This is a genomic window from Trichocoleus sp. ST-U2 (assembly GCF_039961875.1).
Taxonomy (GTDB): Bacteria; Cyanobacteriota; Cyanobacteriia; order Cyanobacteriales; family FACHB-T130; genus FACHB-T130.
The window spans coordinates 173015-213654 of the sequence record NZ_JAMPJY010000007.1 but is presented as its reverse complement, the minus strand read 5'-3'; the positions used below and the strand labels follow the sequence as shown (position 1 = coordinate 213654).

The window sequence follows — 40640 nt, the reverse complement described above, 5'->3', positions numbered from 1 at the left end:
AATCATCGACGTGGCAAAACAAAGCTTCTAAACTAAGCATGGGCGGGTAGATACTTGAGAACTCAGCACTTTCAGCGTATCTGCTCCGCCCTTTTTTATCCCGAACTCACGTTCCTCAATCTTGTGTTCGTTGATGAGTTCAAACCAGCGCCGAGCAATTATTTTGTTGTCCTCGATAGAAGACATCGCTGCCCCTCCTAAGAGTGAGATTAGAAACTGAATGCCACGCACCCATGCAAACCCTAACGGCTAGCTTCCGCGATCGCTTATGAATTTTGCAACACAACCAATCAAGTAATCCTCCGTTTTGGTACAAGCATTTTACTTCAGCCACCCTGGAGAATCCGTTGCGCTCGAACTGCTTGAATGCCTCGCGATCGAAGGAGGGTTCGTCATTTCTGGTCAAACCTTTGGTGTTGTCAACTTAAACAGTTTGGGTTGAGATTAGTAGATTCATGCTTGCAGCCGAGCGATCGCACTATGAATACTGGTGATTTCTTGGGCAATTCGATCCAGTTCTGTGGAAATGGGAGTGCGTTCTCGAATGGCTTGCAGTGTCGGTGTTGCTGTGGCAGTGCGACGATAAACACGATCGAGGTAGTCAGGCTGATGGATGACACCGCTTGCCCAAATAGACTGACAAAGCCTGCAATAAATATCACTAGAAACATCGTTAGAGCCGATAGCCAAAGGGTGCCATCATCTAGATTGGCAAGGAATAGCATCGCTGTAATGCTGATCGCTGCCGCAATCTTGGCTGTTGCCTGCTGGCGATACGCTCCCTCGACGTTTACCAGCGCCACCGACCAGGCTCCTATAACTGCGATCGCGCTAGCAGCCGGATGACCCATCAGCACTCCAACCCCAATTGGAACCAAAACCAATACAAGGGTCTGCAAACTGGCAGCAATATCGGGCTTACCTGATTTGAGTTGAAACTGCTGCAACAGCCAGTTCAGCGATCGTTGAGATTGAGAAGACATGCGCCCATCCCATTAGCTGCTATTGGTTATTTGCCTAATGGAAGCACTTTCTGGGTCGGATAGCGATAATGCTGCATCCAATAATCCTTGTTCCACCGAATACTGCCAGCTTCTGCATCGCTTTTACTGCTTGTTTTTGCGATCGTCACCATCAACAGTATTAGATGAAGTTCATTGTGCCTCTATCCTTATATAGAACTAAAAGGATTTTGCATTCGTAAGCCTTCTGTCGTGCTTCTCCTTTGGGTGGGTGAGCCTGTTCTGATTGAATGCCTTAACGTACTTCAATACAACTTGTTTATTTGATTCGAGCGTGGTTATAATCTTTCACTTAACCTTTGCCAATTCAAGGAGTGCGATCGCCTGCTCACGGCTAACATTAGGAAAATGATCTAGAAACACGGGCTAATTACTGTTGCGGAGCTTGGATAGATTGAAAAACACGCTCTATGTGTTCAAAAACTTCATCCTTAACTCGTGCGCTAATTGCATAATATTGAAGCTTTGCTAAAAATGCAGAAAAAGAAATTTCTGGGCATAATGCGAGTATAGACTTGACAAAGGGCACAAGCTCTATAAAAACTACATCGACTCGTCTTGTGGACAAAACAGCCTTTGCTACCTGATTGAGCGATGGATTAGTACATTGCCCACTTCTTCCCATTACAAACGTGATTGAAGTTAAACCATATTGACTAGCTTTGAAAGCAGCATGATCTACATCTTGCAGACTAAATTGTTTATCTTTTACCTCAATCGCTACAAAAACTTTACCTGCCCTCTTGATGTCTATATCTGCTACTTCCTTAGAGGAAGCACCGCTCTGATTGACTGGATGAACAACAACTTCAAAGCCTACGAACTGGTCGAAGTATACAGATAAGCTCGTTCCAGTTATGATTGCAGCTACTTGTCCTTCAATCGATCTAGTAATAAACTCCTCAACGAATTCAATGATTTTTAAGTGGGAGCCTACTGAAGTTGAAATCTCTGGAAGAAGCTCACTTAAAGCCGTTTGTCTTTCAACTGCATATCTCACAGCAACACAGAGGGCATTGAAAGCTTGCTCTGCGGTTTCTATCTCAGATAATACCTTGTGTAGTATGAGCAAAAGCTCTCTATCACTGCCAGCCCTTACAGCATTTGATGGAGATATTGTTGGAAAGCGAGCTGGCTTATTGAGGAATGGCTCATTTGAACCTCCTAGAGAACGATTAAGTAATTGACGTTCAAGTGGCACGACAACACCATGACATAAGCTTCGGGCATCATAAGCGCCACCAAGGTTAGCTCCTGCTTGAAGAGAAAGAGCATTGATACCTGGGTTAGTTGCTTTTCCTAAAAGAGCTGTAACAAGAATATATCTGAACGTCAGATGTTTACCTTGGATGATTGTCCTTATCTCCGTATTCCACTGGGTAACTGGAAGTTGGCTGGAGTCATCTTGGGTGATCGCAATGGCTTCTCGGAGAAGTTGCTCGGCTGCTTTGGGATCTACGGTTGGCTTAGAAGAACTCATGCTCAACTCTCTGGCTTGCCAAATTGTGTAAAAAACTCGGCAGGGTTAGCGCCTGTAGCCCGAACCCAGCGTAATGCTTCGAGAATGTCAATCCGACGTTCCCGGCGTTCTATCTTGGAAATGTCAGGCTGCGTCAGACCTATTGCCTGAGCAATAGCTTTCTGAGAGATTTTTGCTTGTTCTCTTAAGTGAATAAGCGCATCAATGATTCTGTGGTATTCAGGATCGTGAATGCTTGACACAGATTGCTTTTGACTTTCCATAATTCAGATATTGATCTGGAAAGCCGGATATGCCAAAATCGCATACATGAAAAACACAACGATGTTATCGGGACTCTCACTCTTCTCTGGCGCAGGGGGGATGGATGTTGGATTCATCCGAGCAGGGTTCAATGTTGTTTGTGCTAGTGACATTGACAAAAATGCTTGCCTAACTTACAAGGCAAACCACCCAGGAATAATAATCAAGTGCGGTGATATCCACCAATTCCTGGCTGATATGCATATCTTTGAGGGGATAGATATTGTTTTTGGTGGTCCACCTTGTCAGGGCTTTTCTGTAGCTGGAAAGATGAATCCCGATGACCCACGCAGTCAGTTGCTATGGATATTCATGAAGGTGGTTGAGTTAACCAAGCCTCGCGCCTTTATATGCGAAAATGTAAAAGCATTAGCAACCCTTGACAAATGGTCTGAAGTTCGTCAAAAACTCTTCCACATTTCTAGTCAGTTGGGATATAGATACAGATTAGTTGTACTGAATTCATCTGACTTCGGTGTTCCACAGTCCCGTGAGCGGATGTTTTTGATTGGCTTTCGTGACATTAAAGACGTTAGCAATTTAGAAACTCAGTTTTTATCACGTAAAAAGCAGGCTCCAACGGTTCGAGATATTGTTTTACCTCTAGGCGTAGCAGGTTCCGAGAGTAACAAGCGGATATGCAATGCGAAAGTTACTATCGCTGCTAAACCAGTTATGCGACGTTCTCCCTATGCAGGGATGTTGTTCAATGGTCAGGGAAGACCGTTAAACCCTGATAGCTACTCATGCGCTCTCCATGCTTCTATGGGTGGAAATAAAACACCAATTATTGATGAGGAGCATTGCTACTTTGGTGAAGATAGTTGGGTTGAGTGGTATCACGCTCACTTAATGAAAGGAGGCGAGCCATTACCTTTTGATGCAGCACCCAAGAGACTTAGGCGTTTGACAGTTGATGAGGCATTAAGGTTGCAGACGTTTCCACACAATTACAAGTTTATGGGTGGGCAAAGTTCGGTCTACAGACAGATTGGGAATGCTGTTCCTTGTGATTTGGCGCAAGTTGTTGCTGAGGTTGTGCGAGATTGTCTTGCCAAGGGTGAAGTAGTTGAACCAATATCTCTCGTGGAGAGTAAAGTTAGACAGTTGCGGTTAGCTATCTAACAAGTTATTAGACACTTCCTTACTAGCTTATCTCTTGGATTTTCTCTACCAGGTTGTCTTACAGCAACAATTGCAAGATCGGCTTATCGTTTTACGTCAAAGGACGAAGGGAAAAGGGTTAAAGGGTAAAGGTTATAGAATTTCCTTTTCCCCTACCCCTTTAACCTTTTACCCTAAGCAAGTTTTCAGAATTCATCGTGGTGGGTTTGAGCAAGCGTGACACCACTTGTCTAACTCAAGTCCAATTATGTCTGATGAAAGATGTTGAGCTAGCGATCATCAACTGCAATCGGTAGTAGGCTTGTTGGGATGATTGTCCAGCTTGGTACAGCACTAATCGATGCTCAACGCATTGGAAAAAATAGGAATCATCAATGCCTAATTCAACTAACCAACAAATCTTACTCAAAAGCCGCCCAGTTGGGGAAGCAGCAGAATTGGGTTCCGTGATGGTTGGCGGCATAGTCAGCCAAGTGGTGAAATCGAATCATCCCCAATTCTCAGCCGGAGATTTTGTGCTGGGTTATGACGGCTGGCAAGCCTATGGCGTATCAAAAGGCGAAATGTTGCGTAAGCTTGACCCCAATCAAGCACCTATCTCTTATGCATTGGGCATAACGGGGATGCCCGGAATGACCGCATATTTTGCGCTGCTGGATATTGGGCAACCCCAAGCGGGCGAAACGGTTGTCGTTTCTGCTGCCTCTGGTGCAGTCGGTTCTGTAGTCGGTCAAATTGCTAAACTCAAAGGCTGTCGGGTCGTCGGGGTGGCTGGGAGTGAGGCGAAATGCGATTACGTCGTGAAAGAATTAGGGTTTGATGCCTGCATTAACCGCAAAACTCAAGACCTAAGTTCTGCACTGAAAGCGGCTTGTCCTAACGGAATTGATGTTTACTTTGACAATACGGCGGGGCCAATTTTAGAAGCCGTGTTGCAGCAGATTAATCTTGGGGCAAGAATCCCACTGGTTGGTTTAATCTCGCAGTACAACGCAGAAAATCCTCCGCCTGGCCCTAATTTGATGCCACTTTTGGTTAAACGCGCTTTAATTAAAGGTTTTCTTATTGGTGATTACCTACAGCGTCAGGCAGAGTTCGTTAACGATGTTTCTCAGTGGTTGCAGGAAGGCCAGCTCAAGTATAAAGAAGACGTTGTAGAGGGGTTGGAAAACGCGCCCCACGCCTTCATCGGTTTACTGCAAGGGAAAAACTTTGGCAAGCTGATTGTTAAAGTCAGCGACGATCCGACAGGATGAGCGTGGATTACGAATGAGTTACAAGCAATCCCCAGCAGTTTAGATCCCCGGCTTTTCTAAAAAGTCGGGGATTTCGCCTTGACTGGACTAGCTTTTGACAACTACATTGCCAAAAGCTATGAATCTCACGATTGGGGTGACTAGACCCAAGCTGGCAATCTCTGGCGAATCTTCTTTGAAAATGAAAAGAAACGTCCCGCAAAAGCGATCGCAGGAGCGCTGAGTGGAGCAAGGCAAGATATCCAAACCAGAAAGAGGCAGCAATGAATCTAACAATCCGAAAAGAAGTTACTTCTGATGTGGCGGACATCAAAGCATTGACAACTGCCGCATTTCTCAATGCTCCCCATACTAGCCACACTGAGCAGTTGATTGTTGATGCCTTGCGTAACTCAGGGAACTTGACAGTTTCTCTCGTTGCCGAAGTGAATGGACAAATCGTTGGTCATGTTGCTGTATCCCCGGTTTCCATTTCCGATGGGAGTCAGGGTTGGTATGGACTCGGCCCGATCTCTGTAGCGCCGGAACATCAAGGCATTGGAATTGGCTCACAGCTTATGAAGCAGGCGTTGGCTACGCTACGCGAACTTGGTGCAGGTGGATGTGTATTGCTTGGCGAACCAAAATACTACAACCGTTTTGGTTTCACGAGCCAGCCAAATCTTGTTCTACCCGATGTCCCACCTGAATACTTCCAAGCGATTTCGTTCGGCGCACCGATACCCACTGGAGTTGTCTCATTCCATGAGTCATTTAGCGTACAGGGCTAACAGCGCTATTACAAGATCCAGCTCTCGTGTGCCTCTAGCAAGATGTTGCGAACGGTTCCTTGCGTTTGAATTTGCTCATAGCTATATGCATTTAAGCAATCGGTGACAGCCAAGGAGAACAGATGTCAGAAAGTACACCAAACTCAGAAATGCTATACCGAACTCTCGGCAGTACAGGAGAGCGCGTTTCTGCAATCGGACTCGGTGGCTGGCACATCGGATTGAAGTATGTTGATGAGCAACTGGGTATCCGGATTGTTCGCACTGCGATCGACCGTGGCATCACTTTTATGGATAACAGTTGGGATTACAACGGTGGAGTCAGCGAGATTCGCATGGGTAAAGCGTTGCGCGATGGCTACCGAGACAAAGTTTTCCTGATGACGAAAATTGACGGTCGCTCCAAAAAAGAAGCCACAAGACAGCTAGACGAATCACTACAACGCCTGCAAGTTGATTGCATCGATCTCGTCCAGCACCACGAAATCCTCCGCTACGAAGACCCGCATCGAGTGTTCGATCCAGAAGGGGCAAATGCCGCCTTGATTGAGGCGAGGGAAGCTGGCAAAGTCCGCTATATTGGCTTCACCGGGCACAAAGACCCCCAGATTCATCTGCATATGCTGGAAATTGCAGCCAGTAACGGGTTTAAGTTTGATGCGGCTCAGTTGCCGCTGAATGTGATGGATGCCCACTACCGAAGCTTTGCGAAGTTGGTTGTGCCAGAACTGGTTAAACAGGACATCGGCATTCTGGGGATGAAAAGTATGGCAAACGGGATTCTGTTACGGTCAAATACGGTAACGCCAATTGAATGTCTGCACTATGCCCTGAATCTACCCACATCGGTTGTGATTACGGGAATTGACAGCATGGAGATTCTCGATCAGGCGTTTGAAGCGATGCGGACATTTCAGCCAATGAATGACGAGCAGGTGCGATCGCTGTTAGCAAAAACAGCAGAAGCCGCATCACGGGGCGAGTTTGAGCCATTCAAAACTTCATCAATTTTCGACAGCACTGCCCAAAATCTAGATTGGCTTGGAGAGGAACCACAGCGCATTCAGCAATTGATGCCAACGTGATCGAAGACGCGATCGCAAGTTTATTGCTATTTCTCAAGATCGCAACCCTACATCTGTTTCAGTAATGCAGACAATTTTGTGACTAGCCACTCCTGTTCAACGAGCCGTAATCTGGAGCCAATCATATAGTCTTGATAACGGGTACGGATGATACACAACCGCTCGTGTTGATAGCGCAATAGCACCACATACCTCTCATCGAACAGTTCGATACGAAGAACATCGGACAGGGGTAGGTGTACCCAACGTCGGCGAAATGGGGTAAACAGTTGTAATCGCAACGCTTGAGGATCGATGACAATCTCTACAACCGTCCATTGCAAATGATAGCTTTTAGATCGACTTTCATCAAAGCAGCTATTTTACACACCTTCCTATAAGAATCACAATTTGCTTGATGGCAAGTCTTGCTTCTCGCTCAAATAAATAGCAAATGTTAACTCTAATTGTGCTCTATCATACTTTTTGGCTAATTACCCAGTAATATCTCCTATTAAATTAGTCATAGAGGCAGTCCTAACCGGAGATAGAAAACCTTTAAGAAACTAAAGAATATCCTAGTAGAATAGCCCGATTTATAAGGTGCAGTTTATGACAATAGAAAATCCTCAAGACAATCGGCAAGATGAGGTTAAATATGACCCTCAAAATAATCCTGGAAGCGAAACAACTGTACCAACCACAGAAGAGGGGGACACTCCGCTTGATGAGAGATATCGTATGACGAGTCAACAAGCCGATTCTGAAACCAGTCCCGGTGCGGAACCTGAAGCTCCAGGAGCTTCTCCTAAGGTGGTAGGCGCTCCGAATCAAGGAACTGATTCTCGTTAAAAAGATTAAAGATTCCTGAAAATTAGGCAAGTCTTTGATGAAAATGAACTGCTCGGCTCGGTTCTATTCCGCTGCTCCAAGGATTCTGGGTTGAGAGCTAGATTTAGCGATCGCAAAACCAAACACGTATGCGATCTCAGCTAACTTTGTAGGTTGGGTTGAGGGAAGAAACCCAACTCAAAGTTTGTCTGTTGAGTTTCGCCGCTCTATACAACGAACTGAAGTGCTAGTTGCTCTCTCTGAAATGCTGCTTCTGGCTTGTGTATTTCGCCCTAGTTGTGGCTGATGGCGATCGCGAGTGAAGCTAGTGGGAGGGGAGAGGTTGATACCACAGTAATTGTTCTAAGAGATTCACCGAGAAATTAGAAAAGAGTAATGCATCCATGCCGAATCTAGCAAGTGAGCCAAATCAAGAAGTTGGCGCATCTCAACAGGCTCAAGTTTTTGCATTCTCCGATGCAGGTGGAAGTGCTGTTTTAGATGCAAACATTGCAGCCGGAGTCAGCACAAACCCAGAGGGAGAAGCGATCGCGCATCCCATTGCTTCTAATTTCTCATCCACAACCAGGACCACAGGCGATGCCAAAACTGCTGGAGCTGCAACGATTGCAGGCTCTTATGCGGCAGATGGCGAGCAGTCGGAAAAAGGTCGCGTTAATCTTCACAACAATCCCGACGTACCTGGTAGCGATGCTCAAGGAACGCTACCCGATACTGACCCAATTCAACTTCCGATCGATCCTGAAGTCAACCATCCGGAATAAAAGTTCGGGCTTTTCTTCCAAATTTTATCAGTAAATAAGGATGCTTTTTCTTGTGCCGATATTAACAGTTGAACGTTACAAATCGAATCTTTAGATATAGGTAGAATGCAATCCTAACGGTAGACAATACTAGCAAATCTACTCGATAGCATGAAATCAAAACAACGTCATTGAGAACGATTCACTATGAAAAACTCAACCATCAATACTGCTAAAACCCCTACGGTCGCTCCAGCATATAACGGTTCCGATCGCAATGCCTGGATTTTTGGCTGGAACCCACAGCAAGAGCTATGGAACGGTCGCCTAGCAATGCTGGGTTTTGTTGCCTATCTTCTTTGGGATATGGCTGGTTATAGCGTTCTTCGGGATGTACTCCACCTGGTTCGCTAGAAGTTGAATGGTCAGTTAGAAGCTGTCTGTATTTCTCCAACAGCAGCAAAACACTTGTTTAGCCCACACCCAAAATTTTAAAAAACCAAAATACTGCCATGCAAACATCAACATCGCAAACATCAACATCTTCAGTTTCTTCAATTCGTTACGCTGCTCTCATCCTAGGTCTCCTTTTCTTGTCACTTGGCTTAGCTGGATTTATGCCTGGTTTTGTCACTCTTTCTGAGAACTTTACCTCCGAACCAGGTTTCGGCTATATATTCGGGGTATTCCCCACCAACTATTTTCATAATGCAATTGGCGTTTTAGTGGGTGTTTGGGGAATTGCGGCATTTACTAGCTTAAGCGGAGCAATTGTGTTCAATCGCATCTTCGCTATCCTTTATGCAGCAGGTGCTATTTTAGGATTGCTGCCCTTTGCAAATACGCTGTTTGGGCTTACACCACTTTTTGGAAATAATATCTGGCTCAATGCTCTAACTGCTGCGATCGCTTTCTACTTCGGATTTATGAAGTCAGCAGAAATCGCTATGCCAAATTCATCGAATGCTCAACCTAGCGCGTAACCAGAATACCTTCTCGAAGTAGAGACAGTGTTCTAATGCTTACGGCTGGAAATTATTTCATCTGCCCTCCTTGGCTCTGATTCTGTAATGCAAAAGTAGTCCTTGTGGGACTACTTTTTTTGCGCTCGTTTCAGTATCAATGCAAGAGATAGCTTTACATCCTTGAATCACTCAACTGACGATCGCGCAACGTGTAACTTTAAGAAAGCCCCCGATAACAACGAGGGTTCTGAGTATAAAGTTGCACAGGACGTTTATTAATCTCTGCGTGAGGAGAAAAAGCTATCATGAGTCGTTCCCCACTCTTCGACAACTTAGCACGTGCTATCCGCATTGCTCGCTATTGCCAAGAGCAAAATATCTCCACCAACGAGGGAATTGAGCGAATTGCATCTCTAGAGGCATTGATGGCGGTACGGCGCACGAATCGGCGCGAATTTCTTACTGATATGGGCAAGCTGAGTGCGATCGGCGCGACAATAGGAGTAGGCTCAGGATTGCTTCACCGTACCCTCGCAGCTCCTGTACCAGCAGATGTAAAAGTTGGAATTGTGGGGGCTGGTTTAGCCGGACTTGCTTGCGGGTACGAACTGAAGAAAAACGGGATTAACGCTACCGTATTTGAAGCAAGCAATAGAAGTGGCGGTCGCTGTTATTCTCTGGGAGGCGATTTTGCTGGGAATGTTAATTTTCCCGGTCAGGTTGTGGAAAGAGGCGGCGAGTTTATTGACAACTTGCACAAGACAATGCTGGGATACGTACGGGAGTTTAACCTCAAGACAGAAGATTTATCAAAACAACCAGGAGAAGTTTTTTACTATTTCAACGGTCAGCGCTATTCAGAGTCAGCAGTTGTGGATGAATTCCGCAATTTTGTTGCCGCTATGCGTACCGACTTGCGATCGCTTTCTGCACAGCCCACCGCCGACAATTATACTGATGCTGACAAAAAGCTCGACTTGCTCAGTCTGCGAGACTATCTAGATAGCCGTAATGCCGGAAACCTAATCAAAGGTGTTATCAAAGCTGCTTATATTGCCGAGTACGGTTTAGAAATTGACCAGCAAAGTAGCCTCAGTTTTCTCTTTTTCATTCACGCCGACAAGCGATCGAAGTTTACACCCTTTGGTGTCTTCAGCGATGAGCGCTATCACGTCATTAACGGCAACCAGCAAATTGTTGAAGGTCTGCGTAGCCGACTGCAAGGACAAATTAACTATAACAAGCAGTTAGTAGGAGTCCGCTTTGATAGTGCAGGCAAAGTAGAATTAACATTTAATGATGCCTCATCTGCCAAATATGATGCAGTTGTCTTTGCGATTCCCTTCTCAACTTTGCGCCAAGTTGATTTAAAAGGTCTTCAACTGCCTGCCGAGAAACTATTTGCGATTAATAATTTGCGCTATGGAACCAATGCTAAGATGATGGTTGGCTTTAATAGTCGCCCTTGGGTTGCTCTTGGCAGTGACGGCTCATCCTATTCAGATTTATCAAATCATCAAAACACTTGGGAAACAAACCCACAAAATGCAACTAATAATAGAGCAGTGCTGACCGACTACTCTGGTGGAAATCGAGGCAAAAACATTAATCCTAATCAAGTTCAGCAGGAAACCGGGTCTTTTCTCAATGACCTCAACCGCGTTTTTCCTGGCACTTTAAAGGCAGCCACACGCAACGGCAATAATTTTTTAGTGCATCTAGAACACTGGCCTTCTAACCCCCTATTCCAGGGCAGTTACACCTGCAATCACCCCGGTTATTTCACAACAATTGCAGGTAATGAAGGTAAACCGTTTAAAAATATTTACTTTGCTGGCGAACACGCTAACTCTTTTTACGAGTGGCAAGGTTTTATGGAAGGTGCTGCTTTATCAGGTATCGATGCTGCCAAGAGAATACTTAAGACTAGAGTTTGATGTTGCACAGGTCCAGTCCCATGCCCATTGAAAGGGTACACCTACTCGTTGGGCAGCTTGTTCATCTTTGGGGCGATCGCTTACATACAGCGAATTTTGCTGCGATCATACCTCCTGCTGTGCTTGAATTTCATCGAGCAACATCTCGTCAGAGTAGGATTTTTCCCATTCACCCTGAAGTTTGAGCCGCACCGACTTCGCGCCACCACTGGGCGTACAAACGACCCAGTAGGTATCCTCCTGCCCTTTAACCTGCGCCGCATCCCGGTTTTCTGCGTTGTTGTCAAGCCCAGAATAGGCTTGAATGCACGTCCAGGTAATGCCGTCGCTATCTGTAATCTCTCGTTCCATGAGTATCCTCTCTTGTTACTGTGCTTCTGTCAGGTTGGGAGCGATCGCTTCTTGATGTTGTGCGATCCAGTCCCATGCCCATTGAAAGGGTACACCTATTCGTTGGGCAGCTTGTTCGTCTTCGGGGCGATCTCCTACATAGAGCGAATTTTGCGGAGTATGTTTGTGTCTGACCATTGCTAGCTGCAACATACCCGATTGCGGTTTGCGGTACTGTCCAGACCACTTGGTTTGGCTGTGGTTATGAACATTGTGATGAGTGACGCGGAAACATTTTTTACCCTCAAAGTCTGGGCAAAAGTAAATTTCTCTCAACTCAGGGAATAACTCAAGCGTGTATTGCTGTTCCTGGATGCACCGTTGCATAGACTTATGACCTGCGGCAACTCCACCTTGGTTGGTGATGCCAACAATAATCCAATCATCTTTGTGGGCGCGAATGGCAATATCAGCACCTTCAATAATGCGTTGATCTTTGGGATGTTGGAAGTATTGGTGTCCGCTGAGTGGTTCGCGGAGCGTGCCATCCATGTCTATTAGTAATAAGCCCATCGTTCCTTGATGAAATTCCCTGTGTTATCAGACATCTTAAGCTGCGATTCATTTTTTATCCTCTAGCTAATGGTATGCACTGAGTAAGAGCGATCGCCATATCAACCTATCTTCCAACTAAGTGAAATATTAAATTAATGTGTTATTCAAAATACAAAAGCGAGGGAAACTGTTTTTTATAAAATGTGATAATTCTCACGTTTGGTTCTCTATAACTTATCTATAAATCATTAGATAAATCATCCTAAAGATAAAGTTAGAAATCGATAATTTGCTATAGCGTTAACTTGAGTTAACGGAAGATGTGCGGCGCGAACTGCAATTCGTACTGGTTGATTCCGCTGAGGATGTATTGACAGCAACCCGATCGCCCGTAAAGCGAACAGAACTGATGTTGATTAGCTAAATCTTTTGAGCAAGGGGACGATTTAGTGAAAGCAATAGCCGGATTGGTTGCGAAGCCTACACCATACCTGTACTCAGGTTGGTGCAGGAGATGTCACCAAGAACTCACGGGCGAACAGTTACTCCACTGGGCTGGAAACTCATCTAACCGCAAGGTGGGATGCGATCGCTGTACTGGGAGCTGTAGGGTTAGCGGTACTGGCGGTGTCAGTGTCTAACACCAGTAAGCTCATCTAGCCTAGACAGGTTGCGAGATAACGGCTTTCATCAACTTTCATCAATATTGAGCTGCGCGAGCAGCTAGAGAGAAGCGATCGCTTCTTCCTCTAACAACAACTCTCAACCGTTCTTAGTGCCTAGCAACCTAACGTACTCGCCCTGGATAATTTGATAACACTCACACGAAACGGCTTCCAATTCTTCCCGATTCAGGATGGTAACTTTGCCACGAGTGTAGCGAATCAGTTCTGCCTGTTGAAGAGCGTTAGCCACCTCCGTGACACCCGCACGTCGTACACCCAGCATCTGGCTCATAAATTCATGAGTCATGGGCAACTCCTTTGACTCTACACGGTCACAGACGAGCAGCAGCCAACGAGCCAGTCTCCCCTCCAGATAATGGAGGCGATTGCAGGCAGCATTTTGGGAAACGAAGGCGTGCAGCGCCTGCATGTAGCGCAGTAACAGACTTTGCAGTGAACCACCCCGCTGAAACTCGGTTTTCAGCACGCTTGCCTTCATCCTCATGGCAGAGTCTGGTACCTGCACCATTGCGATTGTAGTGGCGATGTTATCTCCCAAAGCGGCGGGGAGACCGACCACTCCGTCATTTCCCACTAAAGCAACTTCGACCATCGAGCCATCTGCCATCGTGGTGAGGGAAGAAACGATTGCCCGATCGGGGAAATAGACGTATTTAATTGGTTCACCAACCTCGTAAAGGACTTGTTTAAAAGAGAGCGGGACGTGCTCTAGATTGGGAACAAGGCCTTGGTACTCAGCATCTGGCAGAGCAGCTAGCAGTTGATTGACTGGCTTGGGTGAGGCTTCGGACATCGGGTATTAAGAATCTCCTAGGGTTGAGCCGTTGCAAGAAACAACTGACGGCATCGGGAGAAGTATTTAGACCCTAGTCCGAATGTCTTGAGGTGTTAATTGACCAGGAACTGAAAACCTGGCTCATATATGCTAGCGAATTAAAATTCTGTGCCGCCTATACCGCTTGCGGTATAGGCGGCACAGACCTAAGAGGTGGGGGTGTGGAGGGTTGCGATCGCGCGATCGCCAGCTGCTGTAAAGCGTTAGCAAAGCCTTCCGAAAAGCGCTCCGCAAAGCTTATATATAGCGGTTCTCACTCTTAGTGCAATATACACTCGGAACCTCACCCCCATCCCCTCTCCGTTTACGGAGAGGGGAGAATATTGAACCCCTCTCCGTTCGCGGGGAGAGGCAGAGGTGGGGTTAAACCTTACTGCATCCAATAGAGAATTGCTAGATGCCAACTGTTCTAAACTCGCGCCTTCAGCCAATCAACAATCGTGGGAGGAAGGTCTCGCTGCACCTTACTGCTCACATACATCCCGATATGCCCGACTGGAAAGGAACGCACGGTATAGTCTTCGCTCCCTATATACTTCTCAAGAGCCAAGGAAGATGCCGAGGGAACTAGATGATCTTGCTCGGCGTATATGTTCAAAATTGGGATGCGGATATTCTCCAGATTTACTCGTTTCTTGCCTATCTCGATCTCGCCTTTGATGAGTTTGTTTCCCTGGTAGAAATCCTTCATAAACTGTCGATAAGCTTCTCCAGCTTGGTCAGGACTATCAAAAATCCACTTTTCCATGCGGAGAAAGTTGAGCAACTTGTCCTCATCGATAGTATCCAGAAAGTCAATATACTTCTGAATTCCTAACTGAAAGGGCTTTAGCATCAAAAACTCTAAGTTCATGAAGTCGCCAGGGATGTTCCCCAGAGTATCTACCATTAAATCCACATCCAGAGCTTGTGACCCCAGAGTGCTTCCACCCCAAACATTGAGCAGTCCCTCATTGGTGTTAAAATCCACTGGAGTGACCATAGTAATTAGGTTTTTCACCTTCTCTGGGTAAATGGAACTGTAGCAGAGACTGAAAGCGCCTCCCTGACAAATTCCTAACAGGTTGATTTGCTCTAGATTGTAGCGATCGCGTACTACGTCCACACAGTTATTGATATAACCATTGATGTAGTCGTCAAGGGTCAAAAAGCGATCGCCTCGACTCGGATAGCCCCAGTCAATCAGATAAACATCCATGCCAAGTTTGAGCAAATTGGCAACAAGCGATCGCCCTTCTTGTAAATCGACGATGTAGGGACGGTTAACGAGAGCGTAAACAATCAGGATAGGGATGCTCAGCGAAGACTCTACCTTAGGAGTGAAGCGGTACAGCACCACCTTATCTTCGCGGTAAACCTCCTCCTTGGGTGTCACCCCAATCTGAATGTCCTCCTCGCGCAGGTGACTTAAGTTATGGGCACCCTTAAACAGTTTTTCGGTTAGCTCGGTAAACTCGTGCATTGCATCCTCAAGACACTTCGCGGCGTTGGGATTGTGCTAAAGCTTTTTTCAGGCTTTTAATTTCCTTCCGCAGTTCGTAGATGCTGTGGTGCATCTCATCGACTTCGCTGCGAGTTGGCAAGTCATTCATCTTCAGAAACACTTCCATTAGCTGTTGCTGGTGGAGCCTGTAGGTCATGGCTGCATTCAAGAACTTACCCTGGATCTGAAGGGCATTTTCTGAACGGAACGTCTGTGCGAATGCTTGGTCAAATACCTTACTCCAGACTTGCTGAAACTGCCGCCAGTTCTGAAGCGTTTCGCCTTTTTCCTGGGAAGATGCCAATCGCACCAGATGCTCAAAAGCTTTTACCCAGACATCGATCAGTACTAACTGATAGTCAAAGCTTGCTTTATAGAAATTTGTCCAGGCATCAAAGCTTTTCAGCAGTTTGTTGTTGAACTCACGGGTATATCCCAGGCTTGGGCTTAAAAGAAAGTTGCCAAAGGTCTGTTGATAGTCCCAGTAGGGATTGGTGGACGGCGATGTTCCATTGTCGTCGCTCATTGCCTGAGTCGCCATCTCTAGTGGTTCTGCCCAAAATTGACCTAAGTTTTGCAGATTCTTTTCGTAGATTTGCCACAAATCAGCGTAATTGTTGAAGACGGGTTGCCAATCCTTGCCCAATTCAACCAAAAAATTTGTGTCCTTACTGGAGCTGGTCAATCTCTCCAGGAAACGCCCAAAGACCGCCTGAGTGTCCAAAAGCGGCTGGGCGTCCTTGACCTCTGCGCGAGCATTGACGAGTGTTTCCGGAGTTGTAACAGACCTCATGAGATCGAACCAGCTTTTCCACATTTTCTCCGTCTCAACCCATATATTCACCAGCTTCTCGGATTGCTCTAGCCAGGGAGTATCGTTTCTTTCCATTGCCTTTACTCAACGATTGGTGACATTAATGGGCAATCATCTGAATTCCTTGTACTTTTAGCTCAAGATGGATTCCCCAGATGTATACCAAAAGAGGTTGAAGTAAAACTGCTAGTAAGGCTTTGCCTGGTTTTCTGGCATGATGAACCAACTCAAAAAAGCCCAGAAACCAAGGCGGTATCTCTTGGAAGCTTGGATGCGATCGCATCCAAGAACGCAGTCAGCACCCCAGCGATTGTCCAGAACCATTCCATTCGATGCTCCTCAAAAACTCAAAGCTTGCTCGGCGACATAATTAAGTAGAAACCTCATTGACAAATTAACAGTATTTTCAAATCTTATGATTTTACTGAGATTTTGGATTCCACTACTCGTAGAATTACGGAGGCGTTCAGCGGTTTTGTTGAAATAAATCCAATTAATCTTTTAGATCGTATTAAAGAAAAAGAGAATTTATCTCCTGTGAGAGATGCAGAGCAATCAAGTCCTGCAATTGACTCTGAAGAGTGATTGGCTTAGACCTACTCTCCAGAACGCATGCATCCTGACTCTCTCGATGGCAAATCAACAAATACAACGCCCCGGATGGATACAGAGCTATTTCAAGCACTTAAAGCTGGTCAATCCTCTGCTCTGGGCGCTCTCTACGACCGCTATGGCGCTCTTGTCTATGGGTTAGCATTAAAAATTTTGCAAAATCCCCAAGAAGCAGAAGACCTCACTCAAGAGATTTTTCTGCATCTGTGGCGTACTAATACTTACGATCCCGCTCGTGGTTCTCTTAGCAGCTTTTTAACTGTAATGACGCGATCGCGTGCGATTGACAAACTTCGCTCTCGTGGCACCACCCACAAATTTCTAGAGCGTTGGCGTCAAACAATGACGACTGAAATCAGCTCTGCAAGCCCTTTTGAGCAAGCTTCGTTAGGAGAGCGATCGCAGCAAGTTCGGGACGCCTTGGCGCAACTTTCAGAAAATCAGCGTCAAATCTTAGAAATGTCCTATTACCAGGGTCTCAGTCAATCGGAAATTGCGGCTCAACTAAATATCCCCTTAGGGACGGTCAAAACTCGCGCTCGTCAGGGACTACTGAAATTGAGGCAAACGTTACAAGATTTTCTAAAATAGTTGCACCATGACCGAACCTTTAAATCCCGAAAACTTAGAAGAATTAATGGCAGGTTATGTCCTCGGCGATCTTAGCGCTGAAGAAGCGGAAGAATTTAGGCAAATTCTCGAAAAAAATCCGCAACTGGCTGAAGAAGTGAGTCGGTTGCAGGCATCGCTTGAACTCTTGCCCTACGCCCTTCCTGAAGTCACACCTCCCCCAAATCTGCGTTCGACGATTCTGGAAGCTGCCAATCCGACAGTTAACCCCGAACCCGCTCCAAAACAGGGTTCTTTTCCTTGGAGCAAACTTTTTGCTAGTTTGGTAGCACTATTAGCCCTAGCTTTGGCGTTTGACAATTATCGTCTGCGCCAAAATCTAAAGATAGTGCAATCTCGGCTGCGGCAAGAACTTCAAACGGTGCAGGCTCAGAAAGATGCCCTTGAGGTGCTACAACAGCGGAATACTCGTTTATATACGCTCACAGGTACAGAAAAAGCAAATACAGCGTCTGGAAGTATTCTCGTTAATCTGGACGAACAGAAAGCGGTAATCGCCTTTCAAAATCTTCCGGCTGTCCCATCTGGTCAAATTTATCGACTTTGGGCAATTGTTGACGAGAAAAAGATACCTTGTGCAAATTTTGGGGCAAGTCAGGGGGGAACTGTTTTAGAGCGAATTTCCATTCCCGTCGGTGCTTGTGGTGCTACAACCTCAACCTTAGCTGTTACCTTAGAACCCTCTAGCCTACCTCCGCAGCCAGTCGGTCCCGCAGTTATGGTCGAAAGTAGTTTGTAGCAGAGGGGAAGCAACGAGCGCTGGAATATTCGGAGGTATTTTAAAAGTGTTGAGCTTAAAAGTGTTGAGCTTAAAAGTGTTGAGCTTAAAAGTGTTGAGCAAATATTTTTAACCTTTTAACCGCTCTAAAAACCTATGGGGAATACCTTCGAGAAGGGTTTTCAGGTAAAGAAAACATACTTGAGATGCTCGCACTCACTACTTTGGTTTGACGCCCATCAGTACAGTTGCCAACCAGCTCGAAAGTATCGAACCAAGCCAGAAAAAAGCTAGGGAAATTCCGGCAAACTGAACGCCAATTTCTCCCAGAGGCGGCTCGGCTAATGATAGACCAATAGCCGCCAGCCATGCGATCGCTAAAACGATCGTGTAGGTTGCCATGAACTTTCTGGGCCATCCTGCCGGACAATTTAACATCGCCGTTATCGGTAGCAACAAAAGTCCTAGTGAGAGGGCGACGATGAGGATGTTGGTGTTTTTAGTCACCAACCACAGACCAATTGCCATTAAGATGCTTAGAAATACTGCCCCGACTAAATTTGAGTTTTTAACCTCTTGTTCGGAAAGGGTTAATCGCCCGAAGCGGTCAAACCGGAGTAATAAGGTGAATAAGGGGTCAGCAATCCAGGTAAGCAGGACAAACAGACAGTAGGCAATCACCACGAACCACAGCAAAGGGTTGCTACTTGCAGCGATGCCGCCCACTAGCAGGCGGAAAGCGAAGTACAAGCCGATACTGAAGCCCAACCTAGCTCCGTTACTCAGCCTAGAACTCCACAGGAAGTAGCGCAGCATCAGCCTGTAGAGCGGGTTCTTTGCCTTGAGCGCTTCGACGATTCCCCGTCGCGCCCACTCAAAGGTTGGTTGAAGCCGTAGTGCTTCGCGGAAACACTCTAAGGCTTTAGCGGGATATCCTCCCTGCGCCAGGAGTATCCAGCCGCGGTTGGCATAGCTTCCTGCATATTCTGGGTCAAGCGCGATCGCACTCTCAATAACCGCCTGAGCTTCTGGTAAGCGACCGAGTTGCATCAGACACATCGCTCGGTAATTTAGGCACTCCACGTCCTCTGGGTCAACGACAAGCCCTTGGGTTGCCGCTTCAAGTGCTGAGTGCCAAAGCTGTAGATTATATCGGATGCGCGAGAGTAGGGCGAAGTAGCTGGGGTTATCGGGACTCAGCCGCAAAGCCTCTTTGAGTACCGTTTCCGCTTCTAGAAGCTGGTTGTAATCGCACAGAATATAGGCCAAGACGTAGTGAGCGTACCCCCAATCGGGAGCCAAGCGAATCGCTCGCTGAGCCATCTGGGTGGCTTCCGAGTACATTTGGCGATAATTCAAGCACAGGGCGAGCAGAGTATGCGCGATCGCGCTATCTGGCTCCATTGCGAGTTCCTGTCGCAGTTCTTTCTCTGCCATTTCATACCGCGACTGCTCAATCAGCAGCTGTGCCCGCTCCAAATGTATGCCCATCAGAGTTTCAGATATTTCAGGATGTCATCTCAGGATGTCGTCGTACAAACTGCTCTTATTCGCATATAAGGCATCATTACGAGCATCAAAAACCATTCTTTTTCAGGCACTACTTTAACTTGGGAGAGCTTCTTCTGCTCAAAAAAAAGGAAAAAAGCGTTCCCAATGCGAGAACGATGAACCAAGTCAACCAGAACCAAACGTCAACACTTACAAAAGGTAGCCCTGGTAATGGAAGAACTAGCCCTGCCAGCCCAACTAACCCCATGATGGTTGTATATCCCACCATGAGGCTGCTGTGCCACCCCGCTGAAGATCGGAACGTTGCCGATACAGGCAGAAGCAACAATCCGAATAAAACGGGAGCAAACAGAGTTTTAGAATTTCCGGTCATTAACCACAAATAAAATGCGCTTACTATTGCCCAAACTAAAGTCGTGAGCCAATAGGATTGCTTAAACTTCAATTCGAGTAATAGGGTTATCAAGAGGTCTACAAACCAAGGCAAAAAGATTAACCAAAACAAAACAATCAGCGCTAACCAAATCAAAGGATTGGGATTAGTTGCAGCAAGATTCAGCAATATACGGAATCCCAAACACAAGCACGCAAAGAAGCCCAACAAAGCTTTCCCGCTCAAAAATCTGCCTAGTTTTAAACGGCGGTACGGGAATATTACACACCTGTAAACTGGTCTGTATAGTGGGTTTTTTAACTTGATCGCTTGGATGAGTCCATCCTGTGCAGATTCCAAATTGGGGTTGAGTCGGAGTGCTTGGCGGAAATACTCCCAAGCTTTCGTGGGGCTTCCTTCCCGATTCAGTATCATCCATCCCAAGTTGTTGTAGTTGAGGGCATTCTCCGGGTCAAGCGCGATCGCTTGCTCAGTCGTAGCGATTGCCTCCTCTGTTCGACCCAACTCGAATAGGGCAATCCCTTTGTTATTCAAACAGTCAACATTCTCTGGCTCTATGTTAAGCCCCTGCGTCGCTGCTTCTAGTGCCTCCTGCCATCGCTTTTGTTTAACTCGAATGTTTGATAGTAGGATGAAATGGTTGGCATTTTCAGGATTTAGGCGAATTGCCTCTTTGGTTACGTTCTCAGCTTCCAGAAGCTGATTGCGATCGCAGAGGATCCAACCCAGAACGTAATAACCAGTCTCCCAATCTGGTGCCAGCTTAATTGCTTGATCAGCTTCTTTTATTGCTTCCTCGTAGTTCTTGAGAAACCTCAAGCACCAGCCTAGCCACGCATAAGCCTGGGCGCTATCTGGATCGACTGCTAATTCCTGCTGCAATTCCTGCGCCGCCATCTCATAACGCGATTGAGCCATGAGGATTTCGGCACGCTCCAAATGTACGCCCATCAGAGTTTCAGATATTTCAGGATGTCATCGTACAAACCGCTCTCATTCGCATACAAGGCATAATTACGAGCCGTTGAAAACCATTCTTTTGTCGAAGGTTTCACGCTTCCTGCCGCCGAGGCTAAATCTTTGGTAGTCAGTGGCTTCGGGATACCAGCTTTCATTGCTTCTGCTAACTTCCTTTCTACTGCCACATCCACCACTGCCATTAAGTCTGCGCCTGAATAATTCTCAGTTTTCTTGGCTAAGTGGTTGTAGTCAATATCCTCCACTGGCTTACCCCGACACAGCAAGCGCAAAATCGCCGCCCTTGCTTCTGCATCAGGCGGCGGTACAAACAAGATGCGGTCAAAGCGTCCCGGACGACGGAAGGCTGAGTCTAAGTGCCAAGGGGCGTTCGTTGCAGCTAGGATTAATACCCCTTCATTAGAACTCCTCACGCCGTCCAATTCTGATAGAAATTGGTTAATTACCATGCGGCTAGAATTTTGTCGCAAATCCGCACGACTGGCAGCTAAAGCATCAACTTCATCAAAAAATAATACGCAAGGTTGGTTGCGTCTGGCTTGTTCAAAAAGGTCGTGCAAGTTGCGTTCGCTGTTGCCCAACCACATATCTAATACATCGTTAATTCCAACAGACAGGAAACTAGAATTAATTTCGCCAGCTGTCGCACGAGCCAGATAAGTTTTACCGCAACCCGGAGGGCCGTACATTAAAATTCCGCCCCCAATTGCCTTCCCATAAGCTTTGTACAGTTCCGGCTGTTTCAGGGGATAAATAATTTTCATCCGAATTTCGTCTTTGACCGCTTCCATCCCGCCAACATCCCGGAATCCGATCGCGGGTTTTTCGACTGGAGTATCTTCTTCTGGGTGCGGAAAGTCTCCCACCCCTGCCCGAATTTTCCCGTCTACGACCTCTTGAACGTCCTCCTGTGCCCCAATTCCCAACCTTTCGGCAAAATCAGCATCTTTGACAGATGGATCGACTTCGACTGCCCTGCGATACTGACGGACAGCTTGTTCCACAGCCCCCGTGTTGAGAAGAAGACGCGCATGAAGCAGAAAAGCACCCGCTGGACAATCCAAGCGCTTTATTTGATCTTCCACAATAACCAGTGCTTGGGGATGCTTTCCTTGTTGATAGAAGGCACGAGCTAACCCCAATTTCAACTGCTGATTTTCGGGCGATCGCGCTAAGGCGAGGCGGTATTCTTGCTCGGCTTCCTCTGCCTGACCCTGGCTCAAAAGTGTCTCTGCAAGATGTTGTCGCAAGGGTACATTATCCGGAGAAAATCGGAGAGCCTCGCGCAGTGCCTGAATTGCATCGTTGCTGCTAGTCATTGGTAATTGGTAAGGGGTGATTGGCGATTGGTGAATGGTAATTAGTAATAATTTTTAAGGTTTAATTTTCAGATTAAAAAACTCTCTTGTTATTCAAAACTCTCTTGTTACTCAAAACTCTAAAATTCAAAACTCACTTACCCATTCCCAATTTTAGGAAAGTCAGCCCAGGTTTCTAGGGGTTGAGTGGATTGAACCAGATGCATTCCCGCTGCGGCAAATCTAGCAAAAGCTTCTTCTGCTCCATCCGTGTAATCCACCACTCCAGGAACGACAACAGGTGAGGTGCAATCTTCTAGCAGATACACCTTTTTCGCCAGATTAGCGTCTTTTGCTGTTATTTCTGATAACAAATCATCAATTGTCCAGGCAACGCAGTGACTCTTCGCTTGACCAGCAATAATCACCGCATCAAACGCGAGTAACTGTTGAATCAAGCTGGTATTTTTCTGAGCAATCGGGCGTCCATTTGTACTTTCCAAAACTTCCGCCCGGAGGACAGAATAATTTTCAGTTAAAGGATTGTCGCCTTTAATTTCAAACTGCGTTTGGCTATTCCGGGCAATACAGTGGAAAAAGAGTGCCTCTTCCACCGCTGACACTAAAGCGTGACCGATTCCACCCAGCATGGAATGATAAGGCCACACTGTCAGCGGATATTTACCCGCTTCACTCAAATGCTTGACATAATGCAAAGCGTGTGAGGAAAGTTCGGTGTAATCGACACCAGCAATCCCGGCAACGGCTGGATTCACCTTCCACACACCTTGGTGAACATCCTCCGGTGTAATCATCGTCACGGCGGCGGTGGGATGTTCTCCGGCGTTGTTAATCCAGAAGATGGGGTGGAAAATTTGCATTGCCGTGTGAGTATCCATTGTGGGAGCGATCGCGCTAATGACTCCCAAATTCCGATAAATAAATTCACTCAGCCGCCGATTATCTTCTACCGCACCCGTACCCGTTCTCCCACCGACAAATAATTCAAAATCGGGGATGCAAAACGTATTCTGGACATCGATTAACAATAGGCAAATGCGAGTTTTGTCCTCAGCCGCCGCTGAAATCTGGTGTTTTTTCGCCCACTCCCTCGCATCCGCTGCCCGTTGCTGATAAGGCACCCGCCAGACTTCCCCGACCTTTTTGGCATCAAAGTGAGGCGGAATCGGCAACTGCTTTGTTGTTTGTGTGTTCATTATTTTCTCCTGCTGTCGCCACCGGAGTCAGCGGTGGAATTCCGGCTAAATCGAGGATTTGCGAAATCAAATCTTCTCGTTTCACTGCCATCATATGAACCCCTTGGCAGAGTTGACGAGCTAATTTAACTTGTTCGGCGGCAATTAGCATCCCTTCTTGCAAGGGATCGGAAGCAGCGGCGAGTCTCTCAATAATGTGGTCGGGAATATTTACTCCAGGCACGCATCGATTGATAAATTGGGCATTCTTAGCAGATTTGAGCAGAAAAATTCCTGCCAAAATTGGCTTTCCACAACCAGCCGCGATTTGATCCATAAATTTTTCTAGCCGGTCAAAATCGCAAATTAGCTGACTTTGGAAAAACTGCGCCCCTGCTGCTAATTTCCGCTCAAATCGACTTTGCAACCCCGACCAGCTAGCCAATTGCGGATCGATAGCCGCACCCACGAACAAGTCAGTCGCCCCATCACTCAAGGGTTTGTCGTTCCAGTCGAAGCCGAGATTCATTTTTTTGATTAATCCCAGCAACCGCACGGATTCTAGGTCAAATACACTCTTGGCATCGGCATGATCTCCAGCTTTTACAGGATCGCCAGTCAAAGCTAAGATATTGCGAATTCCCAACGCATGGGCACCCATCAAGTCAGCTTGCAATCCGATGCGGTTGCGATCGCGACAAGCAATCTGGCAAATCGGCTCGATTCCATGCTGGAGCAATATCACCGAAGCCGCCATTGAACACATCCGCAACACTGCCCGACTGCCATCGGTAATATTGACCGCATGAACCCGACCTTCGAGGGTTTTCGCCATTTTCAGCATCTCGGAAGGATCGCCGCCCTTGGGAGGGGCAACCTCGGCAGTCACTAAAAATTCACCCGATTCCACAGCAGTACGCAAATTGGTCTTGTAGGGGCGGGGTTCCCGCGTTCCTGCTGAATTTTGAATTAAATAACTCATTCTGAAGCATCAATCACTAATCGCTTCCATCCTTGATAACTTATATCTGGTTAAAGGGGAACCGAATAACCGAGGGCAGCTTTCACTTGGGCGAGAGTAACGGACGCGATCGCTTCCGCTTTCTGCCTGCCATCGCGCAACACGGACTCCAAATAGCCTTTGTCATCCATCACCGCTTGATACTTTTCCTGAATCGGTTTCAGGGCGTTAATCGTGGTTTCCGTCAGCAATGGCTTGAATTGTCCCCAGCCCATATCCTGACACTCGGCTGCGGCTTCTTCCTTCGTCTTGCCCGAAAGCACCATGTATAGCGTCAGCAAATTTCGGGCTTCGGGTCGTTCCGAATCGTCAAAAGTTAGACCGCGCACTGAGTCAGTTTTGCAGCGTTTAATCTTATTTTGGATTTGCTCTGGCGTATCGAGCAGGTTAATCCGACTCATATCCGAAGGATCGGATTTCGACATCTTCCGAGTGCCATCCGTCAGACTCATCACTCGCGCCCCTTCAGTCCGAATCAGCGGATTTGGCAGTTTCAACACCGGATTTTCCCGGCAAAATTGGTAATTAAACCGATTCGCAATATCGCGGGTCAATTCTAAGTGCTGCTTCTGATCTTCTCCCACCGGCACTTTATCCGCCTGATACAGCAAAATATCTGCCGCCATCAGCACCGGATAGTCTAGCAAACCAGTATTGACATTTTCTCCCTGCTTAACTGCCTTTTCCTTGAACTGGATCATATCTTCCAGCCAGTTGAGGGGAGTGATGCAATTCAGCAGCCAAGTCAGTTCGCTATGTGCAGGGATGTGGGATTGCACGAAAATACTGGAATACTGCAAATCGATCCCACAAGCCAAATACAAAGCAGCAATTTTATAAGTATTTTCAGCTAACGTACTGGCATCGTGCGGCGCGGTAATCGCGTGCAAATCCACCACACAGAAGTAATTTTCGTACTGACTCTGCCCTTCTACCCAGTTGCGAATCGCTCCCAAGTAGTTACCTAGATGCAGATTACCCGTTGGTTGAACCCCAGAGAGAATGCGTTGCTTAACCATGAATTTCAATTTAGCTATCTAGAAGCGCAGTTTTGATGCCTGCGTTAACAAAACTTATCTATCTAGTTTGACATTTTATGGCATCATCGCGGCGTTATTTTAGGCGTTATTTTAATAGCCCAGAGGCAAAGGAGCGATCGCGTCTTTTGCAATTATTCGGTACCTAAACGCTCCACTTTACCCATAATCAGTTTTCTGCTGGGATGGAAAATAACCAACCATGCTCAGAATGCGATCGCGCTTTTCAGGAGTTTTGTTGATTGCACAACGTAGCTAGCTTAAATGTTTAGATTTTTGGCTATGAATTTCCTGCGAGTTATCTCTTGATAATTTTCCCCTCGTAGCCGCTCTAGAAGAAATTGATTATTTATGAAATAAATAGGCGATTAGATGGCAATTGTAAATATTTTTCTGAAGTAATTCACTCGGGTTTGGCTGGCAGAATTTCATCTAGATTGATAGTGTAGTGGTCATAAGTCTGCTTTTCATAGCAAACAAACATTATCTTCTCAACTGAGGTGTTTCGCTCCAGAAAACGTCTAGCTTCAGAAACTGCGATTTTTGCTGCTTTCTCTACCGGGAAGCCATAGGCTCCTGTACTGATAGATGGAAATGCTACGGTTTTAATTTTATATTGCTCTACCAAAGCAAAGCAATTGCGATAGCACTGAGCCAGCACTTTATGTTCTTCATACCTGCCACCTTCCCATACTGGTCCAACCGTGTGAATAACCCACTTTGCTGGGAGGTTGTAGCCCTTTGTTATTTTGGCATCGCCTTCCGTGCAAACCTTCAGTTGTAGACATTCTTCCTCAAGCCCTAACCCAGCAGCACGATGGATAGCTCCACAAACCCCACCACCAGCCATTAGGGATTCATTCGCAGCATTGACGATGGCATCCACTTGTTGCTGAGTAATGTCGCCTTCTATAACCTCTATTCTTTCACGCATCAGCTTGTTATTTATCCGATACTCATCCAACCTGGAGAATATAGATTTTCCGGCTGACTCATAAACAATTGTATTTCCCTGATTTGGTAAAGGTTGAATATGTTTTGTTTGCCCTGAAGCAATCGTTATTGGAATAAAACCAGGGTCAAAAGCAACACAGGTTCCATCAGGGCGATAATGCAGACAGTAATTGCATCCTTTATAATTATTCATAATCACTACTTTGGTGTAATAACTACTACTCGTTTAGGGTCAAAAAGAACAATATATGCCAGTGACTAGATTTTTATACTATCATAGCCATGTAAATTCAGATACTTTGCATATTTAACAGCCTAGTTGGTGCTTAAAAGGGACTCCTTAACAGAATTATTAGTTGCATCAGCAACACTGTTTGTAAATACTTTAATTTGTTTGGGTTATTAACAAGCTATATTAAAATTATTTTGTAAAGTAAATTCCAAACAGCTAATCTATTGACTTCGAGCCGAATTCAGAAGCTATAAAGCATCGCTTCATTTACCTCATAACTATGTGTTTCTATGCAACAGAATTGAACCATTTTTGAATTTGATTCGCAGATTTGAATAAGATGAGCGGCACGAAGCACCAAGATAGATAATAAAATTTCAGCGTGATAAAATTTTTAGGCATTGATTTGGGATGGCGATCGCAACCCAGTGGATTATGCTGCCTCGCTTGGGAAGATGGGCTGTTGCATCTGCTGGATTTAGATAGACTCGAAACAATAGAAGAAATTCTCAACTGGATTGATACTTGGGCACCCGCAGCAGAACCAGCGATGATTGCCGTCGATGCCCCGACACTGATTCCTAATACCACCGGGACGCGACTATCTGATAAACTTACCCACAAATATTTTGGTCGCTATCACGCGGGTTGCTACCCAGCGAATCTAGGACTCCCCTTCGCCCAACGCACTGTTGGATTTGGACTCAGCCTTGAATCCCGTGGATTTGCTCACGCACCAATTATCAAACCCCAGCAACCGGGACGCTATCAAATCGAAGTATTTCCCCACCCAGCCATCGTAAATTTATTCAGCTTAGAGCGGATTCTTAAATACAAAAAAGGCAAGCTGGCAGAGCGTCAATTAGAACTAATCAAACTCCGCCAGTATATTGTAAATAGCCTACCCAACCTGACACCAAAACTAGATGTCTCTTCTGCCTCTTCCTCTCTGCGTCCTCTGCGTCTTGGCGGTTCGTTTCTCTTAGAAATCCCCAGTACCCTTGCCACCTTTAAAGCCTTAGAAGATAAGCTAGATAGTCTCATCTGTGCCTATGTAGGCGCTCACTGGTGGTACTGGGGATTAGAAAGAAATCTGGTGCTGGGAGATGACACCACCGGATATATTGTCGTCCCCAAGAATCATTTTGAGTTTTAAATTTTGAATTAATAACTCAAAACTCAAAACTATCTAAGCCCAAAGAATCAGCCCCAATTCGTAGGGGCTTGATAGATTGTCGTGTTTTGGCAAAACCCGTAAAGAGAAACCCTGCAAACCACTGGAGGTATAAAGAATATCAACAGTGTAAATACTACATCCTTGTTGATCTTTGCCTTGGTAATCCATCACTACGGGAATGCCGTTGACAATTTCCCCATCGACACCAACTGCACCCTGATAAAGTTCAACTTGAACATCATCGGAGCTGAGTTTCCCCAGATTAACCCGCGCTTTGACGCTAACGGTTTGGTTGACCATAATCCCAGCCGGTTCAGAGACATCAACTTCTTCGATTTTGATGTTGTACCATTGCTCGAAGATTCGTTGCTTCCAGGCGGCTACATCCTTGGCGGGGGCGTAGTTGTCTGCGGTCATCGTAGAGTAGCGATCGCTCGCTGGGAAATATCCCCGCACTGCATACTCCCGCACCATCCGCGACGTATTGAAGAACGGACAATTCAATCGAATCGAATCCTTCATTTTGGCAGTCCACTTGCGGGGAATTCCAGCACCATCCCGGTTATAGAATAGCGGCACGACTTCCTGTTCTAGCAAGTCGTACAAAGCATTCGCTTCCACATCATCTTGATAATTGATGTCTTCATAGTCTTCCCCGTGACCAATGGGCCAGCCAGTGCGGACATAATCTGCCTCATCCCACCAGCCATCCAGCACGCTCAGATTTGGCAAACCATTCATCGCCGCCTTCATTCCACTGGTGCCAGATGCTTCTCGCGGACGTCTGGGAGTGTTCAACCAAACATCACAACCTGCCACCATTAATCGGGCAACATAAGTATCGTAGTCCGGGATAAATACCACGCTGGCATTCATTCCTTCATCCCGCGAGAAATGAATAATATCCCGAATCAGTTCCTTCCCAGGCATATCCTTGGGATGAGCTTTTCCAGCAATGACGAATTGCACCCGCCGATTTGGATCGCCCAACAAGATTTTCTTGATCCGGTCTAGGTTCCGCAAAAACAGAGTTGCCCGCTTATAAGTCGCAAAACGACGGGCAAACCCGATTGTTAGCACCGTTGGATCTAATACTTCCTGCGCTTGGTCAATCTCAGAGGGAGAAGCACCGCGATCGCGCAACTTTCTCACTAGGCGATCGCGCACAAACACCACCAGTTCTGACCGCTGACGCTCGTGATTGCGCCACAACTCCTCATCCGGAATCGACTGCACCCGCTCCCACAACGGATCGTCTACTGGCGCGTCAGACCACTGAGGGCCAAGGTAGCGGTCATACAGCTCCTGCGTTGACTTCGCTACACAAGTGCGGGCGTGGACTCCATTCGTAATCGCGGTAATCGGCACCTCATTGAGTGGAAAATCTTTCCAGAGACTCTGAAACATCTTCCGCGACACCAACCCGTGCAGCTGAGCAACCCCATTGACAAAGCTCGATGTCTTCATCGCCAGTGCTGCCATGCTAAAGGGTGACGCCAAATCCCCAGTGTCCTCCCGTCCTAAGCCGAGAAACTCTTCGTGGGAAAGTCCGTAAATATCGGCATAGTGCCCCACGTAATAAAGAGCCTTATCCGGGGGGAACAAATCGAACCCAGCAGAGACAGGCGTGTGAGTCGTGAAAACTTGACTTGCTTGCGCCACTTGTTTAGCGGCGGCAAAATCCAGTTTCTCTTCCTGCATCAGCATCCGGATGCGTTCCAGAATCAGAAACGCTGAGTGACCTTCATTCAGATGGTAAACAGTGGGTTTGTATCCCAGCGCCTTCAGCATCCGGAAGCCCCCGATGCCCAACATCATCTCCTGGTGAATCCGCATATCCAAGTCACCACCATACAGCTCGTCGGTGATGTCGTGGTCGTAGGGATTGTTCGGCTCAATGTTGGTATCGAGCAGGTATAGGGGCACAGTTCCCACTTGCACGCGCCAGACACGGGCATAGACGGTGCGCCCTGGATACTCTACAGAAATCCGCAGTTCCGAACCGTCAGGATTGCACTCCGGGTGCAACGGCATATTGTAGAAATCGTTAACCGGATAGCGTTCCTGCTGCCAACCATCGGCATTGAGGTACTGGGCAAAATACCCTTCCTGATAGAGTAAGCCGACGGCAACGAGGGGTAAGCCTAAGTCACTGGCTGATTTCAGATGGTCTCCCGCGAGAACGCCCAAGCCACCAGAGTAAATGGGCAGGCAGTCGGTTAGACCAAATTCCGCGCAGAAATAGGCATAACACTCCTGAGTCCTGAGTCCTGAGTCCTGAGGACTGAGCGAGGAAGCAGAAGAATTTTCTTGTTTCTTCTCAGTCCTCTGACCGTTCACCTCATTCCTGTGTTTGCGATACCACGTCCGTTCTTGCAGGTAGTCGTCTAGCTGGCGGCTGGCTCGTTCCATGTGGGCAACAAAGCCTTCATCTTCAGCAACTTCTTGTAGCCGCGCTTGAGAAATAGTTCCCAGCATTAGCACTGGATTGTGACGGCTGGATTCCCACAAATCGCGGTCTAGGCGGCGAAATAACTCTTTAGTTTCAAAGTTCCAATCCCAATGCAGGTTATATGCCAGTTTTCGTAAGGGTTCTAGTCTTGACGGTAAGGCGGGGGAAACGTTAAATGTCCGAATCGGCTGCATTGACAAAGCCTCTAAAGTCTTAATAGAGCTATTGTGTACTCACTTCCGCTACAAGTTGGATGCTCTTTATACTCTTTTTTAGGACTGGAAATGTTGATCCCTTTATCCAGCTAGCTGCCCTTAGCAAGCTGCCGCTTTCAATCCAAAATCCTGGTTTTTCCAGGGAATATTGAGAAAATTTGTTTAGAAAAGCGCTCCTAGCACGGGAGCGATCGCCTAAAAGCGGTGAACATCGCGTCTCTTGCAACGCTGCCCTTGGGCACCATTAGTGGCATTTAGTGGCATTCGCGTGTTTATCCTCCTGGCGTCCAAACACCTTAGCTATCTGGGATCGCACCCTAGCAAGGATTTCAGTATTTCCCAGGTTCTCCAATTTCCTTGATTTTGAGCTAGGGAAAAGTTAAAACCCAGGAACCGGGTGCGATCTCGTGGTATAACAACTAAGCGATCGCTAGGGAAACTTCGCGCTCTGGCAATCGTCAGAGCAGTTTAAGCAGCTCAAACGACGGCTGGACTGACCGCTTGAGGTCAACAATCACTCCAGACTCAAGGCAAAAATGAAGCAATATTTCGGTATTATGAGAAAGTTGTTCTGCCTTTAAGGCAGCAACATTCAGCCTTTCCCGTCTGGAGTAGATATCGGTATGGTGACTCTCAAAATTGTCGTTTATATAGTCGTTGCCTTCTTCAGCCTGCTCTTTGTGTTTGGATTTTTGTCCAGCGATCCTTCCCGTAACCCAAAACGCCGGGATCTGGAATAAACAGCGATCGCTTTATGCCTCAGGCCGATGTCGGGGCAGCAGTCCACTGCGAGGCACCCTACTCAGAGTGCAGTTGAGGATAGGCATTGGTGCTGTCCGCTCAACTCCTGTTGCTAGAAGATGCCCCAACCAGTTCCGCCGCCCCCACCGCCTGCGATTATCAACACGTTGCCGCCAGAGGATGTCACTCCTCTAGCTGTCTCCGCTCAAACAATTGCATCGGATTCCCAGCGAACCCTGCAACCTGAGATCCTTGCTGCCCCGACGCAGCCGGAAACGTTTGCGCCGGAGTCTTCTTCCTCGCTCTCTGTAATTTCTATCCCCACCAGAAAAGCTGCCCCCCTTGGTGCCCCAATTTCAGTGGGTCATCCAATCGTCCGGAATGGGAGTGGTAGGGAAGAAGCATCTGTGCAGACAGACCAGAATGACGACGACCCTGCATTATCAGCACAACGGCTTCGCCCTTACGCATACCCAGACCAGGATTTGCCGAACGTTGCTGAATTTGGTGCTTCGTCGGTAGAAAATCAAGAGTCAGAACCTAGGGAACAGAACACTGAAAGTCAGGCTGCGATCGCAAAAGAACGCGCGGCAACTCCGGTGTTGCAGAAGCAGCTACCGAGTGTCGATCAACAGCCTCCAGAACCGCTAGAATCTCCGGAATCTCCGGAATCTTTGCCGAGTGAAACTCCGATAGAATCGGCTCCTCCAGCGCCCGTGTCGGAGGGTGAGCCTTGGTCTGAAGAAGAATTGGCACCGGCACCGGCACCGGCATCAGCACCCGCACCTCCCACCCCAGAAAATCAACCAGCACCCGCCCCCGCCCCCGGTACGACGCCACCTCCGCCTACGACTTCTGGCGGTACGGGAGGCGTTGTGGAATTAACTTCTGACCAGCAAGAATACGACGTAGATCGACAAGTCGTTACAGCAGAAGGCGATGTTGTTTTGCGCTACCAGGGTGCGGTAGTAGATGCCGATCGGCTACAGGTAAACTTGCCGAATCGCGTTGTAGTGGGCGACGGGAATGTCGCCATGACGCGAGGCGAACAAGTGCTGCGGGGCGATCGCGTTGAGTATTATTTTGCCCAGGATAGCGGTTTCCTCTTAAATGCCAGTGGCGAGATTTACCAGCCTTCAGCAGGGGCAGATTTTTCGAGTCCTTTACCCAATGATGCCAGTGCTGCGGCTGCCTCAGTACGACCGTTAAGCGATCGCATTACCGCCAACCAACCCGTCTCGAATATCACCAGTCCTGGCGGCTACGGACTGGTCGTTGGGGCTAGCCAGAACATCCAAAACCAGCAGCCGTTTCAGGAAGGGGGTGCAATTAACCGGCTGCGCTTTCAAGCCGACCGGGTGGATTTCGACTCTGAAGGAGCTTTTGCTACCAATGTTCGCCTAACCAACGATCCCTTTTCGCCACCAGAACTTGAGGTACGGGCAGATACAGCCAGATTTAGGCGGATTTCGCCCCTGGTAGATGAAATTACCACCACCCGCTCCCGCGTCGTTTTTGACCAGGGTTTTTCGATCCCAATTTTTCAAGATCGCAGAGTGATTGACCGGAGCGAAACCGAACCGGGTCTCGTCACGTTCGGGTATGATGCTGAAGACCGAGGTGGTGTGTTTGCGGAACGAACCTTTCAACTGATTTCTACCAACCGCGTGCGATTGCGCGTCACCCCGCAATATTTTCTTCAAAAAGCGGTTTCTGAGGGGAGCTTCCTCGATCCCTCCGTGTTTGGTCTCAGGACTAGACTAGATGCCACCCTCAGTCCCACCACAACCTTGAGAGGGTCGGCTGTTTTCACCAGTCTAGATCCCGAAGAGATCGCAGACGACCAGCTAAGAGCGAGCCTGCGGCTGCGCCAGATTATCGGCACCCGTCTACCCCATACCTTAAATTTAGAATATAGCTACCGCGATCGCCTGTTCAACGGCTCCCTCGGCTATCAAACGGTCCAGAGTAGTTTAGGCGCAGTTCTGACTTCTCCGGTCATTCCCTTAGGGAATACTGGCATCAACCTCACTTATCAAGCGGGTGCCCAGTTCATCAACGCAGATACAGACCGTTTAGACTTGCTCGAACCAGGGCAAACCAACAATCGCGTCAGTCTCAGTCGCTATCAAGCCAGTGCCTCCCTCAACCGCAACTTTTTACTTTGGCGGGGTAAAGGGTTGCCTGCCACCCCCACTGAAGGACTGCGCTACACACCCGTGCCAGTTGTTCCCTATGTACTATTAACGACGGGCGTCACCGGCGTTTATAGTGGTTACAGTAGTGGGGATAGCCAGGAATCCCTGAGCGGGAGCATTGGGGTGCAAGGACAATTCGGTCATTTCTCCCGACCTTTTTTAGATTACACCGGGTTTAACGTTACCTACTCTCAAGTTGCTCGTGGTGGTATATCACCTTTCTTATTTGACCGCCTCGTGGACACCAACGTCCTTTCCGCGGGCATTACCCAACAGATTTATGGCCCGTTTCGCCTGGGTTTTCAAACCTCGGTCAATTTAAATACTAAGGAGAACATCAGCACCGACTACTTTCTGGAATACAGCCGCCGCACCTACAACATCGTCCTGCGCTACAACCCTGTTTTGGAGCTGGGTTCCATCAGTTTTCGGCTGAATGACTTTAACTGGTTGGGTACTCCGGAACCGTTCCCTGGCTCTGGTGTGCGTCCAGTCGTGCAAGGGGTTTCTCGTTAGAAGCGAGAGTGCAACGCTTTAAATAAAACCCCCAATAGCAGGCATCTGTTGGGGGTTTTATTTATTTAGCCCGTACAGACGGGCATTTTTTATACCAGCGAACCTTTAGTCTATGGGTTTCGGTTGCTTTTTCTTAACCTTCTTTTGCCGCTGCTTCACAGCCGTAATCGCATGGTCAGCAGGGAATCCGATCAATGGAATCACCTGATATTGCCGCTCTTGTTCAAGCTTTTTCAATTCCGTGTAATCAACCCAATGGATACAATCGACCGGACAGGTGTCAATGGCTTCCTGAATGACTTCTTCCGAGTCTCCATCCTGCCGAACTACACGCGATCGCCCATAATCTGGCTCAATATAAAAAGTATTGCGAGCAACATGGGCACAGTGCTTGCAGCCAATACAGGTTATTTCATCAACATAGACGCCTTTTTGCCGCAGGGTGCCACCCAACTCCGGCTCCAAACCCGAACGTTCCGGGGCATCCCGCCAAATACCACCTAACTCTGGCTCCAAGCCAGAACGTTCGGGAGTTGGCTGTTCAGGAGTTGGGTAATCAGACATTAGGCACTCCAGCGCTGCACTACTAGGCGGATTGAACCATCTTCATTCTGTTTTTGCTCGGCAACTTGGAAGCCCTGCATTGCAGATTCTTTGACAACCGTGTGGTAAGCATAACGCTGAGTCACTCGGTTGAGAAACCGCTCTACAGAACCCGTTTGCTGCCAATACTGTAGGTCAGCAACAAGTTCGTATTCCTGACCGTTCCAACGAAAACCGATGTCATAACCATTTTTTTGCTCAATGGCAACATCAGCCGTAAGGGTTTGACCGCGATAGCCGCGCACTGTTTGCGGGCCAGATTTCCAATCTATTCCTAAGTCGGTCAAAGCGGCTTCTAACGAGACAAGATTGCGGATTTGAGTTTTGATGTTGCTAAAGTGTGACATGACGATTTTTTCAAATAAATTAAGTTGGACTCAAAAAAAACTTACCTTACCACTCGCTATAAGTTGCCCCGGCTGTCGCCGTCGCACTCTGATGAATCACTGAGGCAAAAAATTCAGAAGTCGGTTCCTGAGTTAGTACCAGACCCAATTGGGCTTCAATAGCGGCAGTCACTTCGGCACAGGATTTCCCAGTAATTCCGGTGACTTTCTCCTGCACCCGACCATCCGGATAAATGATAAACTCTAGCGTTTCCATGCTCATTGGTTAGGGATTGCTCAAGTTAGGCGGCGGCACGAACCATACTGCTGATGCTGCCGGATAAGACATCTTTCTTAGAACTGACTCGCTGGGATATTAATAAATTAATGTTGCTCAAATGTTGAGCAATTGAGTCACAACGAGTTAAAACGTAACAAAACTTAATTAATTAGGCGAGTCTTACTTTGATTATTTGTCAGTGTCGCTTAACTTTACATCTGCGTCAAGATAGAGAAATTATCCGAAATTGAGCAAAAAAGCCAACAGACTTCTTGAGCGATCGCTCAAGCTCTCAAAAGTGAACGAACCGGCGCGTCCAGGAGCCTGGATAATTAAAGTTTGTTCAATTGCAAGAAGACGCTATGAGTGCAGAGCAAGTCACAGGTTCAATCAACTCCCCAACCCCCATTCGAGTGGGCGTCTTGGGCTTTGGTGGACTGGGGCAGGCTGCCGCCAGAGTGCTTGCGCCAAAACGCGAGATGATCTGGGTTGCAGCTGCTGACCAGAAAGGCTATACCTACGCCGCCCAAGGGTTAGATCCAGATGCCAGCATTGGGATTTACCAAACAAGGGGTTCTCTTGGCTATTTAGAGCCGACAGGCACCCTCAGCAGCCAGAGCATCCAGGACTTAATCGAACGAGCTAAGCCGGTAGATGGATATTTCCTAGCACTGCCCAATCTGCCCAACACCTTTATGGCGTCCGTCGCGCGGCAATTTATTCAATCTGGCTGGCGGGGGGTTCTGGTAGACGCCATGAAGCGTACCAGCGCTGTCGAGCAGCTACTGGATCTGCAAGAGGAACTTCTTGCAGCAGGAATTACTTATCTGACTGGCTGTGGGGCGACGCCTGGATTGTTGACCGCGGCAGCGGCTCTTGCCGCCCAAAGTTATGCCGAAATCCATAGCGTCAAGATTACGTTTGGAGTAGGGATTGCAAATTGGGAAGCCTACCGAGCGACGATTCGGGAAGATATTGCCCATCTACCCGGATACGATGTGGAGCGCGCCAGAGCCATGAGTGATGCCGAAGTGGAAGCATTGCTGGATCAAACCAACGGCATCCTGGCTCTGGAGAATATGGAACACGCTGATGATGTGATGCTAGAGCTAGCTGGAATTTGTCCGCGCGATCGCGTTACGGTCGGCGGCGTCGTCGATACCCGCAATCCCAAAAAACCACTCAGCACGAATGTCCAAGTGACAGGTCGCACCTTTGAAGGCAAGATTTCTACCCATACCTTTACCCTTGGCGATGAAACCAGTATGGCAGCCAATGTCTGCGGCCCTGCCTTCGGCTATCTCAAAGCCGGAGTCGCACTCCATCGTCGAGGCATCTACGGTTTGTTGACCGCCGCCGAAGTCATGCCGCAGTTTGTCAAGTAGTTAACAGGTTGAAAATGGGTACGTTAGCAGGTTGATTACACTTCAACCTGCTTCAACCGTCAAACGTTGGGACTTTCAGGCAAAAAAGATTCCTGTGCCTGTTCCTCAACATCCAACATTGGGGTCTGGATGACAAAGGGGAGACAGGCTCCCATTAAGCCTCGCTTAATTCGTTCTGGCGTCTCTGGAAATACAACAAACAAAGGATATAGCTTGTCAGCGCCCTCGCTGAAAATGTGTTGATGGCGAGGTGGCATCAACCACTCATATTCTTTGTCCAGCCACACTTGGGTCTGCCGCCAGCGACTCAACAAGTCGGAGAAGTCTTCTTGGGGACGGTGGATAAAGACAAAAATCTCCACCCCCATTTTGATTTTCCATTCGGGGTCACACATTAAAATTGCCACATCACAGGGCAAACGAATGGCTTCTCCTCTAGATGTAACAACGCTAGCGCTTTCTGCTTTAGATAAGGCATGGCGAATCCGCACCACCGGCAAAGGAATGGCGATCGCGCTCTCCTCAGACCGGCGCATACTAGGAATCATCTCCAGATAAGGTCGGTGCTGCTTGAGCAATGCGATCGCTCCAGACAGGTTACTGTACTCCGCCAAGCTAGCTTCGTAATAGGATTGCTTAACAAACATATTTTGATTTTAAATTTTCAATCTTAGATTGGAGATTAGGTCATCGTTAAGTACCATAAGCCCTCCATCCCAAATCTCATTCCCAGATAAATCTGGGAATGAGAAAAATCCAAAACCTGAAATTGATTAGCCTAGTTTGTCAAACACAGCAAACATGGGGAGATACATCGAAAGCAAAATCACCGCGACCATCCCCGCTAACACCACCATCATAATGGGTTCGAGAACGCTGGTGAGTGCTTTCACCGCTTGCTCAACCTCATCTTCATAGAAATCTGCCACTTTCATCATCATGGCATCTAACTGACCTGTCTCTTCCCCAATACTAATCATTTGAATTGCCAGGATTGGGAAAACCTGCTCTTTTTGCAAAGCTAAGCTCATCATCCCACCCTGTTGAATGTCTAGCTTGGCTGCTTCCACCGCGTTGGCGATTACTTGGTTCCCCGCCGTATCTCTCACAATATCCATACAAGTAAGAATGGGCACTCCTGAACGAGTCAAGGTTCCAAAAATGCGGCAAAAACGAGCAACACATGATTTCTCATTCAAGTCGCCTAATAGCGGCATTTTTAAGAAAAAACGATCCATCGTTACACGACCAACTGGCGTCTTGTAATACTGTCTGTAAAGAAAAGAGGCAACGATGACAGTAATGATTGGGATGATGATCCTCCAACTTCTGAGGATACCGCTGATCCACAACATGAACAGGGTTAGAGCCGGCAATTCTGTCCCCAAATCTTGGAAAATGCCAGCAAAGATCGGGATCAAAAACACCGTCATACAAATAAAGACAATAATTGCCAAGATTCCCACCGCCACGGGGTATGCCATTGCCCCTTTGACTTGGTTTTGCAGGCGTGCCATATCCTCTAGGACTTTGGCTAATCGGTTGAGTACCTCATCAAGGACACCGCCGACCTCACCGGCTTGCACCATACTGACGTATAGATTATCGAAACACTCCGGATGTTTACGCATCGCATCCGAGAGATTCACACCTTGTTGAACCTCAGAGCTAATTTCCACCAGCGCTTTTTTGAGCTTGGGATTGGTACATTGTTCGGAAAGAACACCTAAGCATCTAACAATCGCCACACCCGCGTTGACCATCGCGGCAAACTGACGAGAAAAGACGGCTTTATCCTTGACTGTAACCTTCGCTAAAGAAGTTTGAATGTCTTTTAGGTTTAATTTGCTCAGGTCAAAGGTTTGGGTTTCTTTGATATTTGCAACAGAAACCCATTTTTCGCGCAGGGCGTCGCGGGCACTGCCAAGGGAGTCGGCGACAATTTTGTCTTTCTTGGCGGCTCCTTTAGAGTCCCGAACATCAGCAATATAGGTAGGCATACCTCACCTCTAAGTGAAAGAAGAATGGCTTTTAAAAAGAAAATTTTTGTAATGGGAAGGTGTCTTCCGGGGAGGTTTTTGACAATTTCTGCTGAGGGCTGCCAGGTAGTCCAGACCGAAACATATTCGGTCTGGACTACCTGGCATCATACAAGCTTAGTGCAATAGGTTTTACACCGCCTCGAACCTACCGAGCGCCAGCTTTTGCCCCTGTCGCTGGCGATGTCCCCAGGATACGCTGTAATTCTTCAGGTTTAGATGATTTGCCCATCGCCGCCTCAAAGGAGATGGCACCAGCTTTGACATAGCCAGCTAGAGCCTGTTCCATCGTCTGCATTCCCAATTTTGCTCCAGTCTGGATAGCAGAGTAAATTTGAGCAGATTTTCCTTCTCGAATCAAGTTAGCGATCGCTGGTGTTACCAGCATGATTTCCTGCGCCATTACCCGACCATATTCACCGGGTTTCGGATTATGTTTGGGCACTAAGCATTGGCTGAAGACTGCCAATAACGAACCAGACAACTGAGCGCGGATTTGGGGCTGTTGCTCTGGAGGAAATACGTCCAAGATCCGGTCGATAGTACCTGCTGCTGAGCTGGTGTGCAGGGTGCCGAACACCAAGTGACCTGTTTCAGCCGCTGATACCGCCAGACCAATGGTTTCTAGGTCGCGCATTTCCCCTACCAGGATAATATCGGGGTCTTCCCGGAGCGCGGCTCTCAGCGCATTCGCAAAGCTCTTAGTATCTTCGCCTTTTTGACGCTGGTGAAACAAGCTCTTGATGTTCGGGTAAACATATTCAATCGGGTCTTCCACCGTTAGAATGTGTTCTGCCCGCGTCCGGTTGATCAAGTCGAGCATCGCAGCAAGGGTGGTGGTTTTCCCAGAACCCGTTTGCCCCGTCACCAACACCATTCCTCTCGGTCTGTGAGTCAATTCCCGCACGACGTCTGGGAGACCCAACTGATCGAAGTTCGGAATTTTAGAAGACAACGCTCTTAAGCACGCCGCATAGTAGCCCCGCTCTTTGTACACATTGACACGGAAGCGAGCCAATCCCTTAACCCCATAAGAGCAGTCAAGTTCCCAGTTTTGCTCTAATTCCTTACGCTGCGTGTTGTTCAGCATACTGAAGATGAGTTTCTGACACTCCTGGGGAGGAAGCGGTTCGTCCCCAATGGGGTTGAGTTTCCCACTAATGCGAAAGTAAACCGGCGCTCCTGCCTGGATGTGCATATCTGAGCCGCCCATTTCAATGAGTTGCTCCATCAAGTCTTCAATCATTAATTCCATGAGGCTGTCTCCTGGGGTGATTCTTGATTTCTCAGTTGCTAATTTTCCGTGACTAAGGACGTAGCTTGGGTGATTGCCATTCGCCATTAGCGATTGACGATTGAAATTTATTCGGAAAAGCGAGGCGTCATGCAATAAGGACAATCTAGCCACTCTGGCTTTAACTCAGCAGTGCAAGTGACACATTCTAGACCGCTCTTCCGCTTGGCTTTGAGTTCTGCCTCAAGACCAGAATCTGTAAATGTCACCCGTTCTACTTCTTCCAGAGTGGTATAACCTTGGCGTACCAGGTCTAAGCTGTAGGCCAGCAATGTCTTCATCCCTTCTTCCACGGCTGCTTCTTTAATGCGCTCGGTGGGGGCACCTTGGCTGATTAAATTTTGCAAGCGTTCGGTCACGCGCATAACTTCATAAACACCCACACGTCCCTTATAGCCAATGCCATTACATTTTTGGCACAGAGCATTTCTGCTTTTGGCTTCCTTCGCTTCATCGGGTTGTAAAGTATTGGCTTTGTAGAAGGTAATATCCCCGTCTCCAGAAGCTGATAAACCAAATCGACCGAGTTCTTGTGAAGTGGGTGAATAGGAAAGGCGACACTCGCTACAAACACGCCGCATCAAGCGTTGCGCCAGAACGCCTATCAGCGAA

The 40640-nt window shown here is 47.4% G+C and carries 43 protein-coding genes and 1 pseudogene (1 of these 44 cut by a window edge); 18 read left to right on the top strand and 26 right to left on the bottom strand.

Annotated elements, in window-relative coordinates; genetic code table 11:
* Nucleotides 1-27: 27 nt before the first annotated feature.
* From NC996_RS07255 to NC996_RS07240, 4 genes are all read right to left on the bottom strand, one after another.
* Nucleotides 28-186 (bottom strand): hypothetical protein, encoded by a 159-nt coding sequence (locus NC996_RS07255; RefSeq protein ID WP_190689648.1) that lies wholly within the window; start codon nucleotides 184-186, stop codon nucleotides 28-30.
* Nucleotides 187-419: 233 nt separating this feature from the next.
* Nucleotides 420-983, bottom strand: coding sequence for a hypothetical protein (locus tag NC996_RS07250; RefSeq protein ID WP_190689645.1), 564 nt, complete (start codon nucleotides 981-983; stop codon nucleotides 420-422).
* Between the two features lie 409 nt (nucleotides 984-1392).
* Complete coding sequence (locus NC996_RS07245; RefSeq protein WP_190689643.1) at nucleotides 1393-2502, bottom strand: restriction endonuclease, SacI family; 1110 nt, start codon at nucleotides 2500-2502, stop codon at nucleotides 1393-1395.
* Between the two features lie 2 nt (nucleotides 2503-2504).
* Nucleotides 2505-2765 (bottom strand): helix-turn-helix transcriptional regulator, encoded by a 261-nt coding sequence (locus NC996_RS07240; protein WP_190689641.1) that lies wholly within the window; start codon nucleotides 2763-2765, stop codon nucleotides 2505-2507.
* 46 nt (nucleotides 2766-2811) lie between these two features.
* On the opposite strand from NC996_RS07240, the gene NC996_RS07235 reads away from it, so the two are divergent.
* From NC996_RS07235 to NC996_RS07215, 5 genes and pseudogenes are all read left to right on the top strand, one after another.
* Nucleotides 2812-3930, top strand: coding sequence for a DNA cytosine methyltransferase (locus NC996_RS07235; RefSeq protein ID WP_190689639.1), 1119 nt, complete (start codon nucleotides 2812-2814; stop codon nucleotides 3928-3930).
* 374 nt (nucleotides 3931-4304) lie between these two features.
* Entirely contained in the window at nucleotides 4305-5186 is an 882-nt protein-coding gene (locus NC996_RS07230) for an NADP-dependent oxidoreductase (protein WP_190689637.1), read from the top strand.
* Between the two features lie 156 nt (nucleotides 5187-5342).
* A pseudogene (locus tag NC996_RS07225) lies at nucleotides 5343-5453 on the top strand (hypothetical protein); the annotation flags it as partial.
* Nucleotides 5450-5956 (top strand): N-acetyltransferase, encoded by a 507-nt coding sequence (locus tag NC996_RS07220; protein ID WP_190689635.1) that lies wholly within the window; start codon nucleotides 5450-5452, stop codon nucleotides 5954-5956. The pseudogene NC996_RS07225 and the gene NC996_RS07220, both read left to right, overlap by 4 nt.
* A 122-nt stretch (nucleotides 5957-6078) precedes the next feature.
* Nucleotides 6079-7041 carry an aldo/keto reductase gene (locus NC996_RS07215; protein ID WP_190689631.1) on the top strand — a complete coding sequence of 321 codons (963 nt, stop codon included), beginning with the start codon at nucleotides 6079-6081 and terminating at the stop codon, nucleotides 7039-7041.
* 47 nt (nucleotides 7042-7088) lie between these two features.
* On the opposite strand, the gene NC996_RS07210 is transcribed toward NC996_RS07215, so the two are convergent.
* Entirely contained in the window at nucleotides 7089-7364 is a 276-nt protein-coding gene (locus NC996_RS07210; RefSeq protein ID WP_190689629.1) for a hypothetical protein, read from the bottom strand.
* A gap of 268 nt (nucleotides 7365-7632) precedes the next feature.
* Here NC996_RS07210 and NC996_RS07205 point away from each other — a divergent pair, with 268 nt between their 5' ends.
* From NC996_RS07205 to NC996_RS07185, 5 genes are all read left to right on the top strand, one after another.
* On the top strand, nucleotides 7633-7872 hold the full coding sequence (locus NC996_RS07205) for a hypothetical protein (protein ID WP_190413856.1): 240 nt from the start codon (nucleotides 7633-7635) through the stop codon (nucleotides 7870-7872).
* A 383-nt stretch (nucleotides 7873-8255) separates the two neighbouring features.
* The gene (locus NC996_RS07200; protein WP_190689626.1) at nucleotides 8256-8636 is read left to right on the top strand and encodes a hypothetical protein; all 381 of its coding nucleotides are present in this window, start codon (nucleotides 8256-8258) and stop codon (nucleotides 8634-8636) included.
* A gap of 186 nt (nucleotides 8637-8822) precedes the next feature.
* Nucleotides 8823-9029: a chlorophyll a/b-binding protein gene (locus tag NC996_RS07195; protein WP_190413854.1), complete on the top strand. Its 207-nt coding sequence runs from the start codon at nucleotides 8823-8825 to the stop codon at nucleotides 9027-9029.
* Between the two features lie 98 nt (nucleotides 9030-9127).
* Nucleotides 9128-9598 carry a DUF4383 domain-containing protein gene (locus NC996_RS07190; protein WP_190689623.1) on the top strand — a complete coding sequence of 157 codons (471 nt, stop codon included), beginning with the start codon at nucleotides 9128-9130 and terminating at the stop codon, nucleotides 9596-9598.
* Nucleotides 9599-9885: 287 nt separating this feature from the next.
* Entirely contained in the window at nucleotides 9886-11517 is a 1632-nt protein-coding gene (locus tag NC996_RS07185; RefSeq protein ID WP_190689621.1) for an NAD(P)/FAD-dependent oxidoreductase, read from the top strand.
* A gap of 105 nt (nucleotides 11518-11622) precedes the next feature.
* Here the strand turns inward: NC996_RS07185 and NC996_RS07180 are convergent, their stop codons facing one another.
* On the bottom strand, nucleotides 11623-11868 hold the full coding sequence (locus tag NC996_RS07180; RefSeq protein WP_190429206.1) for a hypothetical protein: 246 nt from the start codon (nucleotides 11866-11868) through the stop codon (nucleotides 11623-11625).
* 15 nt (nucleotides 11869-11883) lie between these two features.
* Nucleotides 11884-12420, bottom strand: a complete 537-nt coding sequence (locus tag NC996_RS07175; protein ID WP_190689620.1) for an HAD-IIIA family hydrolase — start codon at nucleotides 12418-12420, stop codon at nucleotides 11884-11886.
* Nucleotides 12421-12873: 453 nt separating this feature from the next.
* Here NC996_RS07175 and NC996_RS07170 point away from each other — a divergent pair, with 453 nt between their 5' ends.
* Entirely contained in the window at nucleotides 12874-13062 is a 189-nt protein-coding gene (locus tag NC996_RS07170; protein WP_190689618.1) for a hypothetical protein, read from the top strand.
* A 102-nt stretch (nucleotides 13063-13164) separates the two neighbouring features.
* Here the strand turns inward: NC996_RS07170 and NC996_RS07165 are convergent, their stop codons facing one another.
* Nucleotides 13165-13881: a Crp/Fnr family transcriptional regulator gene (locus NC996_RS07165; RefSeq protein ID WP_190436219.1), complete on the bottom strand. Its 717-nt coding sequence runs from the start codon at nucleotides 13879-13881 to the stop codon at nucleotides 13165-13167.
* A 92-nt stretch (nucleotides 13882-13973) separates the two neighbouring features.
* Here NC996_RS07165 and NC996_RS07160 point away from each other — a divergent pair, with 92 nt between their 5' ends.
* On the top strand, nucleotides 13974-14186 hold the full coding sequence (locus tag NC996_RS07160; RefSeq protein WP_190678185.1) for a hypothetical protein: 213 nt from the start codon (nucleotides 13974-13976) through the stop codon (nucleotides 14184-14186).
* 146 nt (nucleotides 14187-14332) lie between these two features.
* Here the strand turns inward: NC996_RS07160 and phaC are convergent, their stop codons facing one another.
* Genes phaC through NC996_RS07145 form a run of 3 tightly spaced genes read right to left on the bottom strand, consistent with a single transcriptional unit; the run spans nucleotide 14333 to nucleotide 16503 of the window.
* A complete protein-coding gene (phaC, locus tag NC996_RS07155) occupies nucleotides 14333-15385 on the bottom strand; it encodes a class III poly(R)-hydroxyalkanoic acid synthase subunit PhaC (RefSeq protein WP_190689616.1) in 1053 nt (350 codons plus the stop codon).
* 7 nt (nucleotides 15386-15392) lie between these two features.
* Complete coding sequence (gene phaE, locus NC996_RS07150) at nucleotides 15393-16295, bottom strand: class III poly(R)-hydroxyalkanoic acid synthase subunit PhaE (RefSeq protein WP_190689613.1); 903 nt, start codon at nucleotides 16293-16295, stop codon at nucleotides 15393-15395.
* Between the two features lie 25 nt (nucleotides 16296-16320).
* The gene (locus tag NC996_RS07145; protein ID WP_348259981.1) at nucleotides 16321-16503 is read right to left on the bottom strand and encodes a hypothetical protein; all 183 of its coding nucleotides are present in this window, start codon (nucleotides 16501-16503) and stop codon (nucleotides 16321-16323) included.
* Nucleotides 16504-16832: 329 nt separating this feature from the next.
* Between NC996_RS07145 and NC996_RS07140 the strand changes: the two genes are divergently transcribed.
* Together NC996_RS07140 and NC996_RS07135 are read left to right on the top strand one after the other, a co-directional pair.
* The gene (locus tag NC996_RS07140) at nucleotides 16833-17423 is read left to right on the top strand and encodes a sigma-70 family RNA polymerase sigma factor (protein ID WP_190689607.1); all 591 of its coding nucleotides are present in this window, start codon (nucleotides 16833-16835) and stop codon (nucleotides 17421-17423) included.
* A 7-nt stretch (nucleotides 17424-17430) separates the two neighbouring features.
* On the top strand, nucleotides 17431-18201 hold the full coding sequence (locus tag NC996_RS07135; RefSeq protein ID WP_190436228.1) for an anti-sigma factor: 771 nt from the start codon (nucleotides 17431-17433) through the stop codon (nucleotides 18199-18201).
* Between the two features lie 198 nt (nucleotides 18202-18399).
* Here the strand turns inward: NC996_RS07135 and NC996_RS07130 are convergent, their stop codons facing one another.
* The 7 genes from NC996_RS07130 to NC996_RS07100 form a co-directional block, all read right to left on the bottom strand.
* Nucleotides 18400-19671 carry a tetratricopeptide repeat protein gene (locus tag NC996_RS07130; RefSeq protein WP_190436231.1) on the bottom strand — a complete coding sequence of 424 codons (1272 nt, stop codon included), beginning with the start codon at nucleotides 19669-19671 and terminating at the stop codon, nucleotides 18400-18402.
* A gap of 109 nt (nucleotides 19672-19780) precedes the next feature.
* The gene (locus tag NC996_RS07125; protein WP_190689605.1) at nucleotides 19781-21037 is read right to left on the bottom strand and encodes a tetratricopeptide repeat protein; all 1257 of its coding nucleotides are present in this window, start codon (nucleotides 21035-21037) and stop codon (nucleotides 19781-19783) included.
* Nucleotides 21037-22383, bottom strand: coding sequence for an ATP-binding protein (locus NC996_RS07120; protein ID WP_190689603.1), 1347 nt, complete (start codon nucleotides 22381-22383; stop codon nucleotides 21037-21039). The genes NC996_RS07125 and NC996_RS07120 overlap by 1 nt, the downstream gene beginning before the upstream one ends.
* Before the next feature lie 137 nt (nucleotides 22384-22520).
* On the bottom strand, nucleotides 22521-23579 hold the full coding sequence (locus tag NC996_RS07115) for a cysteine hydrolase family protein (RefSeq protein ID WP_190689600.1): 1059 nt from the start codon (nucleotides 23577-23579) through the stop codon (nucleotides 22521-22523).
* The gene (locus tag NC996_RS07110; RefSeq protein ID WP_190689597.1) at nucleotides 23533-24540 is read right to left on the bottom strand and encodes a methylenetetrahydrofolate reductase; all 1008 of its coding nucleotides are present in this window, start codon (nucleotides 24538-24540) and stop codon (nucleotides 23533-23535) included. The genes NC996_RS07115 and NC996_RS07110 overlap by 47 nt, the downstream gene beginning before the upstream one ends.
* Nucleotides 24541-24590: 50 nt before the next feature.
* Nucleotides 24591-25598, bottom strand: coding sequence for a tryptophan--tRNA ligase (trpS, locus tag NC996_RS07105; protein WP_190689592.1), 1008 nt, complete (start codon nucleotides 25596-25598; stop codon nucleotides 24591-24593).
* Between the two features lie 421 nt (nucleotides 25599-26019).
* Entirely contained in the window at nucleotides 26020-26763 is a 744-nt protein-coding gene (locus tag NC996_RS07100) for an O-acetyl-ADP-ribose deacetylase (protein WP_339380507.1), read from the bottom strand.
* Between the two features lie 424 nt (nucleotides 26764-27187).
* Here NC996_RS07100 and NC996_RS07095 point away from each other — a divergent pair, with 424 nt between their 5' ends.
* The gene (locus NC996_RS07095; protein WP_190689691.1) at nucleotides 27188-27958 is read left to right on the top strand and encodes a DUF429 domain-containing protein; all 771 of its coding nucleotides are present in this window, start codon (nucleotides 27188-27190) and stop codon (nucleotides 27956-27958) included.
* A 33-nt stretch (nucleotides 27959-27991) separates the two neighbouring features.
* On the opposite strand, the gene glgP is transcribed toward NC996_RS07095, so the two are convergent.
* Nucleotides 27992-30625 (bottom strand): alpha-glucan family phosphorylase, encoded by a 2634-nt coding sequence (gene glgP, locus NC996_RS07090; protein ID WP_190689589.1) that lies wholly within the window; start codon nucleotides 30623-30625, stop codon nucleotides 27992-27994.
* A gap of 644 nt (nucleotides 30626-31269) precedes the next feature.
* On the opposite strand from glgP, the gene NC996_RS07085 reads away from it, so the two are divergent.
* On the top strand, nucleotides 31270-31386 hold the full coding sequence (locus NC996_RS07085) for a photosystem II reaction center protein I (protein ID WP_190413836.1): 117 nt from the start codon (nucleotides 31270-31272) through the stop codon (nucleotides 31384-31386).
* Nucleotides 31387-31506: 120 nt separating this feature from the next.
* Nucleotides 31507-34101 carry a DUF3769 domain-containing protein gene (locus NC996_RS07080; protein WP_190689587.1) on the top strand — a complete coding sequence of 865 codons (2595 nt, stop codon included), beginning with the start codon at nucleotides 31507-31509 and terminating at the stop codon, nucleotides 34099-34101.
* A gap of 105 nt (nucleotides 34102-34206) precedes the next feature.
* On the opposite strand, the gene NC996_RS07075 is transcribed toward NC996_RS07080, so the two are convergent.
* The 3 genes from NC996_RS07075 to NC996_RS07065 are packed head-to-tail and all read right to left on the bottom strand — an operon-like array spanning nucleotide 34207 to nucleotide 35307.
* Nucleotides 34207-34665 carry a ferredoxin gene (locus NC996_RS07075; protein WP_190532652.1) on the bottom strand — a complete coding sequence of 153 codons (459 nt, stop codon included), beginning with the start codon at nucleotides 34663-34665 and terminating at the stop codon, nucleotides 34207-34209.
* Complete coding sequence (locus tag NC996_RS07070; RefSeq protein WP_190413833.1) at nucleotides 34665-35051, bottom strand: DUF1257 domain-containing protein; 387 nt, start codon at nucleotides 35049-35051, stop codon at nucleotides 34665-34667. The genes NC996_RS07075 and NC996_RS07070 overlap by 1 nt, the downstream gene beginning before the upstream one ends.
* 46 nt (nucleotides 35052-35097) lie before the next feature.
* Entirely contained in the window at nucleotides 35098-35307 is a 210-nt protein-coding gene (locus NC996_RS07065) for a DUF2997 domain-containing protein (protein WP_190413832.1), read from the bottom strand.
* Nucleotides 35308-35672: 365 nt separating this feature from the next.
* Here NC996_RS07065 and NC996_RS07060 point away from each other — a divergent pair, with 365 nt between their 5' ends.
* Nucleotides 35673-36695 carry a saccharopine dehydrogenase-like oxidoreductase gene (locus NC996_RS07060; protein ID WP_190526940.1) on the top strand — a complete coding sequence of 341 codons (1023 nt, stop codon included), beginning with the start codon at nucleotides 35673-35675 and terminating at the stop codon, nucleotides 36693-36695.
* A gap of 59 nt (nucleotides 36696-36754) precedes the next feature.
* On the opposite strand, the gene NC996_RS07055 is transcribed toward NC996_RS07060, so the two are convergent.
* The 4 genes from NC996_RS07055 to NC996_RS07040 all read right to left on the bottom strand — a co-directional run.
* Nucleotides 36755-37342 carry a hypothetical protein gene (locus NC996_RS07055; protein ID WP_190689584.1) on the bottom strand — a complete coding sequence of 196 codons (588 nt, stop codon included), beginning with the start codon at nucleotides 37340-37342 and terminating at the stop codon, nucleotides 36755-36757.
* A gap of 126 nt (nucleotides 37343-37468) precedes the next feature.
* On the bottom strand, nucleotides 37469-38695 hold the full coding sequence (locus NC996_RS07050) for a type II secretion system F family protein (protein ID WP_190689581.1): 1227 nt from the start codon (nucleotides 38693-38695) through the stop codon (nucleotides 37469-37471).
* A 187-nt stretch (nucleotides 38696-38882) separates the two neighbouring features.
* On the bottom strand, nucleotides 38883-39989 hold the full coding sequence (locus NC996_RS07045) for a type IV pilus twitching motility protein PilT (RefSeq protein ID WP_190413828.1): 1107 nt from the start codon (nucleotides 39987-39989) through the stop codon (nucleotides 38883-38885).
* Between the two features lie 107 nt (nucleotides 39990-40096).
* Nucleotides 40097-40640: the final stretch of a GspE/PulE family protein gene (locus NC996_RS07040; protein ID WP_190413827.1), read on the bottom strand. 1448 nt of this gene lie beyond the right edge of the window; only the last 544 of its 1992 coding nucleotides appear in the window; the start codon falls outside the window, past its right edge; the stop codon is at nucleotides 40097-40099.

Coding starts and splice junctions, on each gene's coding strand:
- NC996_RS07255 (WP_190689648.1), bottom strand. CDS start 186: ATGTCTTCTATCGAGGACAACAAAATAATTGCTCGGCGCTGGTTTGAA.
- NC996_RS07250 (WP_190689645.1), bottom strand. CDS start 983: ATGTCTTCTCAATCTCAACGATCGCTGAACTGGCTGTTGCAGCAGTTT.
- NC996_RS07245 (WP_190689643.1), bottom strand. CDS start 2,502: ATGAGTTCTTCTAAGCCAACCGTAGATCCCAAAGCAGCCGAGCAACTT.
- NC996_RS07240 (WP_190689641.1), bottom strand. CDS start 2,765: ATGGAAAGTCAAAAGCAATCTGTGTCAAGCATTCACGATCCTGAATAC.
- NC996_RS07235 (WP_190689639.1), top strand. CDS start 2,812: ATGAAAAACACAACGATGTTATCGGGACTCTCACTCTTCTCTGGCGCA.
- NC996_RS07230 (WP_190689637.1), top strand. CDS start 4,305: ATGCCTAATTCAACTAACCAACAAATCTTACTCAAAAGCCGCCCAGTT.
- NC996_RS07220 (WP_190689635.1), top strand. CDS start 5,450: ATGAATCTAACAATCCGAAAAGAAGTTACTTCTGATGTGGCGGACATC.
- NC996_RS07215 (WP_190689631.1), top strand. CDS start 6,079: ATGTCAGAAAGTACACCAAACTCAGAAATGCTATACCGAACTCTCGGC.
- NC996_RS07205 (WP_190413856.1), top strand. CDS start 7,633: ATGACAATAGAAAATCCTCAAGACAATCGGCAAGATGAGGTTAAATAT.
- NC996_RS07200 (WP_190689626.1), top strand. CDS start 8,256: ATGCCGAATCTAGCAAGTGAGCCAAATCAAGAAGTTGGCGCATCTCAA.
- NC996_RS07195 (WP_190413854.1), top strand. CDS start 8,823: ATGAAAAACTCAACCATCAATACTGCTAAAACCCCTACGGTCGCTCCA.
- NC996_RS07190 (WP_190689623.1), top strand. CDS start 9,128: ATGCAAACATCAACATCGCAAACATCAACATCTTCAGTTTCTTCAATT.
- NC996_RS07185 (WP_190689621.1), top strand. CDS start 9,886: ATGAGTCGTTCCCCACTCTTCGACAACTTAGCACGTGCTATCCGCATT.
- NC996_RS07180 (WP_190429206.1), bottom strand. CDS start 11,868: ATGGAACGAGAGATTACAGATAGCGACGGCATTACCTGGACGTGCATT.
- NC996_RS07175 (WP_190689620.1), bottom strand. CDS start 12,420: ATGGGCTTATTACTAATAGACATGGATGGCACGCTCCGCGAACCACTC.
- NC996_RS07165 (WP_190436219.1), bottom strand. CDS start 13,881: ATGTCCGAAGCCTCACCCAAGCCAGTCAATCAACTGCTAGCTGCTCTG.
- phaC (WP_190689616.1), bottom strand. CDS start 15,385: ATGCACGAGTTTACCGAGCTAACCGAAAAACTGTTTAAGGGTGCCCAT.
- phaE (WP_190689613.1), bottom strand. CDS start 16,295: ATGGAAAGAAACGATACTCCCTGGCTAGAGCAATCCGAGAAGCTGGTG.
- NC996_RS07145 (WP_348259981.1), bottom strand. CDS start 16,503: ATGCGATCGCATCCAAGCTTCCAAGAGATACCGCCTTGGTTTCTGGGC.
- NC996_RS07140 (WP_190689607.1), top strand. CDS start 16,833: ATGCATCCTGACTCTCTCGATGGCAAATCAACAAATACAACGCCCCGG.
- NC996_RS07135 (WP_190436228.1), top strand. CDS start 17,431: ATGACCGAACCTTTAAATCCCGAAAACTTAGAAGAATTAATGGCAGGT.
- NC996_RS07130 (WP_190436231.1), bottom strand. CDS start 19,671: ATGGGCATACATTTGGAGCGGGCACAGCTGCTGATTGAGCAGTCGCGG.
- NC996_RS07125 (WP_190689605.1), bottom strand. CDS start 21,037: ATGGGCGTACATTTGGAGCGTGCCGAAATCCTCATGGCTCAATCGCGT.
- NC996_RS07120 (WP_190689603.1), bottom strand. CDS start 22,383: ATGACTAGCAGCAACGATGCAATTCAGGCACTGCGCGAGGCTCTCCGA.
- NC996_RS07115 (WP_190689600.1), bottom strand. CDS start 23,579: ATGAACACACAAACAACAAAGCAGTTGCCGATTCCGCCTCACTTTGAT.
- NC996_RS07110 (WP_190689597.1), bottom strand. CDS start 24,540: ATGAGTTATTTAATTCAAAATTCAGCAGGAACGCGGGAACCCCGCCCC.
- trpS (WP_190689592.1), bottom strand. CDS start 25,598: ATGGTTAAGCAACGCATTCTCTCTGGGGTTCAACCAACGGGTAATCTG.
- NC996_RS07100 (WP_339380507.1), bottom strand. CDS start 26,763: ATGAATAATTATAAAGGATGCAATTACTGTCTGCATTATCGCCCTGAT.
- glgP (WP_190689589.1), bottom strand. CDS start 30,625: ATGCAGCCGATTCGGACATTTAACGTTTCCCCCGCCTTACCGTCAAGA.
- NC996_RS07085 (WP_190413836.1), top strand. CDS start 31,270: ATGGTGACTCTCAAAATTGTCGTTTATATAGTCGTTGCCTTCTTCAGC.
- NC996_RS07080 (WP_190689587.1), top strand. CDS start 31,507: ATGCCCCAACCAGTTCCGCCGCCCCCACCGCCTGCGATTATCAACACG.
- NC996_RS07075 (WP_190532652.1), bottom strand. CDS start 34,665: ATGTCTGATTACCCAACTCCTGAACAGCCAACTCCCGAACGTTCTGGC.
- NC996_RS07070 (WP_190413833.1), bottom strand. CDS start 35,051: ATGTCACACTTTAGCAACATCAAAACTCAAATCCGCAATCTTGTCTCG.
- NC996_RS07065 (WP_190413832.1), bottom strand. CDS start 35,307: ATGGAAACGCTAGAGTTTATCATTTATCCGGATGGTCGGGTGCAGGAG.
- NC996_RS07060 (WP_190526940.1), top strand. CDS start 35,673: ATGAGTGCAGAGCAAGTCACAGGTTCAATCAACTCCCCAACCCCCATT.
- NC996_RS07055 (WP_190689584.1), bottom strand. CDS start 37,342: ATGTTTGTTAAGCAATCCTATTACGAAGCTAGCTTGGCGGAGTACAGT.
- NC996_RS07050 (WP_190689581.1), bottom strand. CDS start 38,695: ATGCCTACCTATATTGCTGATGTTCGGGACTCTAAAGGAGCCGCCAAG.
- NC996_RS07045 (WP_190413828.1), bottom strand. CDS start 39,989: ATGGAATTAATGATTGAAGACTTGATGGAGCAACTCATTGAAATGGGC.